This is a genomic window from Pseudomonas sp. ATCC 13867 (assembly GCF_000349845.1).
Classification (GTDB): domain Bacteria; phylum Pseudomonadota; class Gammaproteobacteria; order Pseudomonadales; family Pseudomonadaceae; genus Pseudomonas.
In genome coordinates this window covers 2,115,001-2,171,514 of the sequence record NC_020829.1, presented here as the reverse complement: position 1 = coordinate 2,171,514, position 56,514 = coordinate 2,115,001, and the positions used below count along the sequence as shown (strand labels likewise).

Annotated in this window: 56 protein-coding genes and 3 rRNA genes (2 of these 59 cut by a window edge); 38 read left to right on the top strand and 21 right to left on the bottom strand. The window is 64.2% G+C overall.

The genetic code is table 11. The annotated features are described in order from the left end of the window. The 9 genes from H681_RS09935 to H681_RS09900 all read left to right on the top strand — a co-directional run. A protein-coding gene (locus tag H681_RS09935) for a TonB-dependent receptor plug domain-containing protein (protein ID WP_015476719.1) crosses the window boundary here: on the top strand, positions 1-1,150 show its 3' portion. It extends 959 nt beyond the left edge of the window; only the last 1,150 of its 2,109 coding nucleotides appear in the window; its start codon lies off the left edge, out of view; the stop codon is at positions 1,148-1,150. 1 nt (position 1,151) lies between these two features. Next, complete coding sequence (locus tag H681_RS09930; protein WP_167650135.1) at positions 1,152-2,072, top strand: ABC transporter substrate-binding protein; 921 nt, start codon at positions 1,152-1,154, stop codon at positions 2,070-2,072. Further along, positions 2,069-3,979, top strand: coding sequence for an ATP-binding protein (locus tag H681_RS09925; RefSeq protein WP_015476717.1), 1,911 nt, complete (start codon positions 2,069-2,071; stop codon positions 3,977-3,979). Before H681_RS09930 ends, H681_RS09925 begins: the two co-directional genes overlap by 4 nt. 232 nt (positions 3,980-4,211) lie before the next feature. Continuing rightward, a complete protein-coding gene (gene fabA, locus H681_RS09920) occupies positions 4,212-4,727 on the top strand; it encodes a 3-hydroxyacyl-[acyl-carrier-protein] dehydratase FabA (protein ID WP_015476716.1) in 516 nt (171 codons plus the stop codon). Positions 4,728-4,737: 10 nt separating this feature from the next. After that, positions 4,738-5,955, top strand: coding sequence for a beta-ketoacyl-ACP synthase I (gene fabB / locus H681_RS09915; protein ID WP_015476715.1), 1,218 nt, complete (start codon positions 4,738-4,740; stop codon positions 5,953-5,955). Positions 5,956-6,174: 219 nt separating this feature from the next. Further along, on the top strand, positions 6,175-7,374 hold the full coding sequence (locus H681_RS09910; protein ID WP_015476714.1) for a tyrosine-type recombinase/integrase: 1,200 nt from the start codon (positions 6,175-6,177) through the stop codon (positions 7,372-7,374). Beyond that, positions 7,371-7,688 (top strand): hypothetical protein, encoded by a 318-nt coding sequence (locus tag H681_RS26355; RefSeq protein WP_157883313.1) that lies wholly within the window; start codon positions 7,371-7,373, stop codon positions 7,686-7,688. Before H681_RS09910 ends, H681_RS26355 begins: the two co-directional genes overlap by 4 nt. Next, on the top strand, positions 7,685-8,068 hold the full coding sequence (locus tag H681_RS09905; RefSeq protein WP_015476713.1) for a type II toxin-antitoxin system RelE/ParE family toxin: 384 nt from the start codon (positions 7,685-7,687) through the stop codon (positions 8,066-8,068). Before H681_RS26355 ends, H681_RS09905 begins: the two co-directional genes overlap by 4 nt. Next, on the top strand, positions 8,052-8,354 hold the full coding sequence (locus H681_RS09900) for a helix-turn-helix domain-containing protein (protein ID WP_015476712.1): 303 nt from the start codon (positions 8,052-8,054) through the stop codon (positions 8,352-8,354). Before H681_RS09905 ends, H681_RS09900 begins: the two co-directional genes overlap by 17 nt. A gap of 22 nt (positions 8,355-8,376) precedes the next feature. Here the strand turns inward: H681_RS09900 and H681_RS09895 are convergent, their stop codons facing one another. From H681_RS09895 to H681_RS25760, 5 genes are all read right to left on the bottom strand, one after another. After that, entirely contained in the window at positions 8,377-8,586 is a 210-nt protein-coding gene (locus H681_RS09895) for a KTSC domain-containing protein (protein ID WP_015476711.1), read from the bottom strand. Positions 8,587-8,610: 24 nt separating this feature from the next. After that, positions 8,611-10,134, bottom strand: a complete 1,524-nt coding sequence (locus H681_RS25770; RefSeq protein WP_236620537.1) for an ATP-binding protein — start codon at positions 10,132-10,134, stop codon at positions 8,611-8,613. Between the two features lie 361 nt (positions 10,135-10,495). Beyond that, complete coding sequence (locus tag H681_RS25765) at positions 10,496-11,824, bottom strand: SIR2 family protein (RefSeq protein WP_201765468.1); 1,329 nt, start codon at positions 11,822-11,824, stop codon at positions 10,496-10,498. A 5-nt stretch (positions 11,825-11,829) separates the two neighbouring features. Next, complete coding sequence (locus H681_RS09885; protein ID WP_015476708.1) at positions 11,830-13,122, bottom strand: DUF2130 domain-containing protein; 1,293 nt, start codon at positions 13,120-13,122, stop codon at positions 11,830-11,832. Positions 13,123-13,150: 28 nt separating this feature from the next. Beyond that, entirely contained in the window at positions 13,151-13,342 is a 192-nt protein-coding gene (locus H681_RS25760; RefSeq protein ID WP_015476707.1) for a type II toxin-antitoxin system RelB/DinJ family antitoxin, read from the bottom strand. 382 nt (positions 13,343-13,724) lie between these two features. Here H681_RS25760 and H681_RS09880 point away from each other — a divergent pair, with 382 nt between their 5' ends. The 4 genes from H681_RS09880 to H681_RS09865 all read left to right on the top strand — a co-directional run bounded on the left by H681_RS09880 (position 13,725) and on the right by H681_RS09865 (position 18,895). Next, the gene (locus H681_RS09880) at positions 13,725-14,111 is read left to right on the top strand and encodes a hypothetical protein (RefSeq protein ID WP_015476706.1); all 387 of its coding nucleotides are present in this window, start codon (positions 13,725-13,727) and stop codon (positions 14,109-14,111) included. Between the two features lie 763 nt (positions 14,112-14,874). Next, on the top strand, positions 14,875-15,702 hold the full coding sequence (locus tag H681_RS09875) for a DUF932 domain-containing protein (protein ID WP_015476705.1): 828 nt from the start codon (positions 14,875-14,877) through the stop codon (positions 15,700-15,702). A 79-nt stretch (positions 15,703-15,781) separates the two neighbouring features. Next, positions 15,782-17,824 carry a ParB/RepB/Spo0J family partition protein gene (locus H681_RS09870; protein WP_015476704.1) on the top strand — a complete coding sequence of 681 codons (2,043 nt, stop codon included), beginning with the start codon at positions 15,782-15,784 and terminating at the stop codon, positions 17,822-17,824. Positions 17,825-18,580: 756 nt separating this feature from the next. After that, positions 18,581-18,895 carry a DUF736 domain-containing protein gene (locus H681_RS09865; protein ID WP_014646114.1) on the top strand — a complete coding sequence of 105 codons (315 nt, stop codon included), beginning with the start codon at positions 18,581-18,583 and terminating at the stop codon, positions 18,893-18,895. A 70-nt stretch (positions 18,896-18,965) separates the two neighbouring features. Here H681_RS09865 and H681_RS09860 read toward each other — a convergent pair whose 3' ends face one another. Further along, positions 18,966-19,259 carry a helix-turn-helix domain-containing protein gene (locus H681_RS09860; protein ID WP_015476703.1) on the bottom strand — a complete coding sequence of 98 codons (294 nt, stop codon included), beginning with the start codon at positions 19,257-19,259 and terminating at the stop codon, positions 18,966-18,968. A gap of 318 nt (positions 19,260-19,577) precedes the next feature. On the opposite strand from H681_RS09860, the gene H681_RS09855 reads away from it, so the two are divergent. The 9 genes from H681_RS09855 to H681_RS09815 all read left to right on the top strand — a co-directional run bounded on the left by H681_RS09855 (position 19,578) and on the right by H681_RS09815 (position 27,020). Next, the gene (locus H681_RS09855) at positions 19,578-19,928 is read left to right on the top strand and encodes a DUF2958 domain-containing protein (RefSeq protein ID WP_015476702.1); all 351 of its coding nucleotides are present in this window, start codon (positions 19,578-19,580) and stop codon (positions 19,926-19,928) included. Positions 19,929-20,263: 335 nt separating this feature from the next. Next, positions 20,264-21,034, top strand: a complete 771-nt coding sequence (locus H681_RS09850) for a DUF2285 domain-containing protein (protein WP_015476701.1) — start codon at positions 20,264-20,266, stop codon at positions 21,032-21,034. 129 nt (positions 21,035-21,163) lie between these two features. After that, on the top strand, positions 21,164-21,433 hold the full coding sequence (locus tag H681_RS09845; protein ID WP_437231478.1) for a helix-turn-helix transcriptional regulator: 270 nt from the start codon (positions 21,164-21,166) through the stop codon (positions 21,431-21,433). 26 nt (positions 21,434-21,459) lie between these two features. Then, positions 21,460-22,308, top strand: a complete 849-nt coding sequence (locus H681_RS09840; protein WP_041712533.1) for a replication initiator protein A — start codon at positions 21,460-21,462, stop codon at positions 22,306-22,308. Positions 22,309-22,549: 241 nt separating this feature from the next. Next, positions 22,550-23,188, top strand: a complete 639-nt coding sequence (parA, locus tag H681_RS09835) for a ParA family partition ATPase (protein WP_015476698.1) — start codon at positions 22,550-22,552, stop codon at positions 23,186-23,188. After that, positions 23,185-23,448: a hypothetical protein gene (locus tag H681_RS09830; protein ID WP_023094609.1), complete on the top strand. Its 264-nt coding sequence runs from the start codon at positions 23,185-23,187 to the stop codon at positions 23,446-23,448. Before parA ends, H681_RS09830 begins: the two co-directional genes overlap by 4 nt. Then, positions 23,445-24,002, top strand: coding sequence for a DUF2840 domain-containing protein (locus H681_RS09825; protein ID WP_015476696.1), 558 nt, complete (start codon positions 23,445-23,447; stop codon positions 24,000-24,002). Before H681_RS09830 ends, H681_RS09825 begins: the two co-directional genes overlap by 4 nt. Continuing rightward, entirely contained in the window at positions 23,999-24,598 is a 600-nt protein-coding gene (locus H681_RS09820; RefSeq protein WP_015476695.1) for a S26 family signal peptidase, read from the top strand. The genes H681_RS09825 and H681_RS09820 overlap by 4 nt, the downstream gene beginning before the upstream one ends. Positions 24,599-25,046: 448 nt before the next feature. Continuing rightward, entirely contained in the window at positions 25,047-27,020 is a 1,974-nt protein-coding gene (locus tag H681_RS09815) for a relaxase/mobilization nuclease domain-containing protein (RefSeq protein WP_015476693.1), read from the top strand. A 37-nt stretch (positions 27,021-27,057) separates the two neighbouring features. Here H681_RS09815 and H681_RS09810 read toward each other — a convergent pair whose 3' ends face one another. From H681_RS09810 to H681_RS09755, 12 genes are all read right to left on the bottom strand, one after another. Beyond that, a complete protein-coding gene (locus H681_RS09810; RefSeq protein WP_015476692.1) occupies positions 27,058-27,519 on the bottom strand; it encodes a cytochrome c in 462 nt (153 codons plus the stop codon). A 60-nt stretch (positions 27,520-27,579) separates the two neighbouring features. After that, positions 27,580-28,779 carry a lipid A deacylase LpxR family protein gene (locus tag H681_RS09805; RefSeq protein ID WP_015476691.1) on the bottom strand — a complete coding sequence of 400 codons (1,200 nt, stop codon included), beginning with the start codon at positions 28,777-28,779 and terminating at the stop codon, positions 27,580-27,582. Beyond that, positions 28,776-29,642, bottom strand: coding sequence for a TIGR00730 family Rossman fold protein (locus H681_RS09800; protein ID WP_015476690.1), 867 nt, complete (start codon positions 29,640-29,642; stop codon positions 28,776-28,778). Before H681_RS09800 ends, H681_RS09805 begins: the two co-directional genes overlap by 4 nt. After that, entirely contained in the window at positions 29,642-31,051 is a 1,410-nt protein-coding gene (locus H681_RS09795; protein WP_015476689.1) for an MBL fold metallo-hydrolase RNA specificity domain-containing protein, read from the bottom strand. The genes H681_RS09800 and H681_RS09795 overlap by 1 nt, the downstream gene beginning before the upstream one ends. 7 nt (positions 31,052-31,058) lie before the next feature. After that, positions 31,059-31,268 (bottom strand): YgaP family membrane protein, encoded by a 210-nt coding sequence (locus H681_RS09790; RefSeq protein WP_015476688.1) that lies wholly within the window; start codon positions 31,266-31,268, stop codon positions 31,059-31,061. A 20-nt stretch (positions 31,269-31,288) separates the two neighbouring features. Next, positions 31,289-32,827 (bottom strand): efflux transporter outer membrane subunit, encoded by a 1,539-nt coding sequence (locus H681_RS09785; RefSeq protein ID WP_015476687.1) that lies wholly within the window; start codon positions 32,825-32,827, stop codon positions 31,289-31,291. Next, on the bottom strand, positions 32,824-33,942 hold the full coding sequence (locus H681_RS09780; protein ID WP_015476686.1) for an ABC transporter permease: 1,119 nt from the start codon (positions 33,940-33,942) through the stop codon (positions 32,824-32,826). The genes H681_RS09785 and H681_RS09780 overlap by 4 nt, the downstream gene beginning before the upstream one ends. Before the next feature lie 4 nt (positions 33,943-33,946). Beyond that, positions 33,947-35,116, bottom strand: a complete 1,170-nt coding sequence (locus tag H681_RS09775) for an ABC transporter permease (RefSeq protein ID WP_015476685.1) — start codon at positions 35,114-35,116, stop codon at positions 33,947-33,949. After that, on the bottom strand, positions 35,113-36,885 hold the full coding sequence (locus H681_RS09770) for an ATP-binding cassette domain-containing protein (RefSeq protein ID WP_015476684.1): 1,773 nt from the start codon (positions 36,883-36,885) through the stop codon (positions 35,113-35,115). Before H681_RS09770 ends, H681_RS09775 begins: the two co-directional genes overlap by 4 nt. A gap of 1 nt (position 36,886) precedes the next feature. Next, positions 36,887-37,927 (bottom strand): secretion protein HlyD, encoded by a 1,041-nt coding sequence (gene hlyD / locus H681_RS09765; protein ID WP_041711865.1) that lies wholly within the window; start codon positions 37,925-37,927, stop codon positions 36,887-36,889. Positions 37,928-37,954: 27 nt separating this feature from the next. Next, on the bottom strand, positions 37,955-38,374 hold the full coding sequence (locus H681_RS09760) for a hypothetical protein (RefSeq protein WP_015476682.1): 420 nt from the start codon (positions 38,372-38,374) through the stop codon (positions 37,955-37,957). 67 nt (positions 38,375-38,441) lie between these two features. Beyond that, complete coding sequence (locus H681_RS09755; protein ID WP_015476681.1) at positions 38,442-39,050, bottom strand: TetR/AcrR family transcriptional regulator; 609 nt, start codon at positions 39,048-39,050, stop codon at positions 38,442-38,444. 212 nt (positions 39,051-39,262) lie between these two features. On the opposite strand from H681_RS09755, the gene H681_RS09750 reads away from it, so the two are divergent. From H681_RS09750 to H681_RS09675, 16 genes are all read left to right on the top strand, one after another. Beyond that, the gene (locus tag H681_RS09750) at positions 39,263-40,207 is read left to right on the top strand and encodes a LysR family transcriptional regulator (RefSeq protein WP_015476680.1); all 945 of its coding nucleotides are present in this window, start codon (positions 39,263-39,265) and stop codon (positions 40,205-40,207) included. Then, a complete protein-coding gene (locus H681_RS09745) occupies positions 40,204-40,482 on the top strand; it encodes an EexN family lipoprotein (protein WP_015476679.1) in 279 nt (92 codons plus the stop codon). Before H681_RS09750 ends, H681_RS09745 begins: the two co-directional genes overlap by 4 nt. 236 nt (positions 40,483-40,718) lie before the next feature. Then, positions 40,719-42,728: a conjugal transfer protein TraG gene (locus H681_RS09740; RefSeq protein WP_015476678.1), complete on the top strand. Its 2,010-nt coding sequence runs from the start codon at positions 40,719-40,721 to the stop codon at positions 42,726-42,728. After that, a complete protein-coding gene (locus tag H681_RS09735) occupies positions 42,725-43,189 on the top strand; it encodes a ribbon-helix-helix protein, CopG family (protein ID WP_003111089.1) in 465 nt (154 codons plus the stop codon). The genes H681_RS09740 and H681_RS09735 overlap by 4 nt, the downstream gene beginning before the upstream one ends. Continuing rightward, positions 43,186-44,238, top strand: a complete 1,053-nt coding sequence (gene trbB / locus H681_RS09730; protein ID WP_015476677.1) for a P-type conjugative transfer ATPase TrbB — start codon at positions 43,186-43,188, stop codon at positions 44,236-44,238. The genes H681_RS09735 and trbB overlap by 4 nt, the downstream gene beginning before the upstream one ends. Beyond that, the gene (locus H681_RS09725; protein WP_003103996.1) at positions 44,235-44,618 is read left to right on the top strand and encodes a TrbC/VirB2 family protein; all 384 of its coding nucleotides are present in this window, start codon (positions 44,235-44,237) and stop codon (positions 44,616-44,618) included. The genes trbB and H681_RS09725 overlap by 4 nt, the downstream gene beginning before the upstream one ends. Continuing rightward, positions 44,615-44,887: a VirB3 family type IV secretion system protein gene (locus H681_RS09720; protein WP_003291752.1), complete on the top strand. Its 273-nt coding sequence runs from the start codon at positions 44,615-44,617 to the stop codon at positions 44,885-44,887. Before H681_RS09725 ends, H681_RS09720 begins: the two co-directional genes overlap by 4 nt. A gap of 15 nt (positions 44,888-44,902) precedes the next feature. Then, complete coding sequence (gene trbE / locus H681_RS09715; RefSeq protein WP_015476676.1) at positions 44,903-47,356, top strand: conjugal transfer protein TrbE; 2,454 nt, start codon at positions 44,903-44,905, stop codon at positions 47,354-47,356. Beyond that, a complete protein-coding gene (gene trbJ / locus H681_RS09710) occupies positions 47,353-48,078 on the top strand; it encodes a P-type conjugative transfer protein TrbJ (protein ID WP_015476675.1) in 726 nt (241 codons plus the stop codon). The genes trbE and trbJ overlap by 4 nt, the downstream gene beginning before the upstream one ends. Positions 48,079-48,090: 12 nt before the next feature. Beyond that, complete coding sequence (locus H681_RS09705; RefSeq protein WP_015476674.1) at positions 48,091-48,411, top strand: hypothetical protein; 321 nt, start codon at positions 48,091-48,093, stop codon at positions 48,409-48,411. Beyond that, on the top strand, positions 48,408-49,793 hold the full coding sequence (trbL, locus tag H681_RS09700; RefSeq protein WP_015476673.1) for a P-type conjugative transfer protein TrbL: 1,386 nt from the start codon (positions 48,408-48,410) through the stop codon (positions 49,791-49,793). Before H681_RS09705 ends, trbL begins: the two co-directional genes overlap by 4 nt. 12 nt (positions 49,794-49,805) lie before the next feature. Next, a complete protein-coding gene (trbF, locus tag H681_RS09695; RefSeq protein ID WP_005304512.1) occupies positions 49,806-50,510 on the top strand; it encodes a conjugal transfer protein TrbF in 705 nt (234 codons plus the stop codon). Beyond that, a complete protein-coding gene (trbG, locus tag H681_RS09690; protein WP_015476672.1) occupies positions 50,507-51,499 on the top strand; it encodes a P-type conjugative transfer protein TrbG in 993 nt (330 codons plus the stop codon). The genes trbF and trbG overlap by 4 nt, the downstream gene beginning before the upstream one ends. 2 nt (positions 51,500-51,501) lie before the next feature. Next, positions 51,502-52,776, top strand: a complete 1,275-nt coding sequence (locus H681_RS09685; protein WP_015476671.1) for a TrbI/VirB10 family protein — start codon at positions 51,502-51,504, stop codon at positions 52,774-52,776. Next, a complete protein-coding gene (locus H681_RS09680; protein ID WP_015476670.1) occupies positions 52,773-53,018 on the top strand; it encodes a DUF2274 domain-containing protein in 246 nt (81 codons plus the stop codon). Before H681_RS09685 ends, H681_RS09680 begins: the two co-directional genes overlap by 4 nt. 379 nt (positions 53,019-53,397) lie before the next feature. Further along, a complete protein-coding gene (locus H681_RS09675) occupies positions 53,398-53,874 on the top strand; it encodes a GNAT family N-acetyltransferase (protein ID WP_015476669.1) in 477 nt (158 codons plus the stop codon). A 178-nt stretch (positions 53,875-54,052) separates the two neighbouring features. Here H681_RS09675 and rrf (H681_RS09670) read toward each other — a convergent pair. The 3 genes from rrf (H681_RS09670) to H681_RS09660 all read right to left on the bottom strand — a co-directional run. Continuing rightward, positions 54,053-54,168 (bottom strand): 5S ribosomal RNA (gene rrf / locus H681_RS09670). Between the two features lie 104 nt (positions 54,169-54,272). Further along, positions 54,273-54,388: ribosomal RNA gene (gene rrf, locus H681_RS09665) — 5S ribosomal RNA — on the bottom strand. A gap of 133 nt (positions 54,389-54,521) precedes the next feature. After that, positions 54,522-56,514 (bottom strand): 23S ribosomal RNA (locus H681_RS09660) (it continues 897 nt past the right edge of the window).

Genomic DNA, 56,514 nt, shown 5'->3' with positions numbered 1-56,514 from the left:
CCCGCAGTTGGCGCAGCTCTGGGCGCTCAATCCGAAGTACGTGGAAGCGCTGTCCGAAGCCTTGCCGCGCATCCCGACCGGCACCGCCCAGGAGCAGGCCCTGGCCAACCAGGTGTTGCAACAGGTGGTCGCCGGGGCCGATACGCCGGCCTGCGGCTGGGTGAACCAGAACATCCGGGAAACCCGCTACGACCTCGAAATGCAGGACACGCTGAGTCTGGCCGATGGTGTACGGCTGCTCACCGGCATGAGCTACCGCCATGATCAGGCGGTCTCCGAAACCTATTTCGACGGCACGGTGAACAACGAAATCTGGCGCCTGTTCAGCCAGTTGGAATGGCACCTGACGTCCCACTGGTTGCTGCAGGGCGGCGCTATGCTGGAAGACGACCAGACCTCCGGCAGCTCCGTCAGCCCGCGTATCGCCCTGAACTACCTGATCACGCCGCGCCACAGCCTGCGGGCGGTGTACTCCGAAGCCGTGCGCTCGCCCGATATGTACGAGAACGACGTGAACTGGAGCTATCGCGCGCGCAAACTCACCCCGGCCGCCTACGGCCAGGACGCGGCCTACTATTTCGCCCGCGCCCACGGGCCGGGGGACCTGGACCAGGAGCGCATGCGCTCGCGGGAAATCGGCTACAACGGCCAGTTCGACGAAATCGGCCTGGCGCTGGACGTGAAGGCGTATCACGACGAGATTCACGGGCTGATCAGCGATCCGCTGAAGCTGACCGACTTCGAGCCCAGCAACGACAACGAAATCCGCTTCAGTGGCGCCGAAACCCAGCTGGACTGGCGCCTCGGCCTGCGCGACCGGCTGCGCCTCACCTACGCCTATGTCGACTACGACGCCAGCAGCCGCTACGACCAGCGCCTCACCTCCCGCAACAGCGGTTCGGCGGGCTGGATGCGCGACTGGGGGCGGGGCTGGTCGAGCTCGGTGTTCTACTACGGCGACGACGCGCTGAACGAACACCGCTTCGAGCGCGTGGACCTGCGCGTGGCCAGGCGCATTCCCTTGGGCGCCGCCGCGCTGGAACTGGCGGGCGTGCTGCAGCAGCGCCTGGACGACGAACCGCTGACCTGGCCGGAAAACCGCTACGACGACCGTCACCTGCTGTATTTCAGCGCCGAGGTGAGTTTCTAGCATGCCGGCTCGCCGCTCAGGGATGAGCCTCGGGCAGCGTCTGCGCCCCTTGCTGCTCGGCCTGGCCTGCCTGCTGGCGCTGCCGGCGCTGGCCCGCGAACTGCTGCTGGTCAGCGGCGAACAGGGTGCGGCCGTGCAGGCCTTCAGCCAGGCGCTGGCCGAACGCCGCCCGGCGGACCGGATCCGCCTGGAGTCACCCGATACCCTCCCCGCCGCCTCGACGCTGTCCCCGGAAACCCATTTGCTGCTGCTCGGGAGCGTCGCCCTGAACTGGCGCCTGGCCAGCGAACAGGGACCGCCGGCGCTGACGCTGCTGGTCAGCCGTGTGGAGGCGCAGCAATTGCTCGACGACCGACGCCCGGACGGCATCAGCCTGCTCTGGAGCGATCCGCCGCCCTCTCGGCAGTTGCAACTGGCCATGCAACTGCATCCCCGGCCGCAGCGCATCGGCGTACTCTTCAGCCCCGCCAGCGCATTCCTCCTGAAGGAACTGGCGGAGCACGCCCGGCAACTCGGTGTCGAACTGCTCCCCCAGGAGCAGGACCGCAGCGACGATCCCCGCCCATTGCGCGAATTGCTGGACAACAGTGACCTGCTGCTCGGACTGGACGACAAACTGCTTTACAACCCGCGCACCATCAAAGGCATCCTGCTCAGCGCCTACGCCGAGAACCGCGCCCTGATCGGCCCCACCGTGGCCTTCGTCAGGGCCGGCAGTCTGGCCAGCACCTACAGCGACCAGAACGACTGGCTGGATACCCTGGACCCACTGCTCGACCAGCCGCCATCGCAATGGCCCTCGAGCCTCTACCCTGAACGCTTCAAGGTGCAGAGCAACCGCCAGGTGGCGCGTTCGCTGGGCATCGAGCTGCAGGACGACGCCTCGCTCGCACAGCGTCTTGCCGAAGGAGAATCCCCATGAGCGCCCGCAAGAGCTGGAATATCCAGACGCGCATGCTGGCCATCAGCCTCGGTCCGGCGTTGTTGCTGACACTGCTGCTCACCGGCTATTTCACCTACTCGCGCCTGCAGGACCTGCGACAAGAATCCAATCACACCGGCCAACTGATTGCCAACCAGTTGGCTCCGGCCGCCGAATACGGCGTCATTTCCGGCAACCTGCCGGTACTGCAGAGCCTGTTGCGGGCGACCCTGGGCACCGCCCACGTACGCTTCATCGAAGTGCGCGACCGCAGCGACAACATCCTGGTCTACGTCGAACACCCCGCCGACCCGGCGCAGGCCTCCACCAAAGTGGAAATCTTCCACGCGGCCATCCAGCGCGAGAACATCGAGCTCGGCGACGGCAACCTCGGCGTCGCCCTCAACGCCCAGGCCGAGACATCCAGCAGCGACTACCTCGGGCGGGTAGTCGTCGGGATGGCCAGCGATGCGTTCAGCGATCGCCAACAGGAGATTCTCTTCAAGGCCAGCCTGCTGGCGCTGTTCGCCCTGGTGCTGACCTGCCTCCTCGCCCGTCGCCTGGCGCGCCGCCTGGCCGCACCGATCAGCACGATGGGACGCGCGGTACAGGCCATCCAGAGCGGTGACTACCATACGACCCTGCCGGTACCCGATGATGGCGAAGTCGGCGACCTCGCCCGGCATATCAACAACCTCGCCCGCGGCCTGCAACAAGCTGCTCTGGAGCAGGAACGCAGCATCGCCCAACTGGTGGCCGCGCGGGAGGAAGCCGAAGAGGCGAACCGCGCAAAATCCGACTTCCTGGCGATGATGAGCCACGAACTGCGCACCCCGATGAATGGCGTGCTGGGCATGCTCCAACTGCTGGAAACCACCGAGCTGAACCAGGAACAGGCCGAATACAGCGCGCTGGCGACCGAATCCACCGAACACCTGCTCAAGGTGATCAACGACATCCTCGACTTCTCCCGCATCGAGCGCGGCGCGCTGGAACTGGAACGCATCCCGTTCAACCTGCTGGAGCTGATCCAGAGTTCAGTGCAGGTCTTCCAGCACAGCGCCCACCAGCGTGGCCTGTCTCTGGAACTGGCGGTGCAGGATGGCCTGAGCGCTCTCGAGGTCCAGGGCGACCCGACACGCATCCGGCAGATCCTGGTGAACCTGCTGGGTAACGCCCTGAAATTCACCGAAGACGGCGGCGTGCGGCTGGAGGCCACCTGGCAGGCGCTGGACGACAAGGTCCTGTGGCTCAGTTGCTCGGTGCAGGACAGCGGCATCGGCATCTCCCGCGAGCGCCTGGAACATATGTTCGACGCCTTCCAACAGGCCGATTCCTCCACCTCGCGTCGCTACGGCGGCACCGGACTGGGCCTGCCCATCGCCCGGACATTGGCCGAACGCATGGGCGGAACCCTCGGCGCCACCAGCGAGGAAGGCTGTGGCTCGACCTTCACGCTGGAAATTCCCCTGCCCTTCCGCGAGCGCCAGGCGCCCTCGGAGGAAGGCGATGCGGGGAGCGACACACTTGCCGCTGGTCAGTCCGTTCTGCTCGTCGAGGACAACCCGGTGAATCAAACGGTCATAGAAGCTATGTTGCGCAGCCTGGGTTATCGCGTCACGCTGGTGGGTGACGGCGTCCAGGCGGTCCGCACCTCAGAGCGCGGCGAGTTCGCGGTGATCCTCATGGACTGCCGGCTCCCGGTGCTCAACGGCTATGAGGCCACCCGGCAGATCCGCGCCAGACCCGGCGGCGAACAGGTGCCGATCATCGCCCTGACGGCCAACGCCCTGCAGGGCGATCGGGAAGCCTGCCTGGAAGCCGGGATGAACGACTACCTGGCCAAACCGTTCAAACGGGCGGAACTGCAACGGATACTGCAGCGTTGGGTTGCTCCAGGTCGTTGATCCGGGCGAGAGCATGCACCACACTGCGGACCGGCCACGGGGCCTGTGCCCCCTGACGACAACCCAGCGCCGACGAAAAGTGAACAAGCGTTCGCCGGACGCTGTGACTTTCACTTAAAGGCAATAGTCTATGACTAGGCTGCCGCGTGAGACCCGTGACAATAACAACGGAGCGCGGCGCCGCAGGCAGAAGCCAACACCGCCTGCCATCCAGGATTTTTGAGGAGCTCGCATGACCAAACAACACGCCTTCACCCGAGAAGACCTGCTGCGTTGCAGCCGCGGCGAGCTCTTCGGCCCGGGTAATGCGCAACTGCCCGCCCCCAACATGCTGATGATCGACCGTATCACCCACATCAGCGAGACGGGCGGCAAGTATGGCAAGGGCGAACTGGTCGCCGAGCTGGATATCAACCCCGACCTGTGGTTCTTCGCCTGTCACTTCGAAGGCGATCCGGTAATGCCGGGCTGCCTGGGCCTCGACGCCATGTGGCAGCTGGTAGGTTTCTACCTCGGCTGGCAGGGCAATCCCGGCCGTGGCCGCGCCCTGGGTTCGGGTGAAGTGAAATTCTTCGGCCAGGTCCTGCCGACCGCCAAGAAAATCACCTACAACATCCACATCAAGCGTACGATCAATCGATCGCTCGTTCTGGCCATCGCCGACGGCAACGTCAGCGTCGATGGCCGCGAAATCTACAGCGCCGAAGGCCTCCGCGTCGGCCTGTTCACTTCCACTGACAGCTTCTAAGGGTATCCGCATGCGTCGCGTCGTGATTACCGGTCTGGGCATCGTTTCCTGCCTGGGCAATGACAAAGACACCGTCTCCGCCAACCTGCGCGCAGGCCGTGCAGGCATTCGGCACAACCCGAGCTATGCCGAGATGGGCCTGCGCAGTCACGTTTCCGGTTCGGTCAACCTGAACCTGGAAGAGCTGATCGACCGTAAGGTCTTCCGCTTCATGGGCGACGCCGCCGCCTACGCCTACCTGGCGATGGAACAGGCGATCAAGGACTCCGGCCTCACTCCCGAGCAGATCTCCAATCCGCGTACCGGCCTGATCGCAGGCTCGGGCGGTGCTTCCACCCTGAACCAGATGGAAGCCATCGACACCCTGCGCGAAAAAGGCGTCAAACGCATCGGCCCATACCGTGTCACCCGCACCATGGGCAGCACCGTTTCCGCCTGCCTGGCCACTCCCTTCCAGATCAAGGGCGTGAACTACTCCATCTCCTCGGCCTGCGCCACCAGCGCGCACTGCATCGGCCAGGCAATGGAACAGATCCAGATGGGCAAGCAGGACGTCGTCTTCGCCGGCGGCGGTGAAGAAGAGCACTGGAGCCAGAGCTGCCTGTTCGACGCAATGGGCGCCCTCTCCACCCAGTACAACGAAACCCCGGAAAAGGCCTCCCGCGCCTACGACGCCAAGCGTGACGGCTTCGTCATCGCCGGCGGCGGCGGCATGGTCGTTGTCGAAGAACTGGAACACGCCCTGAAGCGCGGCGCCAAGATCTACGCCGAAATCATCGGCTACGGCGCCACCTCCGATGGCTACGACATGGTCGCCCCGAGTGGCGAAGGTGCCATCCGCTGCATGCAGCAGGCCCTGTCGACCGTGAATACCCCGATCGACTACCTGAACACCCACGGCACCTCCACCCCGGTCGGCGACGTTGCCGAAATCCGTGGCATCCGCGCCGTATTCGGTGACAAGGCCCCGGCCATCAGCTCCACCAAGAGCCTGTCCGGCCACTCCCTGGGCGCCGCTGGTGTTCACGAGGCCATCTACTGCCTGCTGATGATGGAAGGTAACTTCATCGCCGGTTCCGCGAACATCGACGAGCTGGACCCGGAAGTCGCCGACATGCCGATCCTGCGCGAGACCCGCGAGAACGCGAAGATCGACACCGTCATGAGCAACAGCTTCGGCTTCGGCGGCACCAACGCCACACTGGTCCTGAAACGCCACAACGGCTGATCGGTGACCCAGACAAAAAAGGTGCCCTAGGGCGCCTTTTTTGTTTGACGATGACTCCAGCCCGGTACTTCGCTGGACTGCGTCGCAGCTCGATACAGCAGGTTTATCAAGAACTTACGCGCGTCCATCATATGCCGGTGCTTTCTGAAACTTGACCCGGTTTTCCCTCGCGCCGCTCCTATCTGGCTCTTGGAATCCGGGTCGTTCCAAGGAGTCATCATGGCAAAGATCAAGCTCACCAAGACCGCCGTAGAGTCAGCGCAACCCCAGGCCAAGGACATCGAACTACGGGATACCGTGGTGCCGGGCTTCCTGTGCAAGATTACCCCGAAGGGCCGCCGGGTGTTCATGCTCCAGTACCGCACGAACTCCGGGCAACCCCGCAAGCCCTCGCTGGGCCTGTTCGGGGAACTGACCGTGGAGCAGGCCCGCGTCATGGCGCAGGACTGGCTGGCCGAGGTTCGCCGGGGCGGCGACCCCGGTGGCGCCAAGGCCGAGGCGCGCAAGGCGCCCACGGTCGAAGCGTTGTGCAAGAAGTTCATGGAGGACTACTCCAAGAAGCGCAACAAGCCGAGCACGCAGCGCGGCTATCAGGCGGTCATCGACCGCTGCATCGTCCCGCTGATCGGCCGCAAGAAGGTGCAGGACGTGAAGCGGCCCGACATTGCTGGGCTGATGGAGAAGCTGGCCTACAAGCCGGCCGAAGCGAACAACGCCTTCGGCGTGCTGCGCAAGATGTTCAACCTGGCCGAAGTGTGGGGCTACCGCCCGGATGGCACGAACCCGTGCCGACACGTCCCGATGTACCCGCCCGGCGAGGAAACCCGGCTCATCGTGGACGACGAGCTGGCGCTCATCTTCCGCCAGTTGGCGAAGCTGGAGGCGGAAGGACTGGAGAACTACGTCATCCCGCTGGCGATCCGCCTGCAATTCGAGTTCGCCGGACGCCGCTCCGAAATCTGCATGCTCGAATGGGGTTGGGTCGATCTGGAGAACCGGCGTGTGGCCTGGCCCGACAGCAAGACCGGCGGCCTTTCAAAGCCCATGAGCGCGGAAGCCTATCGGCTGTTTTCGACGGCTCCGCGCCGGGAGGGCTGCCCCTACGTCCTGCCGTCGCCCAACGACCCGACCAAGCACCTAACCTTTGGCGAGCACTACGGCGGTTGGTGCCGGGTGCTCAAGGCCGCCGGCGTCCCGCACGTCGGCACGCACGGCATCCGCCATCGCTCGACCACCGACATTGCCAATTCGGGCGTGCCGACCAAGGTAGGCATGAAGCTCACCGGCCACAAGACCGTGGCGATGTTCATGCACTATGTCCACACCGAGGACAAGCCGGTGCGCGATGCGGCCGAGCTGGTGGCCAGCAGGCGGCAGGCCATCACGGGCGCGCGGCGCCCTGCGGAGGCCACGGCATGAGCAAGAGGACGCTTTCGGTGGCGTCCCCCGCTGCCTTGCCGACCGACTATCCCTGTTCTGCAATTTCCGAGACAGTGTCTGGGAAATTCGGCCTCGCCGAGCTGGCCAAGGTCTTCACGCTGCCGTGGTCGGCCTATGCGTTGCTGATTTCGGCCAAGGGTGCCCGCGTGACCGGTGGCCGGCATCCCGTCCTGTCGGCTCCGATTGTCGTGCCGGCGTCACGACAATCGGGCGGGTCATCCCTTCTATCTAGGTGCTACACCGGAGACTGGAAAAGTATGCCCGTTTCGGGTATAGTTTGGACGTCGAAATGACGGACATCCTGAAGCGCAAGGACTTTGCACGCTGGCAGTCGGGCGAGAAGCTGCCCGATGCCGCGTTGTGCAAGGCGGTTCAAGGGATGGAAAGCGGTCTGATCGACGCGGACTTGGGCGGCTCCCTCTACAAGAAGCGGGTGGCCCGCGCCGGCGGAGGCAAGAGCGGCGGCTACCGCACGCTGGTATCGGCCAGGATCGGCAGCCGCTACGTGTTCCTGCATGGTTTCCCGAAGAACGACAAGGCGAACATCACGCAGGACGAAAAGAAGGCGCTGCAATTCGCCGGCAAGGTGTTCTTGGAACTGTCTGCTGAAGCCTTGTCGAAGGCGTTGCAGTTGGGTGTTTTAGTGGAGGTGCATTGTGAGCAAGATCATTGAATCGCTGCGTGGCGACCTGGCGGCGCTCGTTGAGGCGGGAGCCATCGGCAAGGTGACGATGCGCGAGTTCGACGCGATTTGCCCGCCGCCGGTGCGCGAGTTCGGCGCGGCGGATATCAAGCGCTTGCGCGAAACCTTAAAGTTCAGCCAGCCGGTGTTCGCGCTCCACTTGCATACGTCGGCCTCGACCGTACGCAAGTGGGAGCAAGGCGAAACTCACCCCACCGGCCCTGCGCTCAAGCTGCTCAACGTTATCGCTGATAAGGGCTTGCAGGCCATCATCTGATGCCTACTGACCGCGGTCACTATCAGTGCTTCGAAAAGGGATACCGATTCTTAATGTTGGCATTGAAGTACGTCCCTTTGGAGTCCGCGTTCATAAGCCCAGTATGCTCGCCCTCAGGAACCCCTGAGTATTCGTAAACAGCGCCATTATTGAACTCTATCTCCAGTGTCTGGCTATCGGCATCATAGCCAATGGAGTTGATGTTGCTTGAAGTAACGGAGGTGCGTTCCATAGTGTCGTCTCCTTCGGTTGAAAATCAGGTTTCTGAATCCGTTGCCTGTGTTTTTCCAGCATTAGGATCTTGCTTGCGCCACGCCTCGACTAGAGGCTTGTAATTTTCATCTTTGACAGGTTCTGTCCATCCGCCAGACCTTATACGCTTACCGCCTTCCCCCTTGGGCACAACGACCATCGGATCGTCACTTTCCGGGCGTCGGCCCTCAGGCGGACGGTCAATGATTGCCCGTATTGGCATATTGACGGCTTCACCCACGACCAATGCTTCACCAGTTCGGAGAACCGGAAGCATTGAAAACAGCCCTTTGAGATTGTCCGATGCGCAGGAGGTTACTTGGGATCGATCAGAGTCGTTGGTTAAACGTAAGGCCACAACCGTACCGCATTGAGAAAGAATTGTGGTGTCCACTTCGGATGGTCGTTGACTGACTAGCATCAAGCCAACGCCGTACTTCCGGCCCTCTTTGGCGATGCGCCGTGCTGCAATCGCAGCTCTATTCTTTGACTGAGGGCCAAGGTATACATGTGCCTCTTCAAGGACGACAAGAAGGGGCCGCTCTCTACCGCCTTCTTGCTTGTTTCTACCCCAAAAAATTGCGTCATACAGAATACGCAACACGGCCCCTACCAAGTCATCCACAACAGCGGTAGGAATACCTGATAAATCGAAAACAGAGATCGGCTTATCTGCGCCTATCCATGCCTCAAGCAACGCGTCTAGATCAGCGCCCGTTGTTCCGTCCTTGTCGGGTGCCCACTGGCCAGGACGAAACAGAAACTGCATGCGAGGATCTCGAAGTTTGCTTTCCAAACTATCGAGGTGTCCGCGCGGCAAATCACCGTAGATCCCCGCATACACCTTGTCAGGATCATTCTTTTCGTCTTTGAGCGGACGAAATCTCGGACGAACAAGCTGGTCGCCATCGCCAACTGCTTTGACTGGGGGCGCACCTTCCTCAATGTACGTGCGCGTAGCGTCAGTCTGGTTTTGGTTCTTACTTACGCTGTGAGTTGCGCAATGTAGCGAATACAAATCATGCCAGAGTTGGTAAACGGAGAATGGCAGCGGCGTGTCGATCGTGATCGTGAGGTCTGGAAGGCCATGTGCGACACCTGCCGCCTTTGACGCGCGCTTGCTTGATAGCAGCTTTTCTTGCAGCAAGGTCAAAGGTGTCCCTGAGACTGCACCCATCGTTATGGAAATGAATTCCTCGGCCGTCAGCGCCCAAAATGGGACATGCAGCTCGCGCTCGCCTATGGCCGTATCCGCTCCGACTCTGAATACCCTAGCTTGATCGCCAAAGGCCTTTGCGTACTCCCCGTGGAGGTCAAACAGTACAACGCGTGCAGACTTGAAGCGTGCTTGGTCAGAAACTGCTCCCAACAGATTTGCAACGGCATTCGACTTTCCGGAGCCGGTGCTCCCAACGACAGCAGAGTGGCGAGTAACAAGCCGATTCATATCCAGGTACGCACGGATCGACTCGGCGCTGGCAACGCGTCCTACGGCGACGTAGCCATCATCGTCCCCTGGTGCATACACCGTCTTCAAATCCGACTCAGTGACTACGTGAACCGAGTCTCCGATCGAGGGGTACTGGGCTATCCCTCGCTCGAACTTTGTTCCCCGTCGTCCTTGACCAACAAGTTCAACTCTGAGCCACCGATTACCGAGCTGAGGAGCAAGCTCGGGCGGCCCGGGTGCAGCTCCGGCGCCGACCTGAGATATCACTCCATACAGATCGACATATCCTGATGGAATACGAACGAACCCTCCAACTTGTCCAACACGGTATGCCTCCCCATTAACAAAAAGAAGGCCACCGGGCGTGCTCTCTGAGAGCTTCACGCTCACACTCGAACCATTGACATCTTCAACGGTTCCGAGCCGTGATGGGTCTGGGTTACCCGGCTGGTTGTGCATCGTGAGTGCCCCCACCGCAAAGCTGTTCAAGAAAAAGGCTAAAGTAGTGGAAATCGCCTAAACGACTGCGCGGTTGCTGCTCTTTGGAGCCATCCCCAACCTCGGTCTCTTCTTCAGTGAGCCAAGGAGTGTGCTCATTGCCACCAATGGTTCCGGGTCGATATCGGCCTACTCGTGTTCCTACGACCGCTCCGTCCCAAGCAAGAACGGTGAGATTGCTTTGCTTTACTGCATAGTCCACAGCTCTAGAGTGCTGTCCAAGTCCTGAATACATCAGCGCAAAGCACTGGGCATTGCGATTCCCCCTCAACCCATCAAGCAAGACTTCATTCAAGTGATCGTCAAGAAAAGAATATCCACACACCACTAATCTAGGAGCATCCTTCCCATGGAAGAAGGCTCTTAGTCGATCAAGCATCGCGAGGTACGGCATGCGACGGCTTTGGTCATACTTGAGATGAGATGGAAAGATCATGACCTTGCCCGCCTCTGCCTCACGGGTCACACGAACGACACGGGTTACCTTCGCCCCATTTACGATCTCTTCGCTTTTCTCCCAATTGATTGATCCGTGAAGCTTCCACAACCTCGTCCATCTTGAGGGGATAACGTCGTGCTCTATCGATGCCAAATCAAACCAAGGCTTGTGGGAACCAACAAATCCGTCGAAGTGTGGGAGCGGGTGCTGCTCAAATGCCTGCTCGAAGAGAACATCGTAGTTTGGAGTAAATATTTCAGCAGGTGAGCTTCGATATACCCCACCTATCCAAGACGCAAAACGGTTGTACGCGTTGCGATACAGAGGCAATGGTTTCCGTATTTCCGTTGCGATTAACGCGCAAACCTTCTCGTCAAGGTCGCTCAAGTCCTTTTTCGTCATCCCCAGAATTTCCGCACTTCCTCGGCGATTCGCCAAAGTACGCAATTCCGTCAGCACGTCTTCTACGGTAGGGTCTTTGCCATCTGCTGGCTTGCATTCTTCACACAATGCGTCCCAGTGCTTTTTGAACTTTGACGTAGCTTCAGGTGCTTCATCTGCCGACAACAGTCCAGCAGCAATACGTTTTGTCAATTCCACAACCGCTGGAATCAGCACGATGCTATTTTTTCCTTCAGCATCGTAGACGCCAAGAGGGCAGCCAGCCCCAAGGAAGCAACCTATGCGCTGCTTGTCGTCTTGAAGTACCAGCCGAAGATTTCGTGCCTGCTGCGCTGCATCGTGTATGGCGGGTAAAGGCGGTGTTTTTGCAGGCACGACGTCAGCAGGTGATGGGACTGGCGCATCATTCGTATTTGAATTTTGAGTCACGGCTTTTAGCTTCCCTGTTCTTCATCATTTGGGCCGGGCAGAGCCACCAGGCTCAGGCCTTCGATTTCCTGCAGTGACTTACCTGCTATGCCTTGCAGATCCCCATACATACCAACAGTGGCGCCCATTACACGCTCGATCTGCTCTTCACGCTTCGCCCATTGTTTCATGATGGCCTTTCGTTCTTTATCCAAGTCTTGCTGCATCGAGGAGAACGCTTCAACGATCGCTTCCACGCGATGACGGAATCGCGGTCCGGTCAGGTACTGATAAACCATTTCGGTCTTGGTTTGCTGCCCCTCGCTGACCTGCCTAGCCATGCTTACCTGAAGCAGAGTGTGGCGGAGTATCGTTGCTACTGGCAGAACCGCCCGTGGACTGGTTACCCAAACACCATCAATAACATCAAAAGTCTCAATGCCTTTTGGCAATACGTGACTCACGAGAACCGACACCTCCGCTTTAGCGGTTCGCTGATCATCGCGCAACTTGGAGAGCCAGCCGTCGCTCCAATTCTTGGTTCGCTTTGACTCCCAGAGTATTTCGCCGCTTGGTTGTCCAGTTTGGCTGATAACACGTTGCAGCACGTCCCCACCGAACTCGCCCTTTGCAACAGGCTCGATAGAGTCAAATGGGAATTTCGCGCGCAGTAGGTTTTCAAGATCCATTTCCTGGACTTCGCCCTGCAGTTGCTGCGAGCCTTGCTCTGCCTTTTGCTTCAATTCCTCGATCTTCTGTTGCATCGACGCGATGGTTTGATCTTTCTCCATTACCTTGAGCTTCAAACCATCTTCGGCCTCTCGCCGTGCCATAGCTCGCACTTCGGTCAAGCCCTCTTGAACACGTTTCTCAACAGTCAATTCCAGTTCGCGTTTAGCATCGTCGAGTTCACGCTGTTTCTTGATCAAGTCAGCCTGCGCCTTTTGGGCTTCGGCCAACTTCTCATCGCGTGACTTCAATACCTCCTGAAGCTCAACTAGCTCACGTGCTTTCGCGTCCAATTCTGCCGCGCTCGCGAGCTTCGCTTTCTTGGCTTCATCGGCTATGACTCGTGCGCGCTCGGTCTTTAGTTGTGCTGCAACCTGATCTGCAATTTGGTCATCGAGCGCGCGTTTTTCCTCGGCAACCTGTTTTTCCTTTTCCCGCAGGCTTTGTTCGCGCTTGGCGAAATCCAAGTCTTTTTGTGCGATTTGTTGTTCGTATTGCTGACGCGTCGCAGCGATAAGCGGAGCTGCGAGAGACTCTGTTAAGCGAATCTCGGTCTTGCAGTTTGGGCAAATGATTGTTGGCTCTGTCATTGCGAGTCCTGAAAGATATTTCGCATACTCATGGAGTCTTGCGCTTCAGCGGAGAAGCGACACGATTCAGATCGAAAGGCAAGGCCTTATCGGTCGCGATGCGTGTTAGCAGCATGCGAATCGCATCCGAAATCGACAGCCCCATTCCGGATAAGACATGGCTGGCTTCCTCCTTGATTTCTTTATCAATTCGGGCGCGAACGACATCACTGCTTGCCATGGACACAGACTCTGGAAAAGTGTAGCCACATCGTAGCCCATTTGTGCCATCGTGTAACCGATCCGCGGGGGCGTCCCGTCGTTCCGCCGTCGGGCTCGCGGGCTGCGCCCCACGCCTCTGCGAGTCGTGGCCATTCGGCTTTGATCCCTAACGCCTTCGGCCCTGGCGGGCCTGCGCGCTCCGCTTGCCTGTCCGCGCCTTCGTTGTGAGGTTGAGGGCGGTCTTGCTGTTCCCTTCACCGTATCACGGCGGTCTCGCCGTCAAGGGCTGCACGCGCCTTGCGCGCTTGCGTCCTGGCGGCCGTCTGCGACCCCTGACTGCTTGCGCTGCGCCGTGCTGGCGACGGTTCCGGGCAATTCCGCCCGTGCAACCGGAGATCGTCATGAACGACAAATCGCACGTTTCGCTTGAACAACACGTTTGCCTTGTCTGCGGTACTCGCTTCGACACCGGCGCCATCCTGCTGGATCGCCGCCTGCGCGCGAGCATGGAGCGTCACACGGCAACCGGCTGGGGCTTGTGCCCCGAGCATCAGAAGCTGTCCGACGACGGCTTTGTCGCGCTGGTCGAGTGCGACCCGCAGCGCAGCGGCTCGCCGGCGGGCGGTGGCCGCGTGAAGCCCGAACAGGCGTACCGGACGGGCCGCCTGGCGCACCTCAAGCGCGAAGCCTTCTCACAGGTGTTCAACGTGCCGATCGCGGCCGACCAGCCGTGCGTCTTCGTCGAACCCGGCGTGATCGAGCAGTTGCAGACGATGACGGCGAACTGATCGCGCCTGGCGCCATCCGGTGCGCTGCCCTGCGGGGCGGCGCACCTTTTTTCTGCTGCGCCCTGGTGCCGATGACTTCGCGCCTGCGGCGCTGCGCGCTGGCGCTTGCACTCCGGGGGAAGTGCCTGCGGCACATCCCCGCCGCGCTTCGCTTGGCGCCCCTGCAACACCGCCGCCCCGGCTGCGCCGGCGCGGCAATACCGATGCCGCAAAGGCTGCTTGTCCACCACAGAAGATCCACGCTGCATCTCCACGACTGCATGGGCGTCCCCGGCCAAGAAGCATGGCCGGTCGCGCTGTCGTGCTTCGCATCGAGCCGCCTGCGGCGTCTCGCCCCCCTTCGGGCTTCCATCGTTCCCTCGCTCCGCTCGGCTGACGCCTTCGGCCCGGCTTCCAGCTTCGGGCCTGCGCGCTTCGCTTGCCGTGCGGTCAGCACATAGGGATGGCCGTTGCCTTGTCCAGCCGTCTCCCCTGACTTCATCACCTTACCCGCGACCGTAGCCCGCTTCCGTGTGCCGTCAAGGCGCGCAGGGCCGTGTCCTCGGCTGCGCCTGCGGGCCGCACCAACCCTGCGCTTGTCTCCTTGACGGCCCCCGTCCGCGCGCTCCTTTGGCCGCGGGCGATGAACTCAGGAAAGACGGTGGCAACAGGGCCAACCGGGTTCCTCGTGCCAACCGCACCGAACAGCCGAAAGGCTGGGCTCCGAATCTAGGAATCCGGTGTGCGGTTTGAACAGCAAACCCTTTTCGTCAGGAGAAATGCAATGCAACTCGCATCCCGATTCGCTTCCCGTTCCCCGTCGCTGCGCAGCGATTACCCGCTGTCCGACGATCAAATCCGCAAGGTCGCGCCATCCATCTTCGCGGACGCCCCCCATGAAAGCCGTTCCGAGCGGTACGCCTATATCCCGACCGCCGCCGTGCTGGCGGAACTGCGCAAGGAAGGGTTTGAACCCTTCATGGCAGCACAGACCCGCGTCCGCCACGACGACCGCCGCGACTACACCAAACACATGCTGCGCCTGCGCCACGCCAGCCAGATCAACGGCGCGGAAGCAAATGAAATCGTGCTTCTCAATTCGCACGACGGCACCAGTTCTTACCAAATGTTCGCGGGCATGTTCCGGTTCGTGTGCAGCAATGGCCTTGTGTGCGGCGACACGGTAGCCGATGTGCGTGTGCCCCACAAAGGCGACGTGGCCGGTTCCGTCATCGAAGGCGCTTACGAAGTCTTGCGCGGCTTCGACCGCGTGCAGGAATCCCGCGATTCCATGCGCGCCATCACCTTGAACGATGGCGAATCCGAAGTGTTCGCCCGCGCCGCGCTGGCCCTCAAGTACGACGACCCCGACAAACCCGCGCCCATCACGGAATCGCAAATCCTGATGCCGCGCCGCTTCGACGACCGCCGCCCGGACTTGTGGAGCGTGTTCAACCGCACGCAAGAGAACCTGACCCAAGGCGGCCTGCGCGGGCGCAGCGCCAACGGACGCCGCCAGCAAACCCGCCCGGTGCAGGGCATCGACCCAAACATCCGCCTCAACCGTGCGCTTTGGCTGCTGGCCGATGGCATGCGCCAGTTGAAAGCCTGAATCCCCACGCGGCAGGGGCAGGCAGCAGCCCTTGCCGCTTCTCTCGCTGCTGCATCCCTAACCGCAAGGAGTTATCACCATGAACGCCGTTACCCAAATCGAAACCCGTGCCATCGAAACCGCCGCGCCGCTGGAAGTGGCCGACCCGACCAAGAACCTGATTTTGGTTCCGCTCTCGCAGTTGCTGCCGCGCCGCTCCAAGCGCAACGCACGCAAGACCCCGCGCTTGTCCATTCCCGAACTGGCCGCGAGCATCGCCCGCATCGGTCTGCTGCAAAACCTCGTTGTCATCCTTGCCGCCGATGGCGAGCAATACGAAGTGGTGGCCGGCGACCGCCGACTGACCGCCTTGAAGCTGCTTGCGAAGAAAAAGCGCATCGCCGCCGACTACGAAGTGCCTTGCCTGCTGGTGCCGGACGCTTCGGCCCGTACCGTCAGCCTCGCGGAAAACCTGCTGCGCGAGCAGATGCACCCGGCCGACCAGTTCGAGGCGTTCGCCGTACTGGTCAAGGAAGGCCGCCCCATCGAGGACATTGCCGCCGACTTCGGCGTGACCCCGCTGGTGGTGCAGCGGCGCTTGAAGCTGGCCAACGTCTCGCCGCGCCTGCTGGCTGACTACCGGGCCGGGAATGTCACGCTGGAACAGTTGATGGCCCTGACCATCACCGACGACCACCCCGCACAGGAAGCCGCGTTCTACGGTGCGCCGGAATGGCAGCGCGGCGCATCCGCGCTGCGCGAACGCCTGACCGAACGCGAACTCGACGCCACGCATCCGCTGGTGCGCTTCGTCGGGCTGGACGCCTACACGGCGGCGGGTGGCGGCATCCGCCGCGACCTGTTCGCGGAAGGCGATGCCGGAACCTACCTGACCGACGCCGCGCTGCTGGAAACGCTGGTGCGCGGCAAGCTGGATGCGCTGGCCGGGGACGTGCGCGCCGAGGGTTGGGCGTGGGTGGAAGCCGTGCCGCACATGAGCTACGCCGAGCGGCAGGCGTTCCAGAACGCACCGCGCCAGCGCCGCGAACCGAGCGCCCGCGAAGCCCGCCGCATCGCATCGCTGCAAACCCGCCTCGACAAGATCGACGCCGAACTGGAAGACGCCTACGACGCCGAGGACGAGGACAAGACCGAGGCGCTGGAACCGCGCCGCGAACAGGTTGCCGGGGAACTGCAAGCCGTGGAGGAAGCCTTGCAGGGCTACGCCCCGGACGTGTGCGCCGTGGCCGGTGCCATCGTCACGCTCGACCGCGAGGGCGAAGCCGTGATTCATCGCGGGCTGCTGCGCGAAGCCGAAGCCAAGGCGCTGCGCACGCTGGAACGCTTGCGGCAGGGGTTCGGCAACGCGGAGGGCGAAGCCGGGAACGACGACGAAGGCGAGGACGCCGAGCAGCCCAAGGCCGCGATCCTGTCCGACCGGCTGGCGCAGCGCTTGAGCGCGCACCGCACCGCCGCGCTGCAAATTGAAGTGGCCCGGCATCCGCAGGTCGCGCTGGCTGCGCTGGTGCATGGCATGGTGCAGACCGTCCTGCAGGACGGCCACTACCACGACGGCCTGCCGCTCGGCGTGCGCCTCACCGTGAAAGACCGGCTGGAAAGCATGGCCCCGGACTGGCCCGATTCGCTCGCCGCCATAGCCCTGCGCGAATTGCAGCAAGTCGCGGGCGAAGCGTTGCCGCAGGACAGCGCTGAACTGTTCGCCGCGCTGCTGGCGATGGAGCAAGGCGAACTGGTGCGGTTGCTGGCGGTATGCGTGGCGGCGACCGTGGATGTGGTGACGCCCCGCGCCACGGCGCACCAGCCGGGCGCGGAACTAGCGCAGGCCGTGGGGCTGGACATGGCCGCATGGTGGCAGCCCACCGCAGACGGATATTTCCAGCATGTGCCGAAGGCCGTGATTCTGGAAGCCGTGGGCGAGTTCGCGCCGTCGCACGCTACCCGGCTGGCGAAGTTGAAGAAGGCCGACATTGCCAGCGAGGCGGAACGGCTGGCCGATGGTACGGGCTGGATGCCCGCCGTGTTCAAGAGCGGACACCACACGGAGCCGCAGGAAGGCGCGCAGGACGTGGATGCACCGGAAGATGCCGCCGACGAAGTGGAAGCCCACGCGCTCGCCGCGTGACATAGCAGCATAGCCCCGGCGCACAGCGCCGGGGTTTCACCTCAAACCGGGCGCGGCAGACCTGCCGCGCCCGGTTTCAACGTCCACCGCAAAACCGCCCCGTCGCCGCCTTCGGCCAGGCGGCGACGGGGCGGGCGCGCAACGGCCTTGCGCGCGGTACGGCGATCGGTGCCCGCTGACGCGGGCAAGATTTCGATGGCGCCCCGCCGCAATGGGCGGGGCTTGTGGGGCTACGCCCCGGCTTGCTGCGGCAGGTTGTGCCAAAGCGTGCCGGCCTCGACGCTGGCGGTTCAGAGCAACCACGTCACGAAGGACGGTTCACCGACACGCCGCCCGGTCTTGCCTATGGAACTTCCACACCACGCCTCACGCACGTCACCGCAAGCTGCGGCGGGGGCGTTCTCGCCTGTCGTTGGGGGATTGGCCTTGCCCGCGTCAGGGCGCAAGCCGGTGAAGCCGTCACGCGGGGATGCCGAGTCGGCCATGTCTCCATTCGGGACAGGCGGCCCGTGCGTCCTTGGCTTGTCGTGAATCCTGGCGGGGGCGCGGCTGCGCCTTGGGCTTCATGGCCGCAACCTTCCAGCGAAAACAATTTCCCCGCCGCTGCGCGGCTTCCTCGCGCAGCAAATTCTTTTCGCTTCCAGGTTCTCCACGGTGTTGCGACCGCTGCGCGGTGCGGCCAGCCCATCCCCCGCCGGCCGGATCACAACAAGGACGCACTGGCGCGACCTTGTTCAACCCGAAAGGAGAAACATCATGGCTAACATCGGCACCTTCACCGCAGAGAAAGACGGCTTCACCGGCCAGCTCCGCACCCTGACCCTGAACGTCAAGGTCAAGCTGGTTCCCAACGACAAGGGCGACAGCGAGAACGCCCCCGACTTCCACCTTCAGGCGGCCGGCCACGAGATCGGCGCGGCGTGGAAGAAGACCAGTGAGGCCGGGCGCGAGTACCTGTCCGTGAGCATCGACGACCCTTCGTTCCCGGCGACGGTCTATGCCCGCCTGATCGAGAACGAGGACGGCACGCACGACCTGATCTGGTCGCGCAGCAAGCCCAAGGCAGCCTGACGGCCGCCCACCGCGCCCCGTCCATTGCGGCGGGGCGCCGTGCTGCTGGCGCAGCACGTCACGCACGCGCCTACGGCGTGTCGCGTTCCTTCAACACCGCCTCCAGCTCCTGGCGCACCTGCGCCAGAAGCTGATCGGCCCTGCGCGTGCTGTCGCCGGCATAGGCCAGCGTCAGCAACGTGAGCGGATGCACGTCCATGACCTCGCACAGCTCGGTCAGCTTGTGCATGGTCGGGCTTTTCAGGTCGCGCTCCAGCAAACTCAGGTAGGTACGGCTGGACACGTCGGAGAACGCTTCCTGGCTCAAGCCGCGCGCTTTCCTGACCGTCCGTATTGCCGTCGCCAATGAGTCTTTCGCCGCCACCTATGGTTTTCCTTAGAAAACCAAGATGACAGCCGATTGCGCACTATAGGGCTACAAACTATAGTGCGCATTTGGTGTCGTTGATTTCCGTATTCGTGCCTTTGCAGAAATCCGCATGGGCGGATTCCGACAGAATCTGGGAACCGCATCTGTGTCTTTCCTGGCCTGCGCAATTCCGCTTCCGCGTTTCCGTGCATGTACGGATTCGATGGCTTGCGCCTTCGCGCTTTCCCGCCAAAGCACGCATCCGCTTCGGCGGTTCCGCGCTTCGGTGGAAAATCGTATCCGTGCATCCTCGGATGCGTGGGGATTCGGGCCATGACCCAGCCGCTCGTCACCGCTGAACAGCGGGCGCAACTGCTCGCCGTCGGCGCGGCACGCGCCGCTGGCCGAAGCATCGACCCAATGCCGGCGGTGCGACTGTTCACCCCCGACGCGCACGCCACCTGGCTGCTGGCCGCGCTCGACCCGGCCGATGGCGATACGGCATGGGGGCTGATCGACCTGGGAATAGGCATGCCCGGCCTGGGCCATGTGAAGCTGTCCGATCTGGCGTCCATCGTCGGGCCGCACAAGCAACCTGTGATGCGCGATCGCTACTTCCAGCCCGTGCGGCGGCTGTCGGAGTACCTGCGGCTGGCCGAGGAAAACGGTTCGATCACCGACTGAGCAGTCCCAGCCAACGACGGCGCATTCTGACTATTTCAGTCTTACCCAAGACCTGATTGGTCTGAATCCGCACTCTTGCACCGAAGCGGTGCGCTTCTGATGCAAACAGTCATGATCTATGGCGCGGGCTGCTGCACGGTGCTCCATGCTGCGCACCATTTTTGTGGCGCGCAACCGTCGCATTCAGACGATTTCCGCAATGCCCTGGAGCCAATCGGTCTTGACACCGCAGTTACAGAGTACCCCGATTTCGATGACGACTTGATGGCGACTCGATAGCTCCCGCACAGCGGAATCCGTGGCGACGTTCATGCTGAATGACAGGAGGCTGCGTCATGGCTGACCCGAGCGCCGAACACTGGTATCCGACCGCCGCGTATCTCTACACGCTGCACCTCGACGGCCCCGCGCTGGCGTGGGAATACCTGCGTCGCCACCCCGACTACCGCCGCGACTGGCTGCGCCGCCGCCGCCGGCCAGAGGCCGCCGCGCGCTGGGGACTGCGCCTGCTGGAAGATCCCGCCCTGGATGCGCGCGACGCGCACCCGGCCTGGTTCCCCGATCACGATGCGGTAGTGCAGCTCTACCCGGACGCCGACCCGCCGCCCGACGCGGTGGCTTTCGCGTTCTGGAGCCTTCCCGGCCAGAAGCACCTGATCCACGACGGCAAGCGCCTGGTGCTGCTGACACGCTGGCCGGGCTGCTGCCTGCGGCTGGTGATCGCTCCCGGCCTGGCCGACGGCATGGCTTACGCCTATGCCATTCGCGCCTGCGCCGCATCCTGCGGACGCTATCAGGCGCTGGCGGCCGAACTGGACAAGCTGGCCGCCGCTGGCGATGCAGCGCCAGCGGGAACGGCACGGTCGCGGCCGGCACCCGCTGCGCTGCTGGAGTTGAACACGCTCCAGGCGCTCGACGGCACCCTCGCGGGCGCGTCCCTGCGCGACGTGGCCGAAGGGCTGTTCGGCGTCGATGCTGTCGCCGCCGACTGGTACGCCGATAGCGCCTTGCGTGCCCGCGTGCGGCGCTTGGTGCGCCGGGGCGATGCGCTGATGCGCGGCGGCTACCGCCGCCTGGCACAGCTTCCGCCGTTCCCGTCGCATTAGGAGGGGGGACGTTTCGCGCCCCCTGCAAATCGTCCCTTAGCAGGAAGCCTCGCTTTCTTGAAAGTGCCTCTATCCGGCCGCGTGGTGTGGCCGGGCTTGATAGAGGTACACCCCATGCGACCCTCTCCCTTGCGGCCTGCCGCCGCTACTGTCGCTGCGCCCTCGCAGCCCCAACGCTACCTGACCAACGACGAAGCCGCCGAGTATCTGCGCCTCAGTCCTCGCACGCTGGAGAAGCAGCGCGTGATCGGCGGTGGCCCGAAGTTCCGCAAGTTCGGTCGCCGCGTCATGTACGCAGTAAGCGACCTCAATGCCTGGGCCGACCAGCGCAGCTACGAGGCTACATCCGACCCGGAATACGCCGAACGCCACGCGGGTGACTACCGTGATGGCCGCTGATCGTCGGCGCGTGGGTGGCCTTCGCCATGTCCGGCCCTCCAGGGCAAGCCTTGCCGCAGTGCGAACAGCTCGACCTGTTCCGCGCGCTGCCGGGCGACGGCATGGCGCCGCGCGACAGCCAGGACTTGATGGCCTTTCCGTTCTTCTCGCTGGCGAAGTCGCGGCGCACGGCGCCGATCGACTTCCGCAGCGGGAACATCACCATCCGCGTGGAAGGCACGGCCGAGCACGGCATCGCCACGATATGGGATGCCGACGTGTTGATTTGGGCGGCCTCGCAGATCGTGGAGGCGCGCGACGCAGGCATTCGCCCGTCGCGCTGGATACACGCCACGCCCTACGAAATCCTGCGCTTCATCGGGCGCGGCACGTCCTTGAACGACTACCAGCGCCTGAAAGCCGCGCTCGACCGGCTGCAATCGACCAGCGTGGCGACTTCCATCCGCGAAACCACCGGGAGGCGCTTGCACCGCTTTTCGTGGGTGAACGAATGGCGCGAGCTGGCCGACGCCAGCGGCACGCCGCTGGGCATCGAGCTGATCCTGCCGGACTGGTTCTATGCCGGCGTGCTCGATGCCGCCCTGGTGTTGACCATCGACCCGGCCTATTTCCGCTTGAAAGGTGGCATCGAACGCTGGCTGTATCGCCTGGTGCGCAAGCACGGCGGGCGGCAGGAACACGGCTGGCAATTCGACTTCCGGCATCTGCACCGCAAGTCCGGCAGCGCGGCGCGCTTCTCGGACTTCGCCTACGACCTGCGCGTGCTGGTCGCGCGGCAGTCGCTGCCCGGCTACGTCCTGGGCATCGAGTCGATGCCGGACGAGAAGCTGGAACTGCTGACCTTCCGGCCCGTGCCGTTCACGGCACGGGGATAACTGCGGGAAAAGCTGTGGACGGCCTCGTGCTATCAGGAGTGCCGGGTATCGTGCTATCGGGAGTACGCCTATCGTGCTATCAGGAGTACGAAAACGCCGCAAAGCCAGTAACGGCGCGGGTTTGCGACCCCTCTAACTTACCTAACTATAAATCTCTAACTTTTAGTAGAAACGCGTCGTTTCGGTGGACAACCACGAAACGGCACGGCCAGGCCGGCTTTCCAGCAGGGAGGGCCGCGCCATGATCTTCGCGTTTCTCAACCAGAAAGGCGGCGTCGGCAAGACCACGCTCGCCACGCACATCGCGGGCGAGCTGGCGATGCGCGGTCTGCACGTCATCCTGCTGGACGCCGACCCGCAGGGTTCTTCGCTGGACTGGACGCAGCGCAGAAGCCAGCAGGGCTTGCCACGGCTGTTCAGCGCCGTGGGCCTCGCCCGCGAAACGCTGCATCAGGAAGCGCCGGAGCTGGCCCGCCGCGCCGATCACATCATCATCGACGGGCCGCCGCGCATCGCCGCCCTGGCGCGTTCCGCGCTGCTGGCGGCCGAGCGCGTGCTGATTCCCGTGCAGCCCAGCCCGTATGACCTTTGGGCCAGCGCCGAGATGGTGGCGCTGATCCGCGAGGCACAGGTGTTCCGGCCTGCGCTGCGCGCGGCCTTCGTCATCAATCGGCGCGTCAGTACCACCATCATCGGCAGGGAAGCACGGCAATCGCTGGCCGAACAGCCGCTGCCGGCGCTGCACAGCGAAGTGCGCCAGCGCATCGTCTTCGCCGACAGCGTGGCCGCTGGCCGGCTCGCCCGCGAAACCGCGCCCGACAGCGCCGCCGCACGCGAGATTGCCGTGCTCACCGATGAACTGCTGCGGTGGCCGACATGAGCAGCCCGCGCAGCAAGCGCGTCGGCATCGGCGCACGTCCGCCCGCGAATCCGCACGCCGAGGCGTGGATTCGCCAGGGCGATGCCGATGCACTCAACAAAGGCGACCTCTACACCGCACGCCTGACGCTCGACGTGACGCCTGCGCTGCGCGCGCGCATCAAGATCGCCGCCTTCGGCCAGGGCGTGACCGTGGCCGAACTGCTGCGCGGCCTGCTGGAGCGGGAGTTTCCCGACAAGCGCCCGGAGAACCTGCCATGAACGGATCCGCCTTGCCTGCCGCTCATGCGGCGACGGCTGCACCGGCTGCTGCGCCGCCGCCTTCGCTTTCGACGCTCGCCGACCAAGCTGGCAGCGTGCCGCTGACTCGCGTATCGCTCGCCTACATCGAACCGCGCTTCAAGCTCTACCTGCGCTTCGGCGAGCCGGCGCGCACGCTGCGGCTCGACCGCTGGCGGCGCTGCGCGGTGTTCCTGCCGCGTGCAATGTTCTGCCGCGTGCGCTGGGAAGCAAACGACTACGGCACGATCCGCTGGCAACTCATGGTGATGCAAGCCGCCACGCCGCTGGACGACATGCAGCGCATCCCCGGCGTGCGGCCGGGCGCACGCCTGCTGCTGCACGCCGAAGGCGAAAACGCGGTGCCTGCCGTGCTGGAACGCATCGACGGCATCGAAGGGCAAGGCATCGCCGCCATCGACGTGTCGCCCGCGTACTGGCGCACGCTGGGCAACCGTCTGGCGGCCCGCCTGGCGCTGCCCGAATACACCGCCGAGCGGCACGCCGCCTGGCTGGCCGGAAAGGCGCTGCCATGACGACCCAATCCAACACCACATGCACGCACGAAGCCGCGCCGCATCCTCGCTCGCGCCTGCGCGTTCGCATCGTGCTGGCGGGCTTCGCTGCCGTCGGCCTCGCTGCGCTGGCCTGGGCGGCTTTCGTGTCGCCGCTGCCGCGTCTGACCTACAACCCGTCCGACAGCGTGGCGGTCGGCTGGTATCGCATCGAACCGTTCGACCCGCGCACCGCCTCGCTGCCACGTCCGTTGTCCGTGGACAGCATCGTGCTGGTGCCGCTGCCCGACAGGGCCGCCATGCTGGCTGCGCAGCGCGGCTACCTGCCGACCCGCGTTCCGCTGCTCAAACGTGTGGGCGCGGTCGCGCCGCAACACGTTTGCATCGTCGCCGGGCAGGTACGCATCGACGGCGTGCCTGCGGCCGCCGCGCTGCCTGCCGACCGGCTGGGCCGGCCGCTGCCATCCCTGCAGCTTTGCCGCCGCCTCGAATCGGGCGAGCTGTTCCTGTTGAGCGTGACCAATCCAGCGTCGTTCGACAGCCGCTATTTCGGGCCGGTCAGCGCATCCGCCGTGATCGGCGTCGCGTATCCGGTCTGGCTGGAGACACGCCCATGATGGCCGTCGATTCGCTGCACGTTGCCGTGCCTCTCGTCGTGCCATCGAGCATGTCGTTCCAGTGGCTGCCGCCGTGTCGTCGCGCGTGCAGCGCGGGCGCATTCGCGCCGCGCCTCGCGCAACATCCGGCGCAGCCGTCCAGCGTGCAGGTGTCTTGCCTCGAACGCGCCCGGCCTGCGGCCATTGGCGCGTTCGCCGGCGGGCTGGCTGCAAGCAGCGCAGCGCCGCCGGGCCGCCGACGCCCGGAGCGACAGCGAGGGGCAAAGGCGGAAGGCAAGACAAAAGGACGCGGCACCGGGCCGCGTCGAAAGTCAGTCTTCACATGGGGGTTGCGCGGCACGCAGCGGCTTCGCCGCCGTGCCGCTTGTGGCGCGAGGCCCGCGCCGATGCAGGCATGTCCGCGTGCTTCGCACGACCGAACACGCCAGAGCTTGCAGAGGGCATAACAATGACCGACCGCCGCGACGACGATTTCCGCATCCGACCCAGCGCCCCGAAGAACCGGGGCCAGGGCTTCGTCTCCAAGGTGCTCAAGCAGGCAGGCAAGGCCAGCGGAGGCAAGTCCTCGGTGCGCCGTCCGGCGTCGGCGCGTGGCACCGGCCAGCGGCCCGGCTCGCGCCTCGGGCTGGGCCATACGGCGGCGCGCTTCGCGGGGGCGAAGCTCACGCCCATGTCGCGGCGCGTGACCATCAAGACGCTGCTGGTCAACCAGCGCCAGGCCAGCCCGCAGTCGCTCGCCACGCACCTGCGCTACATCGAGCGCGATGGCGTGGGCCGCGATGGCGAGCCGGGCCAATCCTACGGGCCGCAGACCGATGCGGCCGACCTCGACGCCTTCAAGGAACGCTGCGCCGACGACCGGCATCACTTCCGCTTCATCCTCTCGCCCGAGGACGGCGCCGAGCTGGAAGACCTGCGCACCTACACTCGGCACCTCATGGGCCGCATGGAGGCCGACCTGGGCATGGGCCTCGATTGGGTAGCCGTCAACCACTGGAACACCGACAACCCGCACACGCACATCGTCGTGCGCGGACGCGACGACACCGGCAAAGACCTCATCATCGCGGGCGACTACATCGCCGATGGCTTCCGCCATCGCGCCGCCGAACTGGCGACCGAATGGCTGGGGCCGCGCACCGAGCTGGAGATCCAGCAGACCGTGCAACGCGAGGTGGAGCAGGAACGGTGGACGAGCCTCGACCGTACCCTGCAACGAGAGGCCGGCGAGGATGGTCGGGTGCAGATCGAACGGTTCAACGAACCTGGGCTGCAACGCCAGCGCCTGCTGCTGATCGGCCGGCTGCAACGCTTGCAGCGCCTGGGCCTGGCCGACGAGATGCAGCCGGGCACCTGGGCCGTCCATGCCGACGCGGAAAAGACCCTGCGCGCCCTGGGCGAACGTGGCGACATCATCCGCACCATGCAGCGGGCGATGCGCGGCGAGCCGCGCGAACTGGCGGTGTTCGAGCCGGGCGACGAGGGCCGAACCATCCTCGGCCGCGTGGCCGCGAAGGGACTGGCCGACGAGCTGCGCGACCGGGGCTATCTGGTCATCGACGGCGTGGACGGCAAGGCCCACTACGTCGCGCTCAATGCCCGCGACGAGCTGGCGAACTACCCGACTGGCGCCGTGGTGGAGGTGAAGGGGTCGGCCGACGTGCGCGCGGCCGACAAGAACATCGCCGCGCTGGCGAGCGATGGTCTGTACCGCACTGACCACCACCTGGCCGTCGCGCAGGGTCAGGCCGTGCCGGGCCGCGATTCGCACGAAGTCGTCGCGGCCCACGTCCGCCGGCTGGAAGCCCTGCGCCGCGCCGGCATCGTGGAGCGCGTGGCCGAGGGGCTATGGAAGGTGCCGAACGACCTGGCCGAACAGGGCCGCCGCTATGACGCGCAGCGCCTGGGCGGCGTGGCGGTGGAACTGAAATCGCACCTGCCCATCGAGCGGCAGGCCCGCGTGATCGGTGCCACTTGGCTCGACCAGCAGTTGATCGGTGGCGGGTCGGGGCTGGGTGACCTGGGTTTTGGCAGCGAGGCCAAACAGGCGATGCAGCACCGTGCCGACTTCCTGGCCGAACAGGGGCTGGCAGAGCGGCGTGGGCAGCGCGTAATCCTAGCCCAGAACCTGTTGGGCACGCTGCGCAATCGGGAATTGGCGCAGGCCGCCAAGGACATTGCGGCCGAAACCGGCTTGGAGCACCGGCCCGTGTCCGACGGCCAACGCGTGGCTGGCATCTACAGGCGTTCCGTCATGCTCGCTAGCGGGCGCTACGCGATGCTCGATGACGGCATGGGGTTCAGCCTGGTGCCGTGGAAGCCGGTGATCGAGCAGCGGTTGGGACAACAACTCGCTGCGACCATTCATAAAGGATCGGCTTCCTGGGAACTCGGAACTCGTCGAGGTATATCGATTGGATAGAAGCTAGTCTTCCGTCAACAGGTGTAGCCATCCCTTGCTAGCGGCTTCCATAGAACTTTTCCACGAACGAGCGACGGTAACTCTGGTGGCAGGCTAGGCAGCTTTGCTGGGTTTTGGAGAAAGCCGCGATGACTGCTTGGCCGTCATTCCGCTGTGCAGCCTCGCCCATGGCGGTCGCGGCGTCATGAACCTGTCCATCAAGACCCCGAAACTTTCCAGCGTCTGCCCCAAGCCAGGCAAGGATGCGCATCTTTTCCGACATGGGCGGCTCGGCATGCTTGGCAATTCGTGGTGCTAGCTCGGCGACCAGTGGCCAGTCTTCTTTGGAGATCGCGCCCGTGACGACTTGCATGTCGCGCCCGAGTCTTTCCATTATGGTACGAAGCGCCATTGGCTTTGCCGCCTCTACGGACTGCGCACCGAGTGCCGTGGCGAAGGTTGCCAAGAGTACGGACAGCGAGACTGTGAAGAACGATCTGGGTTTCAAGGGCTGGTTCACGAATTTCTCCATTGATGTTGTGACGAATGCTTTGGGTCTAACGAATGGTTGCAGGTGTCCTCAAAATTCCAAGCTCAGCGCGATCGATCCGAATGCGTGATAGCCCGCCTGCTGGTCGAACTCGCGGGTTCTCCAAACGCGCATCACGGCAAGCCGCACGCCACGTCCAGCAACGATCCATTGGCTGCTGATGCCGAGAGCTGCTTGCGCGACCCAAGGCCGCCGGCTGACATGGTGGCTATTCCGGAACATGTTTCCGTCGAGTGAGAAGTCCCAGGCGACGGCTTTACCCTCCAGGTTCAGGAAGACATGTGCCCCAGGTTTGGGCGCCAGGACCGATTGCGGCGTTGTCGTGCGCAGATCGGCAACACCAGAGGGCGGGCGGTTCTCCGCGCCAGGGCGGATCGGATAGCTGCCGAAGTCGTTCGGTATGTTCCAGCCCGCGCGAAACTCCACGCCGGTACTGGCGGCGGTTTCGATGTTTCCGACCCGCAGGGCATAACTGCCGATCACGTCGCTGCCCCATCCAGGGCGGACCGCACCCTCCGTGTACGGCTTGAACTTGCGTTCCATGGCCATCTGAAATGCCGGCTCGTTGCGCAACTGGTTGTCCCAGCCGCGAAAGCGCTCAATGCCGCGTGCCCGATGCACCAGATCCTGAGATTGCTCGGCCAGCGACCAGGGGCCGATCACGCCCAGGGTCAGCTCACGCACGTCAAGCATTTCGTAGCTGGCGGCTTGTGGGTGGATGCGGCGATTCCACGCCAAACCCAGGTAGAGCAAACCAGCGTACGGTCGGTCATCTGGAATCACATCGGTGCGCGTCTTGTTCTCGGGCGTGTACATGGCTTGGCCAAAGCGCACAACGAGGTTTTGCGACGACGAGTGGGCGCCGGCGTCGTGCCAGAAGCCTGGATCAGCCCAGCCGATGAAGCGGGCATACAAACCAATCGGCTGGGGCAGGCACTCCGGACGGAGCCCGCCTTGCAGATCGCGTGAGACTGCTGTTAGCGCGACACCGTTGGTGTAGTTGCGATCGGAGCCGGTGAACAAATCGTTCTCCAGACGCAGGGTGCCGCCCCGCAAGCGCAGGGATTGCCCTGGCGAGCAGGAGGTAGGATTTGCAGAGAGCGAGAAGTCGGAACCGAAAGCAGAAATCGGGCTGAACAATGCAAAGGCAATCAACAAGGTGGCGCACTGCATCGACTGCTGCACCTTGGTGCCGCACAGGCTCCGGCAATACCCGTCGACGCCGATCATGTCGCCCCATCGCCTGCTGCCCTGTTGACGTAAAAGCGTTCGAGGGCACTAACGATTTCCTCGGCTTCGTCTACGCAGGTGAACAAGTCCAGATCGGATGGAGAGACATAGCCTTCGTCGAGCAGAAGATCGAAATCAACTACGCGACGCCAGAATGCACGGCCGACCAGCACCACCGGGATACGCTGCATCTTTTCGGTCTGGATCAAGGTGAGCACCTCGAACAGCTCATCGAGCGTTCCATAGCCACCGGGGAAGGCCACCAAGCCCTTGGCGTGCAACAAGAAGTGCATCTTGCGCAGCGCGAAATAGTGGAATCGGAACGCCAAATTTGGGCACATGTAGGGGTTGGGTGCCTGTTCGTGGGGCAGCGTGATGTTGAGGCCAATCGAACGTGCGCCGACCTCGAAAGCACCGCGGTTGGCGGCCTCCATGATGCCGGGCCCACCCCCGGTGACGACGACGAAATCACGGCGGTTTTGCTGCTGGAAACGCGCCGAAATAAGGCCCGAGAAACGCCGCGCTTGCTCGTAGTGGCGTGCCTGTTCGACCCGGCGATTGGCTCGGGCAAGCTCTTGCCTCAGCCCGACATCCTCCGGAGTGACGCGCGCCTGACGCTCCAGCGCGCCAAGACGGGCTTCTGCCGTCTCGGCATCGCTCACGCGTGCGCTGCCGAAGACCACTACCGTCGAGCGAATGCCTTGCTCGTGCAGGATGCGGTCAGGCTTGAGCAGTTCGAGCTGCAGTCGCAGCGGCCGCAGTTCTTCCTGGCCAAGCAGCTCGATGTCTTCGTACGCAAGACGGTACGTTGGCGACTCGCGGATGGCGCGCAGGCGTTCATCGAGATCTTCGGCGGGCTTCATCACTCGCGCGCCAGAAAGTCCGGCCAGCGCAGCGCATGACCATGCTCGGGCACCGTGACCTGCCAGCCGAGTTGCTGTTGCAAGAGTTCGGCGAAGGTCTGGGCGGCGGACAGTTCCCCATGCACCACGAAGGTTTGCGCCGGGGGGTGAATAAAACCCCGAGCCCAATCCAGCAACGCCTTTTGGTCGGCATGCGCCGAGAGGCCATCCACGCTGTGGATCGCAGCACGTACCGGAATGTCCTCACCGAAGATGCGCACGCGTTCGGCCCCCTCGATCAGGCGCCGGCCAAGCGTCCCCTGCGCCTGGAAACCGGGAAACAAGATGCTGCATTCGCGGCGTGGCAAGTTGTGCCGCAGGTGGTGCCGGATGCGTCCCGCATCGCACATGCCGCTGGCAGAAATGATGATGGCCCCGGAGCGGATCCGGTTCAGCGCCATGGACTCCTCAGCGCTCGCTGTGAAATTCAGGTATGGGAGGTTCTCGCCGCGCGCGTGCCAGCCGGCCAACCGCTTCGCCTGTTCGTCGAACAGTTCGAGATGCTCGCGCGTGATGCGCGTGGCCTGCGTGGCCATCGGCGAATCGACGAATACCTTCGGTTGCCGCAGCCGCCCCTCGCAGGTGAGTCGGTGCAGGTGATAAAGGATTTCCTGGGTTCGGCCGACCGCGAAGGCCGGCACGATGACATTGCCGCCGCGTTCGAACAATGTCTTTTCGACGATGCCGATCATTTCCTCTTCGGTCGCCGAGAAATCCTTGTGCTGGCGGTTGCCGTAGGTGGACTCGATGACGAGGATGTCGGCGTCCTCGATGGTTGTCGGGTCGCGCAGTATCGGGCGCCCCGGCTGGCCGAGGTCGCCACTGAAAACGAGCTTTGTCGGGTCGCCATGTTCGGTGACCCAGACCTCGATGATGGCCGACCCAAGAATGTGCCCGGCATCGCGGAATCGGGCGCGCACCCCGACGCGGGGCGCGAACTCCCGGTCGTATTCGATGCCTCGCACCTGCTGCAAGCAGTCGCTGGCATCCTGCAGCGTATACAGCGGCGGCAGTGCGTCCTTTCCGCGGAGTCGCTGCGCATTGCGTTTTGCATCGCTCTCCTGGATGTGGGCACTGTCGGGCAGCATCACGCCCAGCAGATCAACCGTGGCGGGAGTGGCGTAGATGGCCCCCTTGAACCCGGCGCGCGTGAGTTTGGGCAATAGCCCACTATGGTCGATATGGGCATGGGTCAGGAGCACGAAATCAATCGACGCCGGGTCGAACGGGAATGGCCCATGGTTGCGCGCCGCCGCCGTGCGGCCGCCCTGAACCATGCCGCAATCCACCAGGAAGCGTACGTTGAGCGCTTCCACCAAGAAACACGACCCGGTGACTTCGCGCGCAGCGCCCAGAAAATGCAGTTTCATGGGATGCTCACTCCGGTTTTTTCTTTTGTATCGGGCAAGTGCTCAGGCCAAGCAGACGGTAGCCCGGACAGCGGCCAGCCAGGCCGGTGATGAGCGGCATGAATCCAATGAGTCCCAGCCAACGCCAGGATGAATCCAGCCACAGCGGGAGGCTGAGCAGAACCAGTCCGACGACGATGCGGACAATGCGGTCGAGACTTCCAACGTTGATTTGCATGACGGTCTCCTTGTGTTGAGTCAACGGCTTGAAAACGCGACGGTGGCGGCAGCGCCCCGCTGCGGATGGGTTGCGGTCGATGCCGTCGTGGATACGTCCCAGCCGCCACCAAGGGCCTTGTACAGCGCCACCAGTTGCACGGCGGCGTTGGTATGCGCGCGTGCGGCTGCGGTTTCGGCCTCGTGCAGGCTGCGCTGGGCAGCCAGCAGTTCGACCAGCGCAATGTCGCCTGCCGCATAGCGCGCCTTGGCGTGGCCGTAGCTGGTGCGCGCGGCATCCAGTGCCATACCGCGGCGCTCAAGCGTGTCTAGCCCGCCGTGGTAGTCGCCCAGCGCGCGCTCGGCGTCGCCCAGCGCCGTCAGCACCGCCTGCTCATAGGCCAGCGCGGCCTGCCGCTCGGCCGCCTCGCGTGCCCGAATTTCGGCGCGCACACGGCCGCCGTCGAACAGGCGCCAGGAAATCAGCGGCAGGATGGAAAAACGCGAGCTGGATGCATCGAACCAATCGCCCGTGCTGAGCGCTTGGAACCCGCCGCCGATACCGATGGAGAGTTTGGGGAACAGTTCGGCCGTGGCCACGCCGATGTCGGCGGAACTCGCTGCCAGGCGACGTTCCGCAGCCAGCACGTCCGGGCGCCGGCGCAGCATCTCTGCGCGCTCGCCCACCGGCAGCGCCCGCAGCGTGCTCGGCGTCAAGGGGCCATCCAGCAGTGCCAGCTCCCGCTCCGGCGGCGCGCCCAGCAGCACGCCCAGGCCGAGCACTGCGGCGCGCTGACGCACCTGGATATCCGGGATGAGCGCGTTGACTGCTGTCCATTGGGCGTACGCCGCCTCCACGTCGGCGGCCGACGCGTCGCCCAGCGCATGCCGCAGGCGCACCAATTCCAAGGTTTGCTGCAGCGTATCCAGTGTGGCCTGTTGTGCGTGCAACTCGTAGCGGGCGCCGACGGCGGTGAACCAGGTGCGCGCGACCTCGGCCACGATGCGCATGCGTACTCCCTGTGCATCGGCTTCGGTCGCCTGCAGGCGAGCGCTGGCGCCCTCCAGGGCGCGCCGCCTGGCCCCGAACAAGTCGGCCTCCCAGGCCGCGTCGAAGCCCGCGTCGTAGATGGTCTGCGTGGCGTCAAGACCGGGGATGGAGCCTACGGGCAGGGGTCCGTTCTCGCTTTGACGGCGCCGGTTGACGCTCGCGCCAGCGGCGGCGGTGGGCAATGCCTCGCCGGCCACACGATCGCGCAGGGCGCGTGCCTCATCGATGCGTGCCGCAGCCTGGCGCAGATCCAGGTTCTGTGCCAGCGCCGTGGCCATCAGGCGATCGAGGATGGGATCGTCCAGTGCAGACCACCATTGGCTCAAGTCTGTGGACTGGGATTCGCTTGCCAACGGCAAGCTCCAGCCGCTGCCGACGTCGACCGGCGGCGGCTCGCGGTAGTCAGGGCCCACGCTTGCGCAGGCGGTCAGCAGCACGCAGGACAAGGCCAGCGCGAGCGGACGCGCGCGCCCAGGGGTCAGGCCGGTGATGGTAGCGCGAAGAAAGGGAGTGCAGGGCTTGGATTTCATTGCAGGCGTCCTCGGACGAATACGGTGGCCATCGTCAGCGTGGCTAGGGCGATGACCGCCAGCGGCCACAGGCTGGCGAGAATGTCGCCGGGCGGCATGGCCTTGAGAAAGCTGCCTTCGACGATGATGAGGAAGTGGGTCAGCGGAATGGCCTGGGCCAGCCATTGCAGGACGACGGGCATGTTTTCAACCGGCGTGGCGAAACCGGACATCAGAACCGCCGGCACGCCGATGGCGAACGCCCCCAGGATGGCCTGCTGCTGCGTCATGCTGACCGCGGAAATCATCAGACCGATGCCGACCACCGACAGGATGAACAGCACCAGACTAGCGAGCAGGAGCGCAAACGAGCCCGTAAACGGGATGCCGAACAGGAATACGCCCGCGCTGATCATGAACAGGCCCAGCGCGGTGCCAATTGCGAGTGCCGGCAGTGACTTGGAAATGATGATCTCGGGCGTCGAGGTGGGCGATACCAGCAACTGGTCGAAGGTGCCGAGTTCACGTTCGCGCGCGATCGACAGCGAGGTGATGAGCAGCGCGCTGAACAGCGCCAGGATGCCCGTGAGGCCGGGCACGATGAACCAGCGGTAGACCAGATTCGGGTTGAACCAGTGGCGCACGACCACGGGCGTTGGTGCCTGGGCGTCGGGAACGACCTCGGCGCCGACATCGGCGGCGATGGTGGACAGATAGGCCACGGTGATCTGCCCGGAGTTGCTGCGCCGGCCATCGACCAGTACCTGCGCGCGGCCACTTTCGCCGGCGGCGATGGAGCGCGAGAAATCCACGGGAATGGCGAGCGCGGCGATCACCTCGCCACGGTCGATCAGCTCGTGGAGCTGCTGCTGGCTGTCGACATGCCGCACGCGGGTGATGAAGCGGGCGCTGTCCAGGCGCTGTACCAACTCGTGCGACCACCGCCCCGCATCCTGATCGTAGACGGCGATATCGACGTTGCGCACTTCCAGCGTCGCGGCAAAGGCGAACACCAGCAACTGCAGGATCGGCGGCACGAACACCACCATGCGGCTGCGCGGGTCACGCAGGACGCTGAGCACTTCCTTGATGAACTGGGCGCGCAGGCGGGTGAACGAGAATGCGGAAGTCAACATCGCGTCACTCCAGGTTCTTGCGCGTGGCGCGCTTGGCGATCACGAAGAACAGCACCCCGATCGCCGCCATGGCGGCGAGGTTGGGCAGGAACAGGGCCCAGATGTCGCCGGCCAGGAACACCGTCTTCAGCGAATCGACGAAGTAGCGCGCCGGAACCACCAAGGTGATGGCGCGGATCGGTGCCGGCATGGCGTCGATCTCGTACAGAAAGCCCGACAACATGAAGGCCGGCAGGAAGCCCGTGAACAGCGCGATCTGCGCGGCCAGGAACTGGTTACGTGCCAGCGACGAGATCAGCAGACCCTGACCCAGCGCCGGCACCATGAACACCGCCGACAAGAGCAACAGGGACAGCAAGGAGCCGCGCATCGGGACGCCGAACACGAACACCGCCAGCGCCGCTGCGCCCAGCGTGGACAGCATGCCGAGCGCGAAGTACGGCAGCAGCTTGCCGACCAGGATTTCAGCCACCGAGGCCGGCGTGGACAGCACTGCCTCCATGGTGCCGCGCTCCCATTCACGCGCCACCACCAGTGCAGTCAGCATGGTGCCGATGATGGTCATGACGATGGCGATGGCGCCGGGAATCAGTGCGCGTCGGCTTTCCAGCTCGGGGTTGAACCAGTAGCGCGGCTCCAGCATGACGGACTGCGCTGGTGCTCCGACGTCCAGCCCGGCACGCCACGACTGGACCACGCCACGGGCGTAGTTCTCGACGTAGTTGGCGGTATTGGGGTAGGAGCCATCGGTGACGATCTGCACCAGCGGCTCGCTGCCACGGAGGGCCAGGCGCTGCTCGAAATCCTGCGGGATCACCACGTAGCCGCGCAGGTCGCCTGAGACCAGTTGGTCGGCCACTTCGCGTCGGTCATGAGCGAAGTGCGTATCCAGGAAGCGGGTGCCCGAAAACGCTGCGGCCAGCGACTGTGCCGATGCGCCGGGCGACTCCAGGACCACGCCGACACGGACATCCTTCGCATCCAGCGACACCGCATAGGCGAACAGCAGCAGCAATACCACCGGCAGCACGAACGCGATCAGCAGCGTCGAGGGATCGCGCAGCGCCTGGTAGCTTTCCTTGGTGACCAGGGCGATGAGGCGTCGCAGGTCAAAGCGGCGCAAGTCGGCCTGCATCGAACCACCCGCGTCCTTGTGAGGTGCAGCGGCGCTCATATGGCGGCCTCCATTTCGCGGTCAGCGGACTCCACCAGGTGAATGAAGGCGTCCTCCATCGTCGGGTCGGGTCGTTCGGGGCTGATCGCCGAACGTTTGAGTGCGTCGGGCGTATCCAGCGCAATCAGTTGCGCACGCGACAGCATGGCGACGCGGTCGCAGTACTCGGCCTCGTCCATGAAGTGGGTGGTGACCATGATGGTCACGCCCTTGCGCGCCAGGCCGTTGATGTGGGTCCAGAATTCGCGCCGGGTAATGGGGTCCACGCCCGACGTGGGCTCATCCAGGAACAGCACGGGCGGCCGGTGCATGAGCGAACAGGCCAAGGCCAGGCGCTGCTTGTGTCCCAGCGGCAGGGAATCAGGCGTGGCGGACAGCCAGTCGCCCAGATCGAAGGTGGCGATCATTTCCTCGATGCGCTCGCGCCGGGTGTTGCCTTCCAGCCCGTAGACGCCGGCCGAGAACTCCAGGTTCTGCTGCACCGAGAGCAGGCCGTAGAGCGAAAACTTCTGCGCCATGTAGCCGAGCCGGCTCTTGGCTGCGCCGGTGGCGCGGCGCAGATCATGGCCAACCACATGCGCTTCGCCAGCAGTGGGTTTCAACAGGCCGCACAGCATCTTGAAGGTGGTGGACTTGCCGGCACCGTTGGGGCCGAGCAGGCCGAAGATTTCGCCCTTTTGCACCTCGAAGCTGACGTTGTCGGTGGCGGTGAACTCGCCGAAGCGCTTGGTGAGGTTTCGGCACGACACGGCAATGTCGAAACCCAGCTCAACCGGCGGCAGACGCTCGGCCAGCGTCGACGTGCCGCCGGGGCCGCCACCGAGCAGATCGATGAAGGCGTCTTCGAAGCGCGCAGGCACCTGCGCCAGCCGCACCTGCGCCTGATCGGACAGGGCCTGGAGCTGCCCTGCGTCCGCGCCCTCGCGCAACACCACGCGCACGCCGGCGCCTTGGATCACGCCATCGCTCACGGTGGGTAGGTCGAGTGCCTGGGTCAGGACCGCTCGGCGCTCGGCACCGACGTCTTCCAGACGGAAACTGCGGCCTTCGAGCTGCGCGGTGAGTTGCTGCGGCGGGCCAGCGAACAGGAGCTGTCCCTGGTTCAGCAACAGCACGCTCTCGCAGCGCTCGGCTTCGTCGAGATAGGCGGTGGACCAGACCACGGCCATGCCCTCGTCGGTCAGCGCCTGCACCATGCGCCACAAATCCTGGCGGCTTACCGGGTCGACACCCACGCCCGGCTCGTCCAGCAGCAGCACCTTGGGCCGCGCCATGAGCGCACAGGCAAGGCCCAGCTTCTGCTTCATACCGCCGGAAAGCTTGCCGGCCAAGCGCTTGGTGAAGGGTCCGAGCCGCGTGAAGTCCAGCAGCTCGGCAAACAGATCGGCGTTGCGGTCCGCATCCATGCCGCGCAACTGCGCATACAGGCGCATGTTCTCCATCACCGACAGGTCTTCGTACAGGCCAAAGCGTTGCGGCATGTAGCCGCTGGCGACGTGGATGGCGTCGTTGTCCTTGACCACGTCATAGCCTGCCAAGGTGACGTGGCCGGCGTTCGGCACCAGGAGGCCGGTCAGAATCCGCATCAGCGTCGTCTTGCCAGCGCCGTCGGGGCCGACCAGACCCGTCAGCCGCCCATAGTGGATGCGCGCACTCAAGCCCCGCAGCGCCTTTACGTCGCCGAAATGCTTGTCCACGTCTTCGATGACGACGGCAGCGGCAGCGACATCCGCGCTTGCGCTTGTCGGCGTGGCGGCGTTCGCCTGCATCTTAACGTTCCCCCACGCGCCCGCTGAGGCCTGGTTTGGCATCGACCGATATCGTCACCGGCATGCCCTGCCGCAAGGCACTGTCGCTGTCGGCTTCGTCGATGACGATGCGCAGGCGGTACACCAGATCCGTGCGCAAATCCGTCGTTTCCACCGTCTTGGGGGTGAACTCGGCGCGTGGCGAGATGAAGCCGATCTGGCCGCGATAGACCTTCTCTGATGAATCGCTTTTGACGCGTACCACAGTACCGGGCGCGATGCGTCCCAAGTCCGACTCGCCCACGTAGGCGCGCACGTAAACTGGCTTGTCCAGGCTCAGGCTGTAGACCGCGCTCTGGCTTGCAACCATGCTGCCGGGCTCGCGCACCCGTGCGATGACGGTTCCGCTACTGGGCGCCATCAACTCGGTGTCCGCCAAGGCTGTCGTGGCTTGCGCTGCGGCGGCCTGTGCGGCCGCAAGGCGAGCTTCTGCCGCGGCGATGTCTTCCTTGCGGAAACCTTCGGATGCTTGCGACAGGGCCGCCTTCGCTGCTTCGACGCCAGCGGCTGCCTGGTCTCGCGCCGTGCGGGCGGCATCGACCGTACGCTGGCTGCTGGCGCCCGATGCCAGCAGGCCACTCTGGCGTTTGAAATTGCGCTCGGTTTCGGTGGCGAGCGCCTGGGCCTGCCTGAGGGCCTCGCGCGCCTGGGTGATTTCCTGCGGTCGCAGACCGCGGCGAAGCTTGGCCAGTTCCGCCTGCGCCACTTGCACCTGGGCCTGCGCTGCCGCAAGGGCTTCCCGATACGGCTGCGCGTCGAGCGTCGCCAGCCGCGCACCGGCACTGACGGCATCGCCCTCATCGAAAGCCATTTGCATCACGCGCCCGGGCTGACGGAAGGCCAGTTGCACCTCGCGGATGTCGACGTTGCCGTAGAGGCGCAATGCATCTTGTTGTCCATGGTCGCGCGACAGCCAGAACGCCAGTGCGCCGCCAAGAGCGAGCACGACAACGGCGATCACGACCCAACGGGTTTTTCTGGAAAGGAGGTTTGGAGTTTTCATCGATGGGTTTCCGCTGGATAAAGGTGCTCAGTGCTCGCGTGCGACCGGCGCATTCGCCGCTGACCGGCGCCAGGCTATGGCCGCTATGCCAGCCCACACCAACGTGCGCAGCGTCATGGCGACCACCGTGCGCCGCTCCCAGGCGCCACCCAGAGCCACATGCACTCCGAAAGCCAGGAACACGAGCGCGGTCGCCACCGTGATGACAATCGCCAACCACGCGGCCCAGCGCCGGCGCATCCACAAGCCGACGCCGGCGACGATGTAGGCGAACCCGGCAAGAAAATTGAACCAGAGCACGAAAGGCACATAGTGGCCGGCGGCTTGGCGCGCGGCGCCGTCGACAAACAGGACTGCGCCGCCTTCCCTGATAGTCATCAGGCCAAAACCGATCGCAATCAAGGAGACCACGCGCATCCAGATCGCGCGTTCGCTGTGTGCCGTCATGTTCGTTGCTCCCGATTTGTGGAAGGGTTTGGAGGTCGCAGTCGCGCTTGCGGAGAAGACAGGTGTTTCATGTGTTGCTTTCGATGCCACGGCGATAGATGGCAAACACGGCTGGTGCGTCACGGCGGATGCGACAGACCTTGCCCGCCAACAGCGACTGCATGACCAGTCCCTGGATCGTGCCGATGAACAACACGGCGGCGGCATCCACATCCAGTCCCGCATCCAGTTCGCCCTGCGCCTTGCCGGCTTCGAGCAGGCGATGCAACCGCTCGCCGTAGTGCTGAATCAAGGTCTGCACCATTCGCTTGGGCAGGGTCTCTCCAGGTCGCTGCAATTCGCCGAAGAGCATCCTCGGCACACCCGGGTGCTCGGACACGAAGTCGATATGCGTCATGAAGACCGCCTCAAGGGCTGCGACCGGAGACGTAGTGCCTTCTGCTGCCTTGTCCACCCGAGCCAGCAGGCGTTCCGTGACCCAGGACATCACCGCCTGCAGGATGGCGTCCTTGGTCGGGAAGTGACGAAACAGCGCCCCCTGGGTCAGCCCCATACGCTGTGCGATGGCTGTGGTCGTGATGTCGCTGGGGTTCTGCTCGGCGGCCAAGTCGACCACCGCCTCGACTGTGGCCGCGCGCCGCTCATCGGCCGGTAGATGCTTGGAGTGTCCACTCATTGCTTGCGCCTTCGAAAGTGAGTAATCTATTACTATCTTAGCACCATGCAAGCTTGCCGCAAGAGGGGAAGCGCGAAAAGGAGGCCGCAATGGACAACAGAACCGTGATCTCAGACGACGGGCAACGGTCGATTTCGGGCAGACGCAAACGTCGCTCTCCGCGCCTCATTGGCGGAGGGGAGCCGGTTCATCACAAGTCCGGCGGGGTGTAAATGGAGCTGCGCCATCTTCGGTGCTTCGTCGCCGTCGCCGAAGAACTCCACTTCGCGCGCGCCGCCGAGCGGCTGCACATCGAGCAGTCGCCGCTGTCGCGGGCCATCAAGGAACTGGAAGAAGAACTCGGCGTGATGCTGTTTGCCCGCACCACGCGCAGTACGCGGCTGACCCATGCCGGAACATTGTTCTTGGAACATGTGCGTCGTGTGTTTGCTGCCTTGGAGCAAGCGCGAGAGAGCGTGAAAGCAGCGGCAAACGGTTTTCACGGGCAGTTGCGCGTGGCCTTGTCGGACGGCATCACGCCGTCGCGCCTGCCGACCTTACTGGCGTTGTGTCGCCAGGAAGAACCCGAGGTCGAGATCCGCTTTTTCGAGGTGTCACTATCGCAGCAGATCAAAGGGCTGCATGATGATCTGTACGACGTGGGGTTTGCCCAATCCGACGAGGTGGGCGACGGCATAGTCACTTTGCCCGCTTGGAGCGATGCACTCATGGTGGCAGTGCCGGCCCGGCATCCACTGCTGGCCCACAAGCGTATTCCCTTGGACGAGTTGCTGCGCTACCCGCTGGTCTTGTGCGATCCGCAAGTGTGTGAGGGCCACGCCAAGCACGTTGAACGAGTGCTGCGTCGTGCTGACATGGAACCGCTGATCGCAGAACGGGTTGCCACGTGCGATCTGATGATGGCACTGGTATCGGCCGGCTTCGCGCTTGGACTAGCGGGCGCTGCACACATTGCCGCCAGCCGTGAACCGGGCGTCGTAGCTCGGCCGCTGGCGTCGCGAGTGCCGCCACTGACGACCTACTTGCTCCGTCTCGACGGCGATCCGTCTGACGAACTGACACGTTTTATTGAGCGCGTGCAGACCATCGAGTCGCAGGAAACTCCCAGGGCCATACGAGGCCGCAACCCTGATCCCCCGGAGGAATTGATGCCATGAAGAAGATCATCCCATTCTTGTTGACGGCCATTCTGACCGCCTGCGGCCAGTCCGAAACGCCTCAGAATGCCAACACGTCGGAAGCGAATATCCCGACGGTGGAAGAACTGGCGGCCAATCCCGAACGACTCAAGGAACTGCGCCAGCAGTGCAAAACCGACCGCCCGAAGCTCGGCGACGTGTTGTGCAACCGGGTGGCCGAAGCCACGCGCAAGCGGTTCTATGGCGATGGCGAAACCCCTTACACGCCGCCGAAGGAACCGCCCAAGTTCTGATTGTTGGCAGATAGCCGCATCGCCTTCATTTTTCTGCTCGACACGCCGCAATGCGCCTGCGCTTGCGGCGTTTTTCTTTGGTTCGACGCTGCACTCATTCTTTCTTCTTGCTCGACCTTTCTGCTCAGAACGGTCTTTGACCGGCACTGACCCGGCACCGAACCTGACGCCTGCGGCACGTCCTTGTGCCGCTCTTTCCATGAGGAAAAAGCGCAGGAGAAATCGGAGGCCGGGTCATGCAAGGGACGAACGTGCTGTTCGGTCAGATCGCCGTGGTATTCGGCATCGTGATCGCCGGCGTGTGGGGCGCCACACAATGGACAGCATCGGCCCTTGGCTATCAAGTACGCCTTGGCTCGCCCTGGTTCGACTTTCTTGGCACGTCGATCTACCACCCGTGGAAACTGTTTGAGTGGTGGTTCTTCTTCGGCGCCTATGCGCCGGAAGTATTCGACACGGGCGGCGCCATTGCCGGCGCCAGCGGCATGGTCGCCGTGGGCGTTGCCATCACCATGTCGGTCTGGCGCTCGCGCCAAACGCGCCTCGTCACCACCTACGGCTCTGCACGCTGGGCTAACGCGCAGGACATGCGCAAGGCGGGCCTCACGCAGCCGGCCGGCGTGTTCCTGGGCCAGCACGATCGCCAGTACCTTCGGCATGAAGGCCCGGAACACGTCCTGACCTTCGCGCCTACGCGCTCGGGCAAGGGCGTGGGCCTCGTGGTGCCGACGCTGCTGTCCTGGCCGGCTTCGGCCGTCGTTCACGACATCAAGGGCGAAAACTGGCAGATCACAGCAGGCTGGCGCTCGCGCTTCTCGCATTGCCTGCTGTTCAACCCGACCGATGCGAAGTCGGCTGCCTACAACCCGCTTCTGGAAGTGCGGCGCGGCGCGCATGAAGTGCGCGACGTGCAGAACATCGCGGACATTCTGGTCGATCCCGAAGGTGCGCTGGAGAAGCGCAACCATTGGGAAAAGACCAGCCACGCGCTGTTGGTCGGTGCGATCTTGCATGTGCTCTACGCCGGCGAGGACAAGACGCTGCGCGGCGTCGCCAACTTCCTGTCCGACCCGGCCAGCCCGTTCGAGCTGACCTTGCACCGGATGATGACCACGCCGCACCTGGGCGATGGGCCGCATCCGGTCGTCGCCTCTGCGGCGCGCGAAGTGCTCAACAAATCGGACAACGAGCGTTCTGGCGTGTTGAGCACCGCCATGTCGTTCCTCGGCCTGTACCGCGACCCGACGGTGGCCGAAGTCACCTCGCGCTGCGATTGGCGCATCGCCGATCTGATCGCTGCCGAGCATCCGGTGTCGCTGTACCTGGTGGTACCGCCTTCGGACATTTCGCGGACGAAGCCGCTCATTCGCCTGATCCTCAACCAGATCGGGCGGCGCCTCACCGAATCGCTCGATGGCTCCGATGGCATCGAGCGCCGCCACAAGCTGCTGCTGATGCTCGATGAGTTCCCGGCGCTGGGGCGCCTGGACTTCTTCGAGACGGCGCTGGCCTTCATGGCGGGCTACGGCATCCGCAGCTTCCTCATTGCGCAGTCGCTCAACCAGATCGACAAGGCGTATGGGCAAAACCACTCCATCCTCGACAACTGCCATGTGCGCGTGACGTTCGCCACGAACGACGAGCGCACCGCCAAACGGATCTCCGAGACGCTGGGCACGGCCACCGAGCTGCGCGCCCAGCGCAACTACGCGGGCCACCGGCTCGCGCCGTGGCTGGGCCACCTGATGGTGTCGCGCCAGGAAACCGCGCGCCCGCTGCTGACGCCGGGCGAAGTCATGCAGCTTCCGCCTGACGAGGCCGTGGTGATGGTGTCCAGCGTGGCGCCGATCAAGGCGAAGAAGCTGCGCTACTACACGGACGCCAATTTCAAGCGTCGCGTGCTGCCACCGCCCATGCTGGCGGAAGGGCAGTACGCCGACGCGCCGCCGTCGCGGCCCGACGACTGGAGCGGGCTGGCGATTCCGTCCGTGCCCGCTGCGCCTGCCACGGCATCCGCCGATGGCCTGGAGAACTTGGGTTCGGTCGACGACGGCGGTCCGCGCCGTCAGCCCGAACTCTCCGAAACCGTCGCTTACGACCCCGAGCTGGCCGCTCCCGCGGCCGACCTTGCGCTGCTCGATGACGACGACGACCTGCCGCTTCCCCTTCCGCGCCAGCTCGATCCAGCCATGCAGCGCACGGCCCGGCTGGCTTCCCTCGACCCCAACGACGGAATCGAGCTATGAGCCACTACCGCCTCAACCTGTTCATCCAGCCGGAGCACGCCAAGCGCCTGGACGAGCTGGCCGCCAAGAAAGGCGTGTCCAAGTCGTCCATCGTCGCGGCGGCGCTCGCATCGTGGTTGTCGCCCGATGCCGCCGACCAGCGCGAGGCGGCCATCGCCAAGCGGCTGGATCGCCTGTCTCGCCAGGCCGAGCGCATGGAGCGCGACCAGAACATCGCCATCGAAACGCTGGCGCTGTTCATCCGTTACTACCTGACCGTCAGCACGCCAGTTCCCGAGGCGCACCAAGACGCGGCACGCGCGCAGGGCAAAGCACGCTTCGAGCAGTTCACCGAGCAGCTTGGCCGCCACCTGCTGCGCGGTCGCAGTCTGGTGCGCGACGTGGTGGAGGAACTGCATCCCGACCCGATGCGGATGGAGGACGCGGCGGCAGCCGCGCAAGCGCAGGAGCGTGCGTCATGAGCGCCGTTCCACAGTCCATGGGTGCCACGTCGCTCGACCGCCGCATCCAGATGCTGCGCACGGCGATGGGGCCGCTGATCGCCGCCGCGCTCGAAGACCCGGACGTGGTGGAGGTGATGCTGAATCCTGATCACACGCTTTGGGTGGATCGGCTTTCCAGTGGGCGCGCGCCGATGGGCGTGGAACTACCCGAGGCGGACGGCGAGCGAATCATCCGACTGGTCGCGGCCCACGTCGGCGCAGAAGTGCATCGCGGCCAGCCGCTGCTATCCGCCGAGCTGCCCGAAACGGGCGAGCGCTTCGAGGGCATCTTGCCGCCCGCCGCGCCGGGGCCGGCCTTCGCCCTGCGCAAGCGCGCCATCGGCGTGATTCCGCTGGAGCGGTACGTCATCGACGGGATGATGACCAGCGCGCAAGCGGGCTTTCTCGTTCGCGCCGTGCGCGAGCGGCAGAACGTGCTGATCGCCGGCGCCACCAGCAGCGGCAAAACCACGCTCGCCAATGCGCTGCTCGCCGAGATCGCCGCCACGGGCGACCGCGTGCTGGTGCTCGAAGACACGGTGGAACTGCAATGCGCGGCCCGCGACCACGTTCCGCTGCGCACGCGCGCAGGCGTGGTGTCCATGACCGAGCTGGTGCGCTCGTCCATGCGCCTGCGGCCTGATCGCGTCGTCGTCGGTGAAGTGCGCGGCGCCGAGGCGCTGGATCTCATCAAGGTGTGGGGCACGGGCCACCCCGGCGGCATCGCCACGATCCATGCCGGCTCCGCGCTCGGCGCGCTGCTGCGCCTGGAGCAACTGATTCTCGAAGTGGCGGTGAATCCGCCCCGTGCGCTGATCGCCGAGGCGGTCAACGTGGTGATCCACATCGCCGGGCGCGGGCGCAAGCGCCGCATCGAGAGCATCGCCCGCGTCGTCGGCTTCGACGGCGTGGGCTACCAACTGGCGGACGCGCTGGAAACGCCGTTTCCCGAGCTGCCGCCACTTCCCAATGCCGCACCCGCTGCGGCGACTTCCCCATCCCCTGACTCACTTGGAGAACTGCCATGACGCAGATGACCATTCCTGCTTTCCGTTTTTCTGCAAATCCGGCTTTGCGTCTTGCGCGGCTGCGCTGCCTGGCCCGCCCTGCGGGGCAAGGGCTGCTGCTGGCCGCTCTGCTGCTGTTCCTGGCCGGAACCGCGCAGGCCGCCGGTTCCTCGATGCCGTGGGAAGGCCCGCTGCAATCCATCCTCGAATCCATCCAGGGTCCGGTGGCGCGCATCGTCGCGGTCATCATCATCATCGCCACGGGCCTCGCGCTCGCCTTCGGCGACACGTCGGGCGGCTTCCGCAAGCTGATCCAGATCGTGTTCGGTCTGTCCATCGCGTTCGCGGCTTCGAGCTTCTTCCTGTCGTTCTTCAGCTTCTCAGGCGGGGCCGTCGTATGAGCGCCCCGGATACCTTCGCGGCCGGGTTCGAGGTGCCGCTGCATCGCTCGCTGACCGAGCCGATTCTGCTGGGCGGTGCGCCGCGCACCGTGGCGATCGCCAACGGCACGCTGGCCGCCGCTGTTGGCCTGGGCCTGCAACTGTGGATTCCCGGCGTGGTGCTCTGGATCGTCGGCCATTCGCTGGCGGTATGGGGTGCGCGCGTCGATCCGCAGTTCATGCAGGTCTTCGCCCGGCACATCAAGCACCGCCCGCTGCTGGACGTGTGAGGGGAGGACGCCGCGATGCTGAACCTCGCCGAATACCGCCAGCGCCCGGCCTTGCTTGCCGACTGGCTGCCCTGGGCCGGGCTGGTCGCGCCGGGCGTCGTCTTGAACAAGGACGGCAGTTTCCAGCGCACGGCCCGGTTTCGCGGGCCTGACCTCGACAGCGCGACGCAAGGCGAGCTGATCGCCACGTCGGCGCGGTTGAACAACGCGCTGCGCCGCATGGGATCGGGCTGGGCGCTGTTCATCGAAGCCGAGCGCCGGCCTGCGGCCGATTATCCGCACTCGGACTTTCCCGAGCCGCTTTCGTGGGTGGTGGAGGAAGAACGCCGGGCCGCCTTCGAGGAATCGGGCCATCACTTCGAGAGCGGCTATCACCTGACGCTGCTCTATCTGCCGCCGGAAGAATCCCGCGCCCGTGCAGCCAAGATGCTCTACGAGAACACGCCGACGAATGGCGTGGACTGGCGCGAGCGGCTGCAAGCCTTCGTCGCGGAAACGGATCGCGTCTTTGACCTGCTCGACGGCGTGATGCCGGAAATTGACTGGCTCGATGACGCGCAGACGCTGACCTACCTGCACGCGACCATCTCGACGCGGCGCTATTCGCTGGCGGTGCCCGAAGTGCCGTTCCACATCGACGCGCTGCTGACGGATTCCGCGCTGGTCGGCGGCTTGGCGCCCATGCTGGGCGACCAGCACCTGCGCGTGGTGTCGGTGCGGGGCTTCCCGACCTCGACCTGGCCGGGGATTCTGGACGACCTCAACCGCCTCGGTTTTGCGTACCGCTGGAGCACGCGCTTTCTCTGCCTCGACAAAGCCGAGGCGGAAAAAGAGCTTTCCCGCCTTCGCCGCCAGTGGTTCGCCAAGCGCAAGAACGTCATCGCGCTGCTGCGCGAAACGATCTTCCAGCAGGAAAGCCCGCTGGTCGATACCGACGCCAACAACAAGGCCGCCGATGCCGACGCTGCCTTGCAGGAGCTGGGCAGCGATCAAGTCGCCTTCGGCTATCTGACGGCGACCGTCACCGTCATGGACGAGGACGCCGCCGTCGCAGACGAGAAGCTGCGCATGGTGGAGCGCGTCATCCAGGGTCGGGGCTTCGTCACCATCCCTGAAACGCTCAATGCCGTGGATGCCTGGCTGTCCTCGCTCCCCGGCAACGCCTACGCCAACGTGCGCCAGCCCATCGTCTCGACGCTGAACTTGGCGCACATGATGCCGGTGTCGGCGGTATGGGCCGGGCCAGAGAAGAACGACCACCTCGACGGCCCGCCGCTGATCGTCACGCGCACCGATGGCGCGACGCCGTTCCGGCTGGTGATGCACATCGGCGACGTGGGCCACACGCTGGTCGCGGGACCGACTGGCATGGGCAAGTCGGTCTTGCTCGCCACGCTGGCGATGCAATTTCGCCGCTATCGCGGCTCGCGCATCTTCGCCTTCGACATGGGCCGCTCCATGCGGGCCGCGATCCTCGGCCTGGGCGGCGAACACTACGACCTGGGCACGGATGGCGAAATCGCCTTCCAGCCGCTCACGCGCATCGACCGTGAGGGCTACCGCACCTGGGCCGCCGAATGGATCGAAGGCCGCTTACTGCATGAAGGCGTGGCGGTCGGCCCCGACGAGAAGGCGGCTATCTGGTCGGCGCTGGGAAGTCTCGCCGGTGCGCCGGTGGAGCAGCGCACGATGACGGGACTGTCCGTGCTGCTGCAATCGAACACGCTGCGGCAGGCGCTGTCGCCCTATGTGCTCGGTGGCGCGCACGGCAAGCTGCTGGACGCCGACCACGACCGGCTGGGCATGGCCGACGTGCAGTGCTTCGAGATGGAGGAGCTGATGCACAGCAAGGCCGCCGTCATGGCCGTGCTGCATTATCTCTTTGCGCGTTTCGATGAACGCTTCGACGGGGCGCCCACGCTGCTGATCCTCGATGAAGCGTGGCTGTTCCTCGATGACCCGGTATTTGCCGCGCGTATCCGGCAATGGCTCAAGACGCTCAGGAAAAAGAACGTCAGCGTCATCTTCTCCACGCAGAGCCTCGCCGACATCAAGGATTCGAGCATCGCGCCCGCGATCGTCGAGAGCTGCGCGAGTCGCATTTTCTTGCCCAACCCGCAGGCGACCGAGCCGCAGATTCGCACGATCTACGAGGGCTTCGGCCTCAACCGGCGGCAGATCGAGATCGTCGCCACGGCAGTTCCGAAGCGCGACTACTACTACCAATCCCGCCTCGGCAACCGCCTGTTCGACCTCGACCTGGGGGCGGCCGCGCTGGCGTTTGCGGGCGCTTCCACGCCGCAAGACCAGCGCGACATGGACGCGGTGCTGGCCGACGCCGGCGTGCCCGGCTTCGCGGGCGCCTGGCTGCGCCATCGCGGCCTCGATTGGGCGGCCGGCCTGCTGCCCTCGTTCCCCGGCCGCGCGCCGGGTTCCCTTGCTGACCACCCACAGGAGAGCCTGCCATGAAGAAGCGCCTTATCGCCGCCGCCATCGCGGCCATGCTTTGCACCGCCACCGCCCATGCGCAATGGGTCGTGATCGACCCCACGAACCTCGTGCAGAACACGTTGACGGCGATCCGCACGCTGGAGCAGATCAACAACCAGATCCAGCAGCTTCAGAACGAAGCGCAGATGCTGATGAACCAGGCGCGCAACCTCGCCAGCCTGCCGTCCAGCGTGGTGAACCAGTTGCGCGCCAATCTGGCGACGACCGAACGACTGATCGCCCAGGCCAGGGGCTTGGCCTACGACGTGACGAATTCGGATCGGGAGTTCGCGCGCCTGTATCCCGAGCAGTACGCCGCCACGATCAGCGGCGACCAGATGTACCGCGACGCGCAGGAGCGTTGGCGAAACACGCTCAACGGCTTGCAGACCACGATGCAGATGCAGGCGCAGGTGTCGCAGAACTTGGGCGAAGACGAAAGCGTGCTGGCCGACCTCGTGGGCAAGAGCCAGTCGGCCGAAGGCGCGCTGCAAGCAATGCAGGCTATGAATCAGTTGCTGGCCTTGCAAGCCAAGCAGTCGATCCAGGCGCAGCGGCTCCAGATCACGCAAGACCGAGCGACTGCGCTGGAGCTGGCGCGGCAGGCGGCAGCCACGGAGCGCGCCCGCGAGGTGCGGCGGCGCTTCCTGGGCGACGGCACGCCGTACACGCCGCAGTCCGTGAACTTCTACGGCAACTGACGGGAGGCCGCCATGCGATGCGTCCTCGTCCTGTGTGTCGCGCTGCTGGCCGCGTGCAGCGAGCAGCCGGCCGACCACCTTGCCGATGCCCTGGCCGCCGATCCCGTGCGGCTCAAGGCATTGCGCGCGCAATGCGCAGCCGACCGGCAGGCCACGGGCGAGGACGCCTGCCGCGCCGCCGCCGAAGCCTTCCGGCGGCGCTTCTTCTCCGGCCAGGCCGGGCCGGATGAATACCAGACGCTGGCCGACCTGCCGCCGATCCCGCCGAGCTTCGATGAACCGGCCGATGGCGAAGCGCCGCCCTTGGCCGCCGTACCGGAGGACACGCCATGAATGACGTGACCATCATCGACCGCTTCCTCAACATCTTCTCCACCTACATCGACTCGGGTTTCGGGCTGTTGCAGGGCGAAGTGGCCTTCCTCACCGCCACGCTGATCGTCATCGACATGACGATCGCCGGACTGTATTGGGCGATGAGTCACGCCACCGGCCAGGGCGAGGACGTGATCGCCAAGCTGCTGCGCAAGGTGCTCTACGTCGGTGCCTTCGCTTACATCATCGGCAACTTCAACTGGCTGGCCGGCATCGTGTTCCGCTCCTTCGCCGGGCTGGGCCTGACGGCCACCGGCTCGACCATCACGATGGAGAACTTCTTGCAGCCGGGCCGACTGGCGAAAACCGGCATCGACGCAGGCGCTCCGATTCTGGAGCAAGTCGGCGAGATGGCCGGTTTCCCCGAGGTGTTTGTGAACCTCGATGCCATCACGGTGATGTTCCTCGCTTGGCTGGTCGTGGTCTTGTGCTTCTTCGTGCTGGCAATCCAGCTTTTCATCACGCTGATCGAGTTCAAGCTGACGACGCTCGCGGGCTTCGTGCTGGTGCCGTTTGCCTTGTGGAACAAGACGGCGTTCCTCGCCGAGAAGGTGCTGGGCAACGTGGTGTCGTCCGGCGTCAAGGTACTGGTGCTGGCCGTGATCGTCGGCATCGGCTCGGGCCTGTTCGCCGAGTTCCAAGTTCATCCCGATGAGCCGTCCATCGACCACGCGCTGGTCATCATGCTTGCCTCGCTCACCTTGCTGGCGCTGGGCATCTTCGGCCCTGGCATCGCTACGGGCCTGGTGTCCGGTGCGCCGCAGCTCGGCGCCGGCGCTATGGCCGGCGCTGCTGTAGGCGCAGCCGGCACGGCCGTTGCCGTAGGCGCTGCCGCGACGGGCGTGGGCGGCGCGGTCATGGCCGGGGCGCGCATGGCGCCTGCCGCCGCCAAGCTCGCCGGCAGCGGCGCGCGTGCTGCCGCCTCGACGGCCAGCAGCGCCCGGTCGGCGTTCCAGGCCGGTTCCGCCGCCGCAGGCGGTGGCGCGAAGGGCGCGATGGCCGGCCTGGGCAACGTCGCCAAGACCGGCGCGCAGTCCGCCGGACGTGCGGCTGCATCCCGTGCTTCCGCTGCCGGGCAGCGGATGGCCGCTCCCTTCCGCGCTGGCTGGAATGGCGCTGCTGCCGATGGCGGCGCGGGCGCGGCATCCGGTCAGGGTGCCGCAGGCGAGGCCGCATCCGGCACCGCTACCGCGCAGACGCAGGAACAGCCCGCTTGGGCCAAGCGCCTGCATCGCCGCCAGCAACTCACCCATGCCGCGACCACCACCGCCCACGCGCTGCGCGGTGGCGATGGCGGCGGCTCCGGGCAAGGCCCGAGCCTGCGCGATTCCGATTCATAAGGAGAACTGACCATGCGATTCAAGAAACCGCAGGTGCGCTACGCCGACACGCCGCAGCCTGCCACGCCGTATCAAGCTGCCGGCCAGGTGTGGGACGAGCGCATCGGCTCGCCGCGCGTGCAGGCGAAGAACTGGCGGCTGATGGCCTTCGGATGCCTGACGCTCGCGCTGCTGATGGCCGGCGGCCTGGTGTGGCGGTCGGCGCAGTCCATCGTGACGCCCTACGTCGTGGAGGTGGACAACGCGGGCCAGGTACGCGCCGTGGGCGAAGCCGCCACGCCATACCGGCCCAACGATGCGCAGACCGCGCACCACATCGCGCGCTTCGTGACGCTGGTGCGCTCGCTGTCCATCGACCCCATCGTCGTCCGCCAGAACTGGCTCGACGCCTACGACTACACGACCGACAAGGGCGCGGCGGTGCTCAACGACTACGCACGGGTCAACGACCCGTTCGCGCGCATCGGCAAGGAGTCGGTGACGGTGCAGATCACCAGCGTCGTGCGCGCCAGCGACACGTCTTTCAACGTGCGCTGGACGGAACGCCGGTACGTCAACGGTGCCGCGGCGGGTTTGGAGCGGTGGACGGCCGTGGTGTCCATCGTGCTTCAGCCGCCGCGCACCGAAGAACGCCTGCGCAAGAACCCCCTGGGCATCTACGTCAACGGCCTGTCGTGGAGCCGCGAACTGGATTCTTCCGAAGGAGCCAAGCCATGAATGATCTTTTCCGTAAATCCGCCTTGCCGGTGATCTTGCTTGCCCTCGCGGGCTGCGCCACGCAGGGCAAGCCACCGCCGACCATCTCGCTCGATGAGCCGGTGCAGGCCCAGCCGCTGCCCGAGCCGCCTGCGCCGGTGGAGGTGGTGGCCGTGCCCGAGGTGCTGCCGATGCCGGCGCAGTTGAAGCCGTTGCCCGAAGCCGAGGACGCCAAACCTGCACCGGAGCCAGCCGACGAGAAGGTGCGCGTCTCGCGCGCCAATGCCGAGGCCCGCGTCGCACCGACGCGCGAGGGCTACGTCAACGCGATTCAGGTGTGGCCCTTCACCGATGGTGCGCTCTATCAGGTCTATGCGGCCGTGGGCCGCGTGACCGTGATTTCGCTCCAGCCGGGCGAGGAGCTGGTGACGGTGGCCGCTGGTGATACCGTGCGCTGGATCGTGGGCGATACGTCGAGCGGCAGCGGTGCTGACCTGCGCGTCAATGTGCTGGTCAAGCCGATCCGCTCGGGCCTCAAGACCAATCTCGTCATCACCACCAACCGCAGGACGTACCTGCTGGAGTTGGCTTCGACAGAAAAGACGTGGATGGCGTCGGCTTCTTGGGAGTATCCGCGTGACCGGATGCTGGCCTTGCAGCGCCAGGCGCAGGCGGCCAGCGCCGCCGCGCCGGTGGACTCCGGCTTGTCGTTGGAAAACTTGCGCTTCCGCTACGCGGTCAGCGGCAGCAACCCACCCTGGAAGCCGCTGCGCGCCTTCGACGATGGGCAGAAGGTTTATATCCAGTTCCCCGCCGGCATCGCGCAAGGCGAGCTGCCGCCGCTGTTCGTGATCGGGCCGGAAGGCGACGGGCAACTGGTCAATTACCGCTTCCGCTCGCCGTACTACATCGTGGATCGGCTGTTCGGCGCCGCCGAACTGCGCTTGGGCGGGGACAAGGGCGACGTGGTGCGAATCGAGCGCACGGACGGCGTTGCGCGGAGGAACTGACCATGAGCCAAGACGACACCCCCGACCTCGCCACGCCGCAGGCAGGCAAGGTCGCGCCGGAAGCGGTGGCGCTGCGCGCCCAACCGCGCCCGGTCACTCGCCTGAACCGGCGCACGCTGGCCATCCTCGTCGGCGGCCTGGCGGTCGCCGTGCTCGGGGCCACGATCTGGTCGCTGCAACCGCAGCGGCGCAGCGCCGACGAGCAAACCGAGCTTTACAACGTCGATCGCGTCTCGAAGTCCGAAGGGCTGGACGGCCTGCCGGCCGACTACTCGAAGCTGCCGCCGCAAGTGCCCGAGCTGGGGCCGCCGCTGCCGGGCGACCTCGGCCCTGCCATCGTGAACTCGCAGCAGCCGGCCGTGGCCGCTTATGCGGCCCCCGGCCACGATCCCAACGATGCCTTGCACAAGGAGGCGGAAGCCGCTGCGGCTTCGTCGGTGTTCTTCCGCTCGGGTGGCCAAGGCCAAGCCGCCGCCACGGCGGCGCAGGCGACGCCGAGTGCGCCTGGTGGTGCAAACGCGCTCGCGGCCTTCGATCCGCTCGCTGCTGGGCCTGCCTCGACGGCGGCCCAGCCCGCCGACCCGACCGCCGTGCAGAACCGGCAAGACCAGAAAGAGGCGTTCCTGAAAGCCGGTTCTACGGAAACCCGCAATTCCGGCAATCTGGCGCTGCCCGCGTCGCCGTATCAGGTGATGGCTGGAACGGTGATCGCGGGCGCACTGGTGACAGGCATCAAGTCGGACTTGCCGGGCGACGTGATCGGCACTGTGACGGAGCCGGTCTATGACACGGCCACGGGCAAGTTCCTGCTGATTCCGCAGGGGTCGCGCATCCTCGGGCGCTACAACAGCCAGGTCAGCTACGGACAGAGCCGCGTGCAGGTGGTGTGGAACCGGATCATCCTGCCCGACACGTCCTCGCTGACGCTCGACAATCTTGTCGGCACCGACCCGGCCGGCTACGCCGGCCTGGAAGACGACGTGGACTGGCACTGGAAGCGCATCGTCGCGGGCGCGGTGCTGACGACGCTGCTGGGCGTCGGCGCCGAGCTGGCCGCGCCGGAGAATCGCCAGGACGGCAACCGCATCGTCATCGCCGGACGCGACAGCGCCCAGGACAGCATCAATCAGGTCGGCCAGGAGATCACCCGGCGCAACATGAACATCCAGCCGACGCTGACCGAGCGGCCCGGCCTGCCGGTGCGGATCATCGTCAACCGCGATCTGGTGCTGCGGCCCTACCAGCCGCTGTTCTTCAATCGGGGAGCTTCGCAATGAGCGCGACCAAGAAGCTGCGGCTCGGGCCGCTGCCCAAGACCGAAAGCGTCAAACTGACCTTTGCCTGCCCGGCCAGCCTGAAAGCCGACCTCGACCGCTACGCCGCGCTGCACGCGCAGGCATATGGCGAAGCAGTCGATGCAGAGAAGTTGATCCCGCACATGCTGGAGGCGTTCATGGCGGGGGATCGGGGATTCAGGAAGGGCACGACAGCCAGGAGCGCGCCATCGAAGCCGACATGATGGCTTCGCAATCCAACGGCATCCATCGAACGCGCAGCCCCAGGCTGCGCGTTCTTCATTCTGGATGCCGCTATACCTCTTGGGCTATGATGACGCGACAGGCCCGCCGTTCCCCGGCAATCCAGCACGACGCAGTGCGATGCGGCTTTCTCCCCCGACGCTCTTATGTGGCTCCTAGCCGACGAAGCCGTGGTTCTGCAAAGCGGCGCCGAAAAGAGCTAACCTACTGTCCCATATGTGGTTTCAAGCCTTACGTGCTTTGCACGCAAGACTTGACACCGGCACTTTTTTGTTGCCTGTGATTTCCCTTCTACCGACACGAGCTCTCGACCCTCCGCTTTCCCTGCTGTCCGAATCAGGTCAGGATGGGAGAAACGCAATGACAGCGAGCATGCAGATGGAACCGGTGATCAGAAGGGCCCGCAGGGAAGACGCTGTCGCCATCAGCCAGGTGATAGTGACGGCGGTCAGGGAGAGCAACGGCCAAGACTACCCGACAAGCGTCATCGAGTCGGTGGTGGCACATTTCACCCCCGAATGCGTGGCCGAGTTGCTGGAGAAACGCCTGGTCTTCGTCGCATTGCTGAACGCCGAGATCATCGGCACCGCCGCCCTGGATGGCAACGTCGTGCGCAGCCTCTATATAGCTCCACAGCAACAACACAAGGGCGTCGGCCAGATGCTGATGGCTCGAATAGAGGAAACCGCCCTGGAGCACAACCTGGACGCCTTGCTGGTCCCCTCCTCCCTCACCGCCGAAGCCTTCTACATCCGTCTGGGCTACCGCGTCGTACGCGAACAATTCCACGGCGAAGAACGCACCCTCATCATGACCAAGCCGCTCTCCTCTTTGTAGGAGCAGCTTGCTCGCGAACATCCCCGCGCGCCCTGATTGCAGCCTTCGCAGGAGAGGACCTTGTCCGCGAATGCCAGCATCTCAGCGCACGCTGATGACTTCCGGCACACCAAGCTTTTTCGCCCCAAAAACAAAACCCCCGACCAGCTCTCGCTGATCAGGGGCTTTGGAATTAGAAGCTTGACGATGACCTACTCTCACATGGGGAAACCCCACACTACCATCGGCGATGCATCGTTTCACTGCTGAGTTCGGGATGGGATCAGGTGGTTCCAATGCTCTATGGTCGTCAAGCAATTCGGTTGGATGCTCGCCTTGGCGCTCATCCGAAACTGGTTTGCTTACACTAAAAGCAAAGCCCCCGACCAGCAGTGCTGATCAGGGGCTTTGGGATAGGTGCTTGACGATGACCTACTCTCACATGGGGAAACCCCACACTACCATCGGCGATGCATCGTTTCACTACTGAGTTCGGGATGGGATCAGGTGGTTCCAACGCTCTATGGTCGTCAAGCAATTCTTTCGGACGCTCGTGGCTTGCGCACACGCTCATCCCGATTCGGGTATGTGACAGGTCTTTGCGGTTCTCACGAACTTTCGGTTCGTTACGTCTTCACCGTACAACACGCAAATTGTTTGGGTGTTATATGGTCAAGCCTCACGGGCAATTAGTATCGGTTAGCTCAACGCCTCACAGCGCTTACACACCCGACCTATCAACGTCGTAGTCTTCGACGGCCCTTCAGGGGACTCAAGGTCCCAGTGAGATCTCATCTTGAGGCTAGTTTCCCGCTTAGATGCTTTCAGCGGTTATCTATTCCGAACATAGCTACCCGGCAATGCCACTGGCGTGACAACCGGAACACCAGAGGTTCGTCCACTCCGGTCCTCTCGTACTAGGAGCAGCCCCTCTCAAATCTCAAACGTCCACGGCAGATAGGGACCGAACTGTCTCACGACGTTCTAAACCCAGCTCGCGTACCACTTTAAATGGCGAACAGCCATACCCTTGGGACCGGCTTCAGCCCCAGGATGTGATGAGCCGACATCGAGGTGCCAAACACCGCCGTCGATATGAACTCTTGGGCGGTATCAGCCTGTTATCCCCGGAGTACCTTTTATCCGTTGAGCGATGGCCCTTCCATACAGAACCACCGGATCACTAAGACCTACTTTCGTACCTGCTCGACGTGTCTGTCTCGCAGTCAAGCGCGCTTTTGCCTTTATACTCTGCGACCGATTTCCGACCGGTCTGAGCGCACCTTCGTACTCCTCCGTTACTCTTTAGGAGGAGACCGCCCCAGTCAAACTGCCCACCATACACTGTCCTCGATCCGGATGACGGACCAGAGTTAGAACCTCAAGCATGCCAGGGTGGTATTTCAAGGATGGCTCCACGCAGACTGGCGTCCACGCTTCAAAGCCTCCCACCTATCCTACACAAGCAGGCTCAAAGTCCAGTGCAAAGCTACAGTAAAGGTTCACGGGGTCTTTCCGTCTAGCCGCGGATACACTGCATCTTCACAGCGATTTCAATTTCACTGAGTCTCGGGTGGAGACAGCGCCGCCATCGTTACGCCATTCGTGCAGGTCGGAACTTACCCGACAAGGAATTTCGCTACCTTAGGACCGTTATAGTTACGGCCGCCGTTTACCGGGGCTTCGATCAAGAGCTTCGCTTTCGCTAACCCCATCAATTAACCTTCCGGCACCGGGCAGGCGTCACACCCTATACGTCCACTTTCGTGTTTGCAGAGTGCTGTGTTTTTAATAAACAGTCGCAGCGGCCTGGTATCTTCGACCGACATGGGCTTACGCAGTAAATGCTTCACCCTCATCGGCGCACCTTCTCCCGAAGTTACGGTGCCATTTTGCCTAGTTCCTTCACCCGAGTTCTCTCAAGCGCCTTGGTATTCTCTACCCAACCACCTGTGTCGGTTTGGGGTACGGTTCCTAGTTACCTGAAGCTTAGAAGCTTTTCCTGGAAGCATGGCATCAACCACTTCGCTCTCTAAAAGAAAGCTCGTCATCAGCTCTCGGCCTTGAACACCCGGATTTGCCTAAGTGTTCGGCCTACCACCTTAAACTTGGACAACCAACGCCAAGCTGGCCTAGCCTTCTCCGTCCCTCCATCGCAGTAACTAGAAGTACAGGAATATTAACCTGTTTCCCATCGACTACGCTCTTCAGCCTCGCCTTAGGGACCGACTAACCCTGCGTCGATTAACGTTGCGCAGGAACCCTTGGTCTTTCGGCGTGGGAGTTTTTCACTCCCATTGTCGTTACTCATGTCAGCATTCGCACTTCTGATACCTCCAGCAAGCTTCTCAACTCACCTTCACAGGCTTACAGAACGCTCCTCTACCGCGCATCTTGCGATGCACCCGTAGCTTCGGTGTATGGTTTGAGCCCCGTTACATCTTCCGCGCAGGCCGACTCGACTAGTGAGCTATTACGCTTTCTTTAAAGGGTGGCTGCTTCTAAGCCAACCTCCTAGCTGTCTAAGCCTTCCCACATCGTTTACCACTTAACCATAACTTTGGGACCTTAGCTGACGGTCTGGGTTGTTCCCTTTTCACGACGGACGTTAGCACCCGCCGTGTGTCTCCCACGCTGACACTTCCAGGTATTCGGAGTTTG

Excerpts from the sequence above, each read along its gene's own strand:
- H681_RS09930 (WP_167650135.1), top strand. The coding sequence starts at position 1,152 with ATGCCGGCTCGCCGCTCAGGGATGAGCCTCGGGCAGCGTCTGCGCCCC.
- H681_RS09865 (WP_014646114.1), top strand. The coding sequence starts at position 18,581 with ATGGCTAACATCGGCACCTTCACCGCAGAGAAAGACGGCTTCACCGGC.
- hlyD (WP_041711865.1), bottom strand. The coding sequence starts at position 37,927 with ATGAAAACTCCAAACCTCCTTTCCAGAAAAACCCGTTGGGTCGTGATC.
- H681_RS09795 (WP_015476689.1), bottom strand. The coding sequence starts at position 31,051 with ATGAAACTGCATTTTCTGGGCGCTGCGCGCGAAGTCACCGGGTCGTGT.
- H681_RS09830 (WP_023094609.1), top strand. The coding sequence starts at position 23,185 with ATGAGCAGCCCGCGCAGCAAGCGCGTCGGCATCGGCGCACGTCCGCCC.
- H681_RS09910 (WP_015476714.1), top strand. The coding sequence starts at position 6,175 with ATGGCAAAGATCAAGCTCACCAAGACCGCCGTAGAGTCAGCGCAACCC.
- trbE (WP_015476676.1), top strand. The coding sequence starts at position 44,903 with ATGCTGAACCTCGCCGAATACCGCCAGCGCCCGGCCTTGCTTGCCGAC.
- H681_RS09755 (WP_015476681.1), bottom strand. The coding sequence starts at position 39,050 with ATGAGTGGACACTCCAAGCATCTACCGGCCGATGAGCGGCGCGCGGCC.
- H681_RS09840 (WP_041712533.1), top strand. The coding sequence starts at position 21,460 with ATGTCCGGCCCTCCAGGGCAAGCCTTGCCGCAGTGCGAACAGCTCGAC.
- H681_RS09925 (WP_015476717.1), top strand. The coding sequence starts at position 2,069 with ATGAGCGCCCGCAAGAGCTGGAATATCCAGACGCGCATGCTGGCCATC.
- H681_RS09775 (WP_015476685.1), bottom strand. The coding sequence starts at position 35,116 with ATGAGCGCCGCTGCACCTCACAAGGACGCGGGTGGTTCGATGCAGGCC.
- fabB (WP_015476715.1), top strand. The coding sequence starts at position 4,738 with ATGCGTCGCGTCGTGATTACCGGTCTGGGCATCGTTTCCTGCCTGGGC.
- trbB (WP_015476677.1), top strand. The coding sequence starts at position 43,186 with ATGAGCGCCGTTCCACAGTCCATGGGTGCCACGTCGCTCGACCGCCGC.
- H681_RS09725 (WP_003103996.1), top strand. The coding sequence starts at position 44,235 with ATGACGCAGATGACCATTCCTGCTTTCCGTTTTTCTGCAAATCCGGCT.
- H681_RS26355 (WP_157883313.1), top strand. The coding sequence starts at position 7,371 with ATGAGCAAGAGGACGCTTTCGGTGGCGTCCCCCGCTGCCTTGCCGACC.
- trbG (WP_015476672.1), top strand. The coding sequence starts at position 50,507 with ATGAATGATCTTTTCCGTAAATCCGCCTTGCCGGTGATCTTGCTTGCC.
- H681_RS09800 (WP_015476690.1), bottom strand. The coding sequence starts at position 29,642 with ATGAAGCCCGCCGAAGATCTCGATGAACGCCTGCGCGCCATCCGCGAG.
- H681_RS09770 (WP_015476684.1), bottom strand. The coding sequence starts at position 36,885 with ATGCAGGCGAACGCCGCCACGCCGACAAGCGCAAGCGCGGATGTCGCT.
- H681_RS25760 (WP_015476707.1), bottom strand. The coding sequence starts at position 13,342 with ATGGCAAGCAGTGATGTCGTTCGCGCCCGAATTGATAAAGAAATCAAG.
- H681_RS09780 (WP_015476686.1), bottom strand. The coding sequence starts at position 33,942 with ATGTTGACTTCCGCATTCTCGTTCACCCGCCTGCGCGCCCAGTTCATC.
- H681_RS09905 (WP_015476713.1), top strand. The coding sequence starts at position 7,685 with ATGACGGACATCCTGAAGCGCAAGGACTTTGCACGCTGGCAGTCGGGC.
- H681_RS09785 (WP_015476687.1), bottom strand. The coding sequence starts at position 32,827 with ATGAAATCCAAGCCCTGCACTCCCTTTCTTCGCGCTACCATCACCGGC.
- trbL (WP_015476673.1), top strand. The coding sequence starts at position 48,408 with ATGAATGACGTGACCATCATCGACCGCTTCCTCAACATCTTCTCCACC.
- H681_RS09870 (WP_015476704.1), top strand. The coding sequence starts at position 15,782 with ATGAACGCCGTTACCCAAATCGAAACCCGTGCCATCGAAACCGCCGCG.
- trbF (WP_005304512.1), top strand. The coding sequence starts at position 49,806 with ATGCGATTCAAGAAACCGCAGGTGCGCTACGCCGACACGCCGCAGCCT.
- H681_RS09705 (WP_015476674.1), top strand. The coding sequence starts at position 48,091 with ATGCGATGCGTCCTCGTCCTGTGTGTCGCGCTGCTGGCCGCGTGCAGC.
- H681_RS09875 (WP_015476705.1), top strand. The coding sequence starts at position 14,875 with ATGCAACTCGCATCCCGATTCGCTTCCCGTTCCCCGTCGCTGCGCAGC.
- H681_RS09745 (WP_015476679.1), top strand. The coding sequence starts at position 40,204 with ATGAAGAAGATCATCCCATTCTTGTTGACGGCCATTCTGACCGCCTGC.
- H681_RS09760 (WP_015476682.1), bottom strand. The coding sequence starts at position 38,374 with ATGACGGCACACAGCGAACGCGCGATCTGGATGCGCGTGGTCTCCTTG.
- H681_RS09850 (WP_015476701.1), top strand. The coding sequence starts at position 20,264 with ATGGCTGACCCGAGCGCCGAACACTGGTATCCGACCGCCGCGTATCTC.
- H681_RS09720 (WP_003291752.1), top strand. The coding sequence starts at position 44,615 with ATGAGCGCCCCGGATACCTTCGCGGCCGGGTTCGAGGTGCCGCTGCAT.
- H681_RS09735 (WP_003111089.1), top strand. The coding sequence starts at position 42,725 with ATGAGCCACTACCGCCTCAACCTGTTCATCCAGCCGGAGCACGCCAAG.
- H681_RS09895 (WP_015476711.1), bottom strand. The coding sequence starts at position 8,586 with ATGGAACGCACCTCCGTTACTTCAAGCAACATCAACTCCATTGGCTAT.
- H681_RS09825 (WP_015476696.1), top strand. The coding sequence starts at position 23,445 with ATGAACGGATCCGCCTTGCCTGCCGCTCATGCGGCGACGGCTGCACCG.
- fabA (WP_015476716.1), top strand. The coding sequence starts at position 4,212 with ATGACCAAACAACACGCCTTCACCCGAGAAGACCTGCTGCGTTGCAGC.
- H681_RS09790 (WP_015476688.1), bottom strand. The coding sequence starts at position 31,268 with ATGCAAATCAACGTTGGAAGTCTCGACCGCATTGTCCGCATCGTCGTC.
- H681_RS09820 (WP_015476695.1), top strand. The coding sequence starts at position 23,999 with ATGACGACCCAATCCAACACCACATGCACGCACGAAGCCGCGCCGCAT.
- H681_RS09740 (WP_015476678.1), top strand. The coding sequence starts at position 40,719 with ATGCAAGGGACGAACGTGCTGTTCGGTCAGATCGCCGTGGTATTCGGC.
- H681_RS09675 (WP_015476669.1), top strand. The coding sequence starts at position 53,398 with ATGACAGCGAGCATGCAGATGGAACCGGTGATCAGAAGGGCCCGCAGG.
- H681_RS09750 (WP_015476680.1), top strand. The coding sequence starts at position 39,263 with ATGGAGCTGCGCCATCTTCGGTGCTTCGTCGCCGTCGCCGAAGAACTC.
- H681_RS09805 (WP_015476691.1), bottom strand. The coding sequence starts at position 28,779 with ATGATCGGCGTCGACGGGTATTGCCGGAGCCTGTGCGGCACCAAGGTG.
- H681_RS09855 (WP_015476702.1), top strand. The coding sequence starts at position 19,578 with ATGACCCAGCCGCTCGTCACCGCTGAACAGCGGGCGCAACTGCTCGCC.
- H681_RS09885 (WP_015476708.1), bottom strand. The coding sequence starts at position 13,122 with ATGACAGAGCCAACAATCATTTGCCCAAACTGCAAGACCGAGATTCGC.
- H681_RS09685 (WP_015476671.1), top strand. The coding sequence starts at position 51,502 with ATGAGCCAAGACGACACCCCCGACCTCGCCACGCCGCAGGCAGGCAAG.
- H681_RS09815 (WP_015476693.1), top strand. The coding sequence starts at position 25,047 with ATGACCGACCGCCGCGACGACGATTTCCGCATCCGACCCAGCGCCCCG.
- H681_RS09680 (WP_015476670.1), top strand. The coding sequence starts at position 52,773 with ATGAGCGCGACCAAGAAGCTGCGGCTCGGGCCGCTGCCCAAGACCGAA.
- H681_RS09880 (WP_015476706.1), top strand. The coding sequence starts at position 13,725 with ATGAACGACAAATCGCACGTTTCGCTTGAACAACACGTTTGCCTTGTC.
- trbJ (WP_015476675.1), top strand. The coding sequence starts at position 47,353 with ATGAAGAAGCGCCTTATCGCCGCCGCCATCGCGGCCATGCTTTGCACC.
- parA (WP_015476698.1), top strand. The coding sequence starts at position 22,550 with ATGATCTTCGCGTTTCTCAACCAGAAAGGCGGCGTCGGCAAGACCACG.